Source organism: Paraburkholderia sp. BL27I4N3 (genome assembly GCF_003386115.1).
Taxonomy (GTDB): Bacteria; Pseudomonadota; Gammaproteobacteria; order Burkholderiales; family Burkholderiaceae; genus Paraburkholderia.
This window is the reverse complement of record NZ_QREJ01000001.1, coordinates 2,182,302-2,238,278: the sequence shown is the minus strand read 5'-3', so window position 1 is coordinate 2,238,278 and position 55,977 is coordinate 2,182,302. Positions and strand designations below refer to the sequence as shown.

Here is a 55,977-nt window from a genome sequence, read left to right as displayed (position 1 = left end):
GCGCGCGACAGGCACCGGGCTCGCTTCGTCGATTGGCCGGCTGGGTGCGATCGCCGCGCCTATCCTCGTCGGATACGTCTATCCGCGGCTGGGTTTCGCCGGCGTGTTCGGGGCGACGACGCTGGTGCTGCTGATCGGCGCGCTGGCGGTGCTGCTCATGGGCGTGCCGACGCGCGGAAGATCGCTGGAAGACATTGCAGCAGGGCAGATCAATCCGTGAGGAAAAGCAGGCGCGGCTATCGCGACGACCAGTCCACCTGCGCGATGGAGCTTGCGCGAATGCTTGAATCACAAAGGGCTGAACGCGCGGCACCGTGTCCAGCCCTGTAAGCCACCCTCAAGCGCGGGTCGGCGCGACCGCCGTGCGCGGCCGCAGTGTTGCCATGATCAGATACGTGCCGCCGCCGATCAGCACGCCGAAGAACCAGCCGTAGGTATTCCACCAGACCGGCAGCAGCGTGGTGAAGTTCGGTAGAAAGGTCGAAAACACGCTGCCGATCGCCGCCGCGATCAACGCGTTGACGTTCCAGCCGCCTTCGTAACGGTACTCGCCGTGCTCCTGATAAAGCGCCGCCACGTTGATGTTGCCCTTGGCCACCAGATAGTAGTCGACCAGAATGATCCCCAGCAAAGGGCCCATCGTCGCGCCGATCGCGTTGACGAAGTGTGCGGCGTTGCCTTCCCACGGCGCGAACGGGTAGAGCACCAGCGCGATGGCCGCGGCAATGTAGCCGCCTTTCTTGAAACTGATCTGCCTGGGGAACACGTTGGAGATGTCGAACGCGGCCGAGACGAAATTGGCGACCACGTTGATGCCCAGCGTGGCGACCGCGAAGGTCAGCGCGGCGATGAACGCCAGTACCCAGCTATCGAATTTGGCGGAGATCTGCTCGGGGTGCAGCAGCACCTCGCCATACACCTTGAAGGCGGCGATGGTGGTGATGCCGGCGACCAGCGAGAACGCGATCAGATTGACCGGCAGGCCCCACAGATTGCCTTTCTTCACGGCGTCGCGATTCTTCGCGTAGCGCGAGAAGTCGCAGAAGTTCAGGTACAGCGCCGCGAAGTAGGTGATCCAGGTCGCGCCCACCGCCATCAGCGCCCAGAACGAGCCGGGATCGCCGCTGACACCGGCGTCTCTGGTTTTATCGAGCAGCACGTCCATCGGAATGCCGTGCGAGAACGAGAAGCCGCCGGCCTTCACGCACAGCCCGATCGCCAGAATCAGCATCGCGACCCACACCGCCGGGCCGGCCCAGTCCTGGAACTTGCGTACCGTCTCCATGCCCTTCTGGATGATGAGCAGTTGCAGCGCCCAGATAACCACGTAGCAGATCACCTCCAGCGCCGAGTGGCCGAGGAAGTGCGTGCCCTTGTAGAACGCCATCAGGCTGTCGTTGCGGATGAGCAGCGCGACCAGCGCGCCCGCCGCCGCGGCCGTCTGCGCGCCGTACCAGAAGCAGGCCACCACGGCGCGCACTAGCGCCGCGAGATTGGCGCCCCACACGCCGAATGAAGCACGCGCCAGTACCGGATAAGGCACGCCCGTCTTCTCGCCCGCGTAGCCGATCAGGTTCATCAACGCGTAGATCACCAGCGAGCCGATCCCGATCGCCAGCACGAAGTTCGTGAACGTGCCGCACAGCAGGAACAGGCTGGCGGCGAGGTAGTAGCCCCAGAGGCTGTGCACGTCAGAGGTCCAGACATTGAAAATGCTGAAGGCACCCCAGTTGCGCACCCTTGAAGGGGCGAGATCTTCGTTGTAGAGGCCGGGCGAAGGGTCGCGGATTTCCATTTGTCATCTCCTTTGAGTTCGTGGAACCGAGGAAACACCGCCGGAAGTCCCCGGGCGGCACTACCCCCGCGTCTGAAGCAGGCTCGTATGCCAGAACTGTATGCAGTTTGCTGCGCGGGGCTGAATGGGTTAACCCTAAAGCCAGGAGCATGCCGACGCAAACTCGCTGCCAGCGCCTGTCCCGCGACGATATGCGCGGAAGCGCACAGAGCGGGCCCGAACCCGGCGCTAGTCTGATCGATGGCGCAGAGAAGTCTTCGCCGACATCAGGGAGTCGCGCTGTCGCGCGCAATGCACGTTTACGCCATCAGGTGCCATCGATGCGTCTCCAGGCCGCTCACTACGCGTTGTTCCTTATCTGCGCATGCCTGTCCATCCCGGACGCCCTGGCCGACGATGCCGCCGGCGTCGTCAAGACGGTCAAGGGCACGGTGCAGATCGAGCGGTCCGGCGCAAGTTCGGGCGCGGCGATCGGCAGCGAGGTGTATGGCAAGGATCGGATCGTGACCGGTCCGCAATCCTCCGTCGGCATCACACTGCGCGACACGACCCAGCTCTCGGCCGGCGCCGATACCATTCTCGACCTCAATCAATTCGCCTTCAATACCACGACCCATGGCGGCGTGCTCGACGCTTCCGTTAAACGCGGTTCTCTCGCCGTGATTTCCGGCAAGCTGGCGAAAGCGAATCCGGATGCCGTCCGGTTCAGCACGCCGACTACCACGCTCGGCGTGCGCGGCACCCAGTTCATCATCGAAGTCGGCGGTAAAGGGGAGGGCGCGCGTTGAAGGCCGCGATTCGACGTTACGGGCTGGCGTGGGCAGCGGCATGCGTCATGCTCGCTTCGCTGGCCGCGTGTAGTACTCCGGACAAAATTATTCTATTGCCGGATCCCGACGGCAAGGTCGGCGCGGTGGTGGTTCACAGCGCCACCGGCGAACAGACCATCGACAAGGCTTACGCCGGCGTCGACGTCACGAAGGGCGGCAGCATCGAGACAACGGTGGATAGCCAGTCCAGCGTGCAGGCGCGCTACGGCGAACTGCTCGCGGCCCGGCCGCCGCGGCCCATGACATTCACGATCTATTTTCTGTTCGACTCCGCCACCGAATTGGCCCCGGAGTCGGTCGCCACCGTGCAGAAACTGAAGACGGTCCTCGCGACCTGGCCCGCGCCTCAACTCGTGGTGGTCGGTCATACCGACCTGGCCGGGTCGCAGGAATTCAATGACAGACTGTCCATGCAGCGGGCGCAGACGGTTGCCGCGTTCCTGATCAAGCAAGGCATTCCCGCCCAACGGATCGAGACCGCAGCCCGTGGCAAGCGCGAGCCGCTGGTCCCCACGGCGGATGGGGTGCCCCATCGCATGAACCGGCGCGCGGTCATCACCATCCAATGACTCGCGCCAGACCGCGTGTTCAATGGTCGTGCCGTCGATGAAACGCTACTTCGCCCCATGGGTTGCGCGGACCAGGCATCTGCTGAGGTCGGCCCAGGGGCGCCCGGTGGCACTGATACTGTTGTTCAGCCTGAGCCTGCTCAATCTCACCAGCGAATGGCCGAGCGACATACCGCGCCCGGCTTTCGTCGACACGATCGACGAGACGCTGCCCGACTCTTTCAAAACCGCCCGGCAAATTCTGTTCGACCAGTATCAGCGTCACTACCCGCGCGTTCCGACTGCGCAGCCCGTGACTATCGTGGAGATCGACGAGGAGACCCTGGCGAGCGTCGGTCAATGGCCGTGGCCGCGAGACCGACTCGCGACCCTGGTCGATGCGATCGACGCACTGAAACCGCTGGCAATCGGCCTCGACATTTACATGCCCGAGCCGGATCAGACCTCGCCCGACAAGGTGGCCGCCGATCTGCCCAAATCGGCAGCGGCGCTGGCCGCAGGCTTGCGGGCGCTGCCGAGCCACGAAGCCATTCTCGCGCGCTCGTTGCGCGCGGCGCCGACCATACTGGGCGCCGCGCCGCTCGATCATGCCGGGTTTGCGGCCCGCACCGACATGCGCAGCGCGCCGATCCTCGTGCACGGCGCCGACCCGCTCGACTCGGTGCAACGCTACGACTATGTACTCGCCAGCCTGCCGGAATTGCAGGCGGCGGCTCACGGACAGGCGATGTTGAGCGTGGCGCTCGAGCAGGGCGTGGTGCGGCATATTCCGCTCGTCATGGGCTTGAGGGACAAGCTCGTCCCCAGCCTGCCGATGGAAATGCTGCGTCTCGCCACCGGATCATCCGCGATCGACGTCTTTGCCGATTCGTCGGGCGTGCAGGCGGTGGGCGTCGCTGACGTGCAGGTGCCCACGCAGCCCGGCGGCGACATCTGGCTGCATTTCGCGTCCATTCGCTCGACGCTCGGCCGCTACGTGTCGGCACGCGACGTCCTGCAAGGGAAGGTCGACCCCGACCGGATCCGCAACAAGCTGGTGCTCGTCGGCCTGACAGGTGCCGGCTTGACCGACATGCGCACGACCGCACTGCGGGAACTGGTGCCGGGTATCGAGATTCAGGCGCAAGTGATCGAGACGATTGTCGAGGGACGGTTCCTGCGCCGGCCCACCTGGCTGAAATGGGCGGAAAGCGCCTTCATCATGACGTTCGGGCTGCTGATCATCTGGTATGTGCCGCGGCGCCAGTCGCGCTTCGCGGTGTTCATGCGGACCGTCCCGAAGGGATCCACCGTGCTGGGCTTACTGCTGCACCTGCTGAACGTGTTGTGCTGCTTTCTGATTTTTATCCGCTTCGGGCTGCTGGTCGACGCGGCTTCGATTTTCATTATTCTGTCCGCCGTCATGGGCAGCTTTCTTACGCCCGCATTGCTTCACGCCGACGAACCAGTCAGAACGGAAACCGCGCCCGCGCACGGGTGTGAAGAAGGCGGCGATCGCACCGGCAAAGCGCCGGAAGCTTGAAAGAGACTCTGGTTGCAGTCGAAGCGCGCCCCCCTGAATGAGGTCGGGTTGCAGCACATCCGGCTGCAATTCTACGAGTCATCCAGGCGAGCACGAAACGTCATTATTCCATCGAATCGTGGCGGCTGGGTGACGACACGCACTAAGCCGAGGCCGGCGAAATTCACGTTGCGCACGCGTGGCGAATCCGGGTCGCTACGCTGCAGCGCAACGAATCGAAGATCGTGGTTGCTGCGCTGGGTGAGCGCGTAATCGGGCCATGTTCCGCGCGTGAAACTTTCTCCGCCAATAACCGTATATACTGTTTATACCGTTAATTTTTATAGGGATATTTTTATGAGCGCACCGAGCCTGAAGAAAGCAACGAAGAAGACTTTTCACTTCCCGAAGGGTGCCGACACCGCCCCCGAGACCACGCCCGAAACCGAGGCCAAGGTTGCCGAACCCACCGCGACCGTCGCGGTGAAAAAGAAGAGCGCGAGCGCGAAGAAAGTGTCGAAGGAAAAGAAGGTTGCCGCCGACGCAGCGGCGCCTGTCAAAGCAGCCGTGGCGGTCAAAGAAAAGCGCGCGAAAAAAGAGAAAGTCGTGCGCGACAGCTTCACCATGCCGAAATCGGATTACGACAAGATTGCTGCGCTGAAACAGAAATGCCTGGAAGCCGGCGTGTCCGTGAAGAAGGGCGAAATCCTGCGTGCCGGACTGGTTCTGCTCGAATCCGCGGCACTGAAGCGTCTTCTCGCGGCCGTGTCCGCAGTGGAGCAGGTCAAGACCGGGCGTCCTGCGAAGTCGTAGGCATTGGCGAGCGCCGGCTCGTTGCAAGCGCCGGCCCTGCGGGTCGCTATATGCTGCGCGCAGGCGCGTCGATCAGCGAGAGAAGTGGACGGCGAGATCAGCTGCGTGGCTATAGTCGCCGGGCAGTCTCGATGTACCGTTGGACGCCATGGCCAGCACTTCGACGATTCCCTTCGTCGAAGTACTGACCGGCAGCGCGCCCACCTCCGCGACCTTCGCCCAGGTACAACGCGTAATTTCGTTGCTGGGCACGGGCTGGTCGCCATCGGCAAGCGTCGCGACAAATACGTGGTGGCAGGTGTGAATGCCGGTAAAGCCGAACAGATACCGCATGTCCCTCGCAAGAAGGCGCGTTTCCTCCATCAATTCGCGCATTGCGGTTTCACGCAGATCTTCCCCTGTCTCGGGCCTGCCGCCGGGCAGCGACCAACGCGTGCCTTCCCGGCTGACCAGGAGGATTCGCCTGCCAAGCTGGCAGACAACAGTCGCTCGTTGCTTCACAGTGTCTCTCATGTTTTTGTGCCGCGTTGCGTCGAGCATGTCGCATGCCTAGGTCGGGCGATGCGGGCCACACAGCGGGCACTATCGTCGGGACGGCGACAAAATCTGCGCGCCATGCCGCCCGTCCGGGCATGGACGGCGCGATCATCGATCGTCGTTTTAAAGTGTGACAATATTGTGGCGCCTTCGATCGAAGGCCCATGAACATCACGCGATGTCGGTAGTGATCCGGTCGCGCGCGCTGCTGTCCGCGAGGCTTTCCAACGCCTGGCTCCCGTCCGTGCGAGCGGCGTCCTCGACCGCGAAGGTTGTTTCGCTGAAGGCGATCAGTTTGAATCCGCTTCCCTTCGCGCGCGGAACCGTGATGCCCCAATGCCAGCCTCCGGCTTGCTCGAAGACATGCAACACGGGGACGGTTGGAGTGTGTGAAGACTGAGAAGTCGTCATGGCGCATTCTCCCGTCATATTGCGACCATGGGTGCACGATTGCAGTTGCCCCACCCTCAGTCTACAGGTATTTGCTGCACTGCAATATACCGACCGTGGTAAAAACGTCGAATCGCGAAGCGTCATAATTTTGAAAAGATTCGCCGCTCGCCGGGATATGCGAACATGAATTGACGAATTATTGATCCGACATGATCTACGGGGGCTCCATGAGTAGCGATTCGCTCATTTGGGCAGCAGTGCCGCACAATAGTGACGGCGTTGTCTTTCAGATTCGCATCGTCCACGGACTTCAACGTTTCCATGTATCGCGCCGCGCGCTCGAAGATGTGTTCGACCTCGAACCCCACGCTTCGGACGCGAAACAACTGCAGCATTTCTATTCGCATCTGACGCGCATCCTCGCCCGGGCCGGCGAGAAGCGTTCGGTCTGCGGTTCCAATACCGTTGCACTTCAGGCAGCCGACTTCAGGTCGACGAGCAGAGAGCCGCTCGCATCGAGTCGACATGCAATGGCATGAAGCGCGGCGTTAGCTGCGCCACTGCCGAAACTGCGTCTACAGCCAGCGCCAGATGCCTGCGGCCCAGCCGGTGAGCGGGATATGAGCCCAGGTCGCCGTAAGCCAGACGACCAGGCCGCCCAGCAGCGCATGCATGCCGAACCCGCCCAGCCGCGCGCGGCCGGCGGCGATCGCCGCGAACGGCAGGTAGCTGGTCTGCGATTCCCATGCGCGCCAGAGTTCCGGTTGGAGCCGCTCCTTCTTCCGGTCCTGCAGCGCAGCGCCGACCAGCGCGAGAACCACCATGGCCGCTGCAAGGATGACGTTCTTGGCCACCGGAAACACGGCGATGTGGCACAGCCCCCACAGCGCGATCGACCACATCATCGGGTGGCGCGTTACCGCGAACACGCCGCACGCGGCGTCGGGAAACGGACCGGGCCGGCCGCCGGTGGGCAGTGCCGGATTGCGTATCAGGGAACCCATCAGCAGGATCGACGCGATCAGCATGACCACGGTCGCAATCGCCCAGAGTCCGTCGCCTGCCGGCCATAGCGGCGCGGAGAGGGGTGCCTTGATGTAAGCGACGATTAGCCAGCCGAGCGTCACGAACGCGACCAGCGAATAGACACCCAGGAACGGCGTTTCGCCGATTGCGCCGACCAACGGCCTGCGCAACGGATGAGACAGGAGAAAGTGACTGCCCAGAAAGGCGATTGCCGCTGCCGCAACTGCGCTGATGCTTCCCATTGACACGGCTCCTCAAGTGGTTGACCGCGGCGCCGTCATGGTCGACGGCGCGGTGCATGGGCTCCCGACCTTGAAACAGGGCTTCGCCCGTCCGCCACTCTCGCACACTCCAGCATTGCGCAGCGCAAAGACAAACGGTGCGGCTCCGATACCTACATCGGAGCTCGCACCGTAACCTCGCAGTTTATTTTCACCCGATGGGGCAGCGTTCCGTCAGGGCGGCAACCCGGACGGAAGCGCGCCGCCCTTTCAGGCGAGGTCGAAGCGATCGAGGTTCATCACCTTGACCCATGCGGCGACAAAGTCGCGGACGAATTTCTCCTTGCCGTCCTCGCTGGCATAGACCTCGGACAGCGCCCGCAACTGGGCATGCGAACCGAACACCAGATCGACGCGGCTACCGGTCCACTTCACCGCGCCGGTTTTGGCGTCGCGTCCCTCGAAGACGGTACGCGCCGGCGAGACCGGTTTCCATTCCGTGCCCATGTCGAGCAGGTTGCGGAAGAAGTCGTTGGTCAGCGTTTCCGGCTTGTCGGTGAAGGTGCCTTGCGGATTCTGGCCGGTCCCGACGTTCAGCGCGCGCAAGCCGCCGATCAGCACCGTCATTTCCGGCGCGGTCAGCGTCAACAATTGCGCTTTATCGATCAGCAATGCCTCGGCCGGGACCTTGATATTCTCCTTCACATAATTGCGGAAACCATCGGCGACGGGTTCGAGCGCGCCGACGGATTCCACGTCGGTCTGGTCTTGCGAGGCGTCCATGCGGCCCGGCGCAAACGGCACCGTCACCGGATGGCCGGCGTTCTTTGCCGCCTGCTCGATGCCGGCATTGCCGGCCAGCACGATCAGATCGGCGAGCGACACCTTCTTGCCGCCGGACTGCGCGCCGTTGAATTCGCTCTGGATGCCTTCGAGCGTCTTCAGTACCTTGGCCAGCTGCTCGGGCTGGTTGACGGCCCAGTCTTTCTGCGGGGCGAGGCGAATACGCGCACCATTCGCGCCGCCGCGCTTGTCCGAGCCGCGGAAGGTGGACGCCGACGCCCACGCCGTCGACACCAGTTGCGACACCGGCAGCCCCGACGCGAGAATCTTCTGCTTGAGCGAGGCGATGTCCTGTTCGTCGACCAGCGGATGGTCCACTGCCGGAATCGGGTCCTGCCAGATCAGTTCTTCCGCGGGCACTTCCGGCCCGAGATAGCGGGCGCGCGGTCCCATGTCGCGGTGTGTCAGTTTGAACCATGCGCGGGCGAAGGCATCGGCGAGCTGGTCGGGATTGTCCAGGAAGCGCCGCGAAATCTTCTCGTAGGCCGGGTCGAGGCGCAGCGCGAGGTCGGTGGTGAGCATCGTCGGCCGCTGCTTCTTCGAGGGATCGTGAGCATGCGGGATTGTCTCGTCGGCACCCTTGGCAACCCACTGGTTGGCGCCGGCCGGGCTCTTGGTCAGCTCCCACTCGTACTTGAACAGGTTCTCGAAGAAGTTGTTGCTCCACTTCGTCGGCGTGGTGGTCCAGGTGACTTCAAGGCCGCTGGTGATCGTGTCGGCGCCCTTGCCGGAGCCATAACTGTTCTTCCAGCCTAGCCCCTGTTCCTCGAGTTCCGCGCTCTCGGGTTCGGGACCGACGTTATCGGCCGGACCGGCGCCGTGCGTCTTGCCGAAAGTGTGGCCGCCGGCGATCAGCGCGACGGTTTCCTCGTCGTTCATGGCCATGCGAGCAAAGGTTTCCCGGATGTCATATGCGGCGGCAAGCGGGTCCGGATTGCCGTCCGGGCCTTCCGGGTTGACGTAGATCAGACCCATCTGCACAGCGCCCAGCGGACATTCCAGGATGCGTCCGTTGTCGTCGCGGCTGACTTCTTCGCCGTGCTTTTCGACGTCGGCGACGATCACGCCGCCGTCGTCTTCATTGCCCGCGGCGCCCTTGCCATAGCGGACGTCGCCGCCCAGCCAGGTCTTTTCGTTGCCCCAGTAGACGTCCTGATCCGGCTCCCACGTATCGGGGCGACCGCCGCCGAAGCCGAAGGTCTTGAAGCCCATGGTTTCAAGCGCGACATTGCCGGTCAGGATCAGCAGATCGGCCCAGGAAATCTTCTGACCGTACTTTTGCTTGATCGGCCAGAGCAGGCGGCGCGCCTTGTCGAGGCTGACGTTGTCCGGCCAGCTGTTGAGCGGCGCGAAACGCTGCTGGCCGCGCCCGGCGCCACCGCGGCCGTCGCCGATGCGGTACGTGCCGGCACTGTGCCAGGCCATGCGGATGAAGAGCGGGCCGTAGTGGCCGAAGTCGGCCGGCCACCAGTCCTGCGAATCGGTCATCAGCGCGGCGAGGTCCTTCTTTACCGCGGCCAGATCGAGGCTTTTGAAAGCCTCGGCGTAATTGAAGCTTTCGTCCAGCGGGTCCGACTTGCTGGAGTGCTGGCTCAGCAGGTCCAGCCGCAGTTGTTTGGGCCACCAGTCACGGTTCGTCGTGCCGCCGCCGGCGGCATGGTTGAACGGGCACTTTGCTTCGCTTGACATGCGCTATCTCCTTGTGAGGACGTACCCACCGTTTGTTCTGTCGCGGCGTCTGTCTCCTATGGCGCATTGCACGATCTCGCGCCGACAAGCAGCCGGAGCATTACCCGGTGGGCTCTCGTGAGTGTACTGGGTGTACCGCTGCGATTACATGACGCATAGGGTCTCCATCCGTTGCGCATGTCATCGCATGCTTTGGACGAGGATAGTTCGCGTCGCCGTGCCTGCTGCTGCTGCTGCTGCTGCTGCTGCTCAAAATATAGGTGAGACTCACCACCAATAGAATGAGATTAAGGCAATGCCGGCGATAGTACACGCCTATGAAATACGGCGTGCTTTCGGTGCCATAGCGCGTGCTGTCCGGCCCCATCGCTGGGGCGGACAAAGCGGGCGGCATCGACGATGAAGGGAAGGAGGGGTTAGGCGGCGGACAGAGTAGGTCCGCCGCCAGGCATCGAAGGCGGCGCTTAACCGTTCAGTGCGGCGACGAGACGGGTCAGGCGGGCCACGCGATAGCTGAACAGCGGCGAGTGCGGACAGTTTTTCAGATGTTCGACGCGATCGCGCCAGTAGGTGGGCGGGAACGGTTCTCGTGACCCGCTGGCAATGACGCGTTCCAGATGAACCAGCTCGCGTTCGAAAATGTGGTGGTGCATTGTTTGAATCCCCGTGAATGGCTAGTGTGGTCCGCTCACGCCGTCGCTAACAATCTGACGGCGCGTAGGGTTGCAAAAAGCAGATTCTGGATGGGCGAATGCGCCGTGTGTGACGCGGCCCAATAAGAAGAGCAAGCCGTCGCTGCTTGTCCCCGCAAGGGAAGGCAACGACGGCCGCGCCCCGTGGCGTCTCGCCCGGTGCATAGCCAGACGGAGTCCGCCATTTCGCGGTGACGCATCGCAACGATCCTCTCTATGGAAGCATTCGGTCGCGATGCGTCGACACACGACATTCACAGCTACAACAACAGCACAGCCCTCTCTCGGTCTGTTGCCAACGACACGGCGTCGTTGGACTCGATCAGTGCGGCAACTATGGTTCGGATCACTAACCGAACGGCCTTGGTAAAAACTGAGGGGCCAAGGTTCGGCTACGTCGGTGATTCAGCGGCAATCCGCATGTCACCGGATGTCGGTGTGTCGAACGCTTTGCAGCGCGTGATCTGGTTGGTCTCTCAGGGTCCCCCGGCTTGTCTGACGGATTTGCTGCATGTTCCGCAAGCCGCCCGTCCAGGTTGCATTTTCAGGTGGCTCGTCGTCCCACCATTTAAGCAATGACCGTGCCAAGCGCCTATCCGGCGCCAGGCGGCAGCGCCGGTAAGTTTCAGACGCGCAATTGGTCAGTCCCGTCCATGAACGACCTCAAGATTGGACGATATCGTCCATTTGGCCGTATCGGGCATGACGCGCGGGCGCTTTCGTCCAGGCGGGGCCGAAAGCGGTGGGAGCGAGGGGGCAGGGAGGGGAATGCGGGAGAATCCGGAGCGGCAAGCATTCCGCTCCGGATGGTTACGACGATAAAAGCGCGCGGCTTACGACTGCAGACTGACCTTGCTGTAAGTCAACCGGCTGGGACGTACCTTCATGCGCACCAGCGACACGAGGAAGCTGAAGCCGGCCTGATTCGGATCGATCACCGGCACATACGCGCCGAGCGCCTCGGTAAGGAGCGTGGACACGCGGCTCGCGACGTCCACGAAACCCGTGCAGCCGAGCAGAATGGCTTGCGCGCCGTCGTCCTTGATCGCCTTCAGCGCGGCCTCGAAGGTGCGAACGACCACCACGTCGATGTTGTCGAGCTGCGCGACCGGGCAATCGATCGCGCGGATCGACGCGAAGTTGTCCTGGATGCCGTAGGTTTGCGGATGACCGCGCTGCATCGCCAGCGTGCTTTGCAGGATCGTGATGATCGAGAAGCGCTGGCTGAGCGCGAGCGCGGTGAAGGCCGCGGCGGGAAAGCCGCCGATGATCGGAATATCGATCACTTCGCGCGCAGCCTCGACGCCGCACATATCGAAGTCGGTCAGCCAGATGCCGTCGAAGCCGTCGTTGGCGATCGACTGCGCGAGTTCGACCACGGGCATGCCGTTCTGCAGCCAGTTCGTACGGTTCTCGATATCGGGATGCCCGGTGGCGATATTGCGGATCTCGACCTGCACGTCCGACGGCAACACCGGCGCGATCGCCTTCATGATGCGGTCGTTGTACGCCGACGTGGCGACGGGCACGAGCACGCAGATGCGGATAGGTGAGTTCGAAGGCGTGCTCAAGATGCGTCTCCCTTGCGTGCGGTATGGAGCGTTTCAAGCGGCACATACGGCCCAAGATAGCCGAGCGTGTTCAGCAACTGCATGAAGCTGTCGAGGATCAGGCCGGGCTTGCGCAACTCGGCTTCGGCACGCCAGGCGATCAGCGTCACCGGGCGCTTGCCGATCGCGGGGTTCAACGAACCGTCTTGCTGAAGCAGATCGCCGTTGCTGAAGATCGCCTGACCTTCGCCGCCGACAAAATACGCGACGCTGTCCGGCGACAACACGATCGGCTGCGGATTGGCGCTATCCCACGCGAGCAGCGACTCGTTCTGATACAGCACCGTATAGGTCCGCTGGCCGGCCTGAATGTGCACCTTGCCGACGTCGAAGCCGCCGCTCGTATCCACCTCGGCCGAAACGAGTTCGCCGGGCTCGGAGATGGCGCGCGCGGCGAGCCCGCAATGCTCGGCGAGATAGCCGGTCATCTGCTGGGCGCTGCCGATGCGGCCGGCCTGCAACGCGCGTCCGAGTTCCAGCGCGCGCGTCAAGGTGCCATGGATCGGCGTGGCGCGGCGGATCTCGGCCGGCTTCATCACCCACATCGCGAGACCGCCAAACTGGCCGAACTCGGGGTCGGCGACGACCGGGCGCATCATCTGCTCGACGATCGCCGAGACGTCGCGCTGATGGGTCGGGCCGCCCTGGTTGCTGTTGCGCGGCGTCACGTCGAGTTCGACGCACAGGCCGCCCTGGCTCACGAGAAACGCCGGTCGCGGATCGATCTCGGCGGCGGCGAAGGTGAGCATCGGCAGCGAGGGCACGGCGCGGCCAGCGCCGTCGGCGTCGATCACCGCGAGGCCGAGTTTGGCCGCCACCAGCGCCGCCACGGTGAAGCCCAGCGCGCCGCTTTCCGGCGGCATGACGTAGGCGAGCTTGGTCGATTGCGAGGCGAGCCGGGCCTGGACGTTCTGCACGGCCGTCACGGGGCCGAGCGGATACGTCGCGGAGTTGATCGCTTCAGGCGCGCCGAGGTAGGCGACCATGACGGCCGCACCCTCGGTGGCCTCGTCGACCGACACGACCTTGACCGTGTCGGTGGGGTAATAGTCGCCGGTCACGAAGTGCTCGGCGAGATGCCGCGCGGATTCGATCGTGCCGCCGCCGCCGCTGCCGAAGAACGCTGCTCCCAATAGCAGCGGTTCCAGATCTTCCCGGCGTAATTCATATGCCATTTGCGATTCCTTTACTGTCGAGGTTGAGAGAAGCGTCCAGTTGAAGTTCGGCAAGCAGAGTCGCGGCGTTGGTGACGCGAGTGGTCGGATCCGTGGTCAGCGAGCGCAAGCCGCGCTCGAGTGTGTCGATGGCTTCGGCGCTGCGGCCGGTGGAGCGCAGCAGATCGGCGAGATAGCGCGCGGCGTCCACGCGCGCCGGCACCGAACCGAACGCGAGCGCGGTGGACAGCGCAGTGCGCAGGCCGAGTTCGGCGGCGTTCACGTCACCGAGCGCCCACTGCGCGCGCGCCCGGGTCACCAGCAGTTCGCCCAGGTAGACGCGCTCCTGGCGGGCGAGAGTCTCGTCGATCGCGGTGGCGAGAATCGCCTCGCAGGTCTTCGCGCGGCCAGCGCGCAGCAGCAGTTCACCGTGCTGCCACGTCTTGAAGGAATAGAACAGCGCACCGCCGTTGCACACGACGTGGTTGTCGTAGCCGTCGAGCATTACGGTCTCCGCTTCGTCGGAATGGCCGAGCGCACTGAGGTGGCAGGCGCGCAGCACCTGACCGACGCCACGATAAAACGCAAAGCCGTTCGCGATCGACACCGATTCGAGTTCGCTCGCGAGATGGCCGAGCCGGTCCACGTCGTCGAACAGGCAGGCGAGCCACGCGGCGCCCTGCAGGTTGACGGCATGCGCGAGCGCGTGCGCGCCCGGCTCGGACGCGCGCAGGATCAACATCTCCATGGCGCGCCGCGCCTGGCCGAATGCGCCGATCTGATACGCGGCCAGTCCTTCGAAAGTCAACGCGAGGCTGGCGAGATCGATCCCTTGCGAGCCGGTACGGGTGTCGTTGCGTCCCACGCCGAGCAGGTTGCCGCGCGCGAGACAGGCCAGCGCTTCCTCGCTGTCGCCGAGCCAGAAGAGGGTGTTGGTCATCGCGACGTGGGCTTCGTCGAGCGAAACCCGGTCGCCGCCGTTCTGCGCGCGCTCCAGCATGTTCTGCGCGGTGCCGCGCGCCTGCTTCAGCTGAAGCGTCGTCAGCTGGGTGGTCCAGATGCCGAACTGGATCGCGGCGATTTCGGCGGGTTCGCAGACGCCTTCGCCGATCGTCAGCGCGGCGGCGTAGCAGGCGGTGGCCTCCGCATAGAGCCAGCCGTGCACGCTGCGCAAGCTCATGCCGAGCAAGCGGTAGGCGTCGAACTGCAAACGGCGCACGGCCTCCTGTTCGTGAGGCGTCTGCAGCAGGTCGAGGCAACGGCGCAGCAGTGGGATCGCTTCCGCGAACTTCGACTCCTCGATCAGCGCGCTCGCGTGTTCGAGACACTTGCGCGCTTCCCTGTGGTGTTCCTCGCGCGACTTCAAACGCCGCTCGATGGTCTTGCGCCCGACGCCGAGCAGGGTGGCGGCCGCGCTCTTGTTGCCGCTGGTCCGTTCGAGCGCGCGGTCGATCAGAAGGTCTTCGGCGGCGGCGAGCTTGTCGCGGCCGTCGAGTTGCAACAGCATGTCGGCGAGACTCGCGCGCGAGACCGGCCCGCTGGTTTCATTGGCGAGAAACGGCTCGAGCGAGTCGACATCGATCAGCGTGTTTTCGGCGAGCACGCTCAACTGGCTGATCAGGTTGCGCAATTGCCGGATATGGCCCGGCCACGAATGCTGGCAGAGCCGCCGGACGGCAGCCGGCGAGAACTCGAGACGGCGCGTGTGCTGCGCTGCGAAGTGAGTGACCAGCGCGGGGATGTCCTCGATGCGCTGCTCGAGTCCGGGGACCGCGAGCACGAACACCGCGAGCCGGTAGAACAGGTCTTCGCGAAATAGCCCTTCGCGCGCGAGTTCGCGCAGGTCGCGATGGGTCGCGGCGACGACGCGCCCCGCAAAATTCAGACTGGTGGATGAGCCGATCGGACGGAAGGTCCGCGTTTCAAGCACGCGTAACAGTTTCGGTTGCAGCGCGAGCGGCAGTTCGCCGATTTCGTCGAGCAGCAGCGTGCCCTTGCCGACCTGCTGAAAAAGTCCCGGGCGGTTTTCGGCCGCGCCGGTGAACGCGCCTTTCACATGCCCGAACAGTTCGGCTTCGACGAGGTTCTCGGGAATCGCGCCGCAGTTGACGTCGACGAACGGTTGATCCTGGCGCTGGCTGTGCGCATGCACCCGGCGCGCGACCAGTTCCTTACCCGAACCCGTCGGGCCGAAAATGAGCAAAGGGTGATCGGTCGGGGCAACCCGATCGATCATCCGGACCAGTTGGCGAAACGCCGGGGCGCCGCCCACGAAGGCGCCCGAATCAGCCTTGTCGTGGGCGAACGGAACGACAGGGGTGTAACTCATTGCAAAGGACGCTCCACTTGAACCGCGTGTGGCGCTACGCGGAAATTGCCGTCGAGACGACGGAGCGGACGGTCATGCTTCGAGCGCGTTGCCGGTGAAGTCTTCCGGATGCGTTGTCGGGACCATCCGCTGCAAGAAGAGACAGAGTATGACGGCTTGTCGCCGATCTTGCCCTTTGCCAAATTAATCGTCGCAACGGCGCATTGGCGGATTTGATCGCATTGTGTTGCGCGCCGTGCAGCGCTGTCCGGGTGGAGGGAAATGAAAGCTTGCGGCGCTGCCGCGCGTTCGGCGGGAGGCGGAGTAGATGGCGTATAAGGGCAAGGCACGAATGGGTATCTTGGGGACGGCAAAAACGCGCCTGGCGGTTGCCGATGCGTTACCCGGATAACGGCTTCCCCGTCATGCTTCTTGAATCAAAGTGAGTGTGCCGCTCACGCTGCCGCGCCGCGCAGATCCTGATGGAAGGCTATGCTATGTGCGCCTCGGGTACGCCAACAACCGCGACGTGCTCGAAACAGGGCTTGCCCGAATTTCAGTTCTCGCGCAGCATCGAAACTGATTCACTGCGATCGGGGCGTGAGCGCATTCACTCCTCGCACTTCACGTCCTGTCTTCGCACGGAGATGATCACCGGATACGTGCCGTGTTCGAGTTCCACCCGCGCGACGACAGACATCGTCTCATTGTCGATATCGTCGTACACGCTGACCTTTTCGTGCCGCAGGCTCGTGAGGCCGGTACAGCCGGACGCACGACCCTCGTCGGAAACCTTGCATTGAATCGGGTTGTCCGCGAGGAAGCGATAGCGGTCTCTGTCCGGTGTCGCCAGATAGTCGCGAAAGCTCTGCGCCGACCCGCCAATGCCGGTGACATACCCGATCGCACACTGCAGTCTGGGTGTGTCGCTGCTCCCGGATGTCTGCGCGGTTGCGGCCGTGCTTGCAACCGTGCTTGCGGCCGCGACGAGCGCCGCGAGGGTCGATGCGAGGAGATATTTCATGGCGCGAATCAAGCTTGTCGGGTCGAAGTGCTGGATTGTAATGGCATCTCCGCAAGCATGCTCCGCTAGACGTTGAACAGCTCGCTGCGTGCCGCGTCCAGAATCATCGCGACTGCCGGATGGCTAATCCGGCGCTCGATCGAGATCGCAAAGAATTCCTCGACGATGGAATTGATCTGCCCGACCGTCGTGAGTTTGTGCTCGGCCTGTAGCTGACTTTCGAGCACGGTGGGCGCGAACAGCAAGCCGCGGCCCTCGCGGGCAAACGCTATGGTCATCGCCCCGTCGTCGAACTCGCCGACGATGCGCGGCGAAATGGCATGAGACGCCAGCCAGTGATCGAGCTTGCGGCGCACCGCCGATTCCGTGCCGGGCAGCAGCACCGGCAACTGGCCAAGCGACAGCGGGAAGCGTTTCTTGCCGCTCTGAATCAGCGCCTCCGTGCCGAAGCAACTGAGCGTGGAACGGCCGAGGCGATGGTTGAACGCCTTGATATTGACGTCGGCGGGAATCGGGGCATCCGCGATAATCAGGTCGAGGCGATGCAGCGCCAGTTGCGCGAGCAGCGCATGCTGCTTGCCCTCGTGGCAGATCATGCGCAGCGATACGGACGCGCTCAGCGCGGGTTCCAGCAGCCGGTACGCGATCGCCTTCGGCACCGAATCCGCAATGCCGACGCGAAACCGTGTTTGCGGGCCCGCTTCGTTCTCGCGCCGCACGGCGCTTTCGAGCTCCGAGCCCAGCGAGAATATTTCGTCGGCGTAATCGAGCGCCAGGCGGCCCGCGTCGGTCAATTCGAGCGTGCGGCCGCTTTTCCTGAACAGCTTCTTATCCAGCGCTTCTTCGAGCAGTTTGATCTGGCCGCTCAGCGTTTGCGGCGAGATGTGCAACTGCTCGCCCGCTCGAACGATGCCGCCCGCATGCGCCGCAACCCAGAAGTAATGCAGATGCTTGAAGTTCACAGTTGCTCCACAGATTACACAACACTACGATTTTCTCGAAGTGTCTGTATAAAAAATACGCATTTTACGTTATCTCACGTTCAGGTAGATTGAGGTCTCGCCCAAGGGTTCATGCGGGGCGGCTCACGATAGTTGACGGAGGTGGCAGATGGCATCGGTTGCACAGTTTCTGCGTTCAAAAACGTCCCAGACAGTCTGGTCGACCCAGGCGTCCGCTTCGGTCTACGACGCGGTCGCGATCATGGCTCACCGCCGGGTGGGCGCGCTCATCGTCGTCGACAACGGGCGCGTGGCCGGCATCGTCACGGAGCGCGATTACGCGCGCAAGATCGCGCTGATGCACCGTTCGTCAAGGAATACGCCGGTGCGCGACATCATGTCGACGACCGTGCGCTATGTCGGCCCGGAGCAGACCACCGAGGAATGCATGGCCCTCATGACGGAATACCGGATCCGCTACTTGCCTGTCATTACGCAAGGGCAGGTGATCGGCATGGTGTCGATCGGCGACCTGATCAAGAACCTGATTGCGGAGCAGGAGGACACGATCCGGCAGCTGGAGCACTACATTCATGGCAACAGCGTTCAGGTCGGCCATCGCGGCTTACAAACGCACTCGCCGGCCGGTTTTGCCACCTGAAAAAATATTACTGTTCGTAATGCATTCGGCGCAACGGAAAAGAGCGCGCGAAGCGCGCAGTCCCCTGACTAATCAAAGAGGCTTTATATGTACACGCAGATCATCAACCACCTTCGACGGGCGGCCGGCGCAGTGACGCGCGGGACGGCGGCGCTCGGTCTCGCAGGGCTCCTTGCTCTCGGCGCCATCGCTTCGAACGATGCCGAAGCGAAGCGCGTGGGCGGCAGCCAAAGCATCGGCCGTCAATCGCAATCGGCGTCGCCGTCCGGGCCGGCGCAGCGCAGCCAGCAAGCTCAACCAGCACAGCAGAGCGCGCAGGCCCCGGCAGCCGCGGCGGGTAATCGCTGGATGGGCCCGCTCGCCGGGCTCGCGGCCGGACTCGGCATCGCGGCGTTGCTGTCATCGTTTGGCCTTGGCGAGGGACTCGCGCAATTGATGTCCAATGCATTGCTGATCGGCGCGGTGATTCTCGCGGGCGTCATGCTGTTCCGCTTTATCGCCAATCGGCGGCGTCCGGATCTCGCTTATGGACACGGCGCCGCGAGCCGGCAGCAAACTGGCGGCTCGCCAATTCTGAATCAGATGGGTCAAGCGCGGCCTGAAACGAATTTCCGGGGCTGGCCGCGTGCCGCGATGGGTGCGGCGGGAGCAGCGGATGCCGTGAAGGCGCCCGAGCTTTCGCCCGGTCCGGATCAGGCGACGTTTCTCGTCTCGGCAAAGACGATGTTCATGCGGCTCCAGGGTGCATGGGACCGGAACGAGCAGGGCGATCTGTTCGAGTTGACGACGCCGGAGATGTTCGCGCGTCTCAAGCAGGATCTGGAAGCGCGCGGCCGCGAGCCGAGCCATACGGAAGTGCCGCAACTCGAAGCCGAAGTGCTCAGCACTGAAAGCAATCCGGATGGAACGCTGGTCAGCGTGCGCTTTTACGGTCAGATACGGGAAGACGATGCACAGACCGCGCAGCCGTTCCAGGAAATCTGGAACCTCGTCAAGCAGCCGCAAGGTGATCAGGCGTGGCGGCTGGCCGGTATCCAGCAGATCGGCTGATAGCGGCAAGGTTGAGGCCGGCGCGAAGAAGCGCCGGCTTTTTGCCGCTCATGCATTCCACGTCTCGTGGCGTGGCGAAGAGCGGTGACGAGCGAGCCTGCGACGGGCATCATCCGGACACTCAGGTGCGGTTGGTATCGATTGCCGCGACGCAATCGATCTCGATGTCGAAGCGCCCGGGCCACGCCGGCACATTGACGAAAATCCTCGCGGGCGGGTTCGCGCCGAAGAACCGTGCATAGATCGCATTGACGGCCGGAAACGCTTCAACCGACGTGCAATACACGTTGCATTTGAGCACCTGATCCAGCGATGAACCCGCCGTCTCCACACATAGCTTCAGTTGTTCCAATACGCGTTCGGTCTGCAGTTCGATCGGCGCGTCCATCACTTCGCCGGTGTGAGGATCGAACGGCGGAAAGCCGGAAACGTAGAGGGTATCGCCGTGCCGGGTGACGGCGGAAGTCGGTGCGTTCCAGCGTTCGAGCCAACTCGAAAGCGGTTCGACACGAATGATTTCACGGCTCATGGTTCACTCCATGCAGAAAGGGTGATTCGATGAAGAGACGCTAAACAGCGTCCTGAAACATACTGTTCAACCACGCGCCTGACGGCTCCTTCGGCAAGCGATCGAAGCGCCCGTCCGCCAGCGACTGAACGCTGGTCACCAGCCCGCCCCATGCCGCGCGCGCCAATGCGCCGCCCACGCTCACGCGGCGCACGCCGAGCCTCGCCAGTTCATCGAGCGTTGACGCCGAGGGTCCGCCGATCAACAGGTTGACGGGTTTCGGGCTGACCGCGGCGAGCACCGCTTCGATCTGCTCGCGTGTCTGGATACCCGGCGCGTACAGACAGTCGGCGCCGGCCTGCGCATAGGCTCGCAAGCGCGCCACCACGTCTTCGAGATCGGGCACGCCGACAAAGAAATTCTCAGCACGTCCGACGAGCAGCGTATCACCGCCTGTTTCGTCGATCGCGCGTCTTGCCGCAGCGAGGCGTTCCACCGCGACTTCGAGCGGAAACAGCGGCGACTTCGGATCGCCTGTCGAGTCTTCGATCGACAGTCCGGCGATGCCGGTATCGACCGCCATCCGCACGCTATGGGCCACCTCGGCGGGATTGTCGCCGAAGCCGTTTTCGAAGTCGGCGTTGACCGGCAGATCTGTCGCCCCGACCATCTCGCGAAGGTGCGCGAGAATCGCGGTGCGCGATACGCCGTTGTCCGGCCGGCCAGCCGACCATGCGAAGCCTGAACTGGTCGTGGCAATCGCCTTGAAGCCTACCGACGCCAGATAACGCGCACTGCCGACGTCCCACGGATTTGGCAACACGAAGCATCCGTTCTGGTGCAACGCGCGAAACGCCGCGCGTTTTTCAGCCGTCGTTGCATGGACGCGGGACATGATCGATCTCCTTGTCTGAGGACGTGGCAGCGCGCTGTCGTTACGCTACTTCGGTTTCGACGACCGGAAAATCGACCTCGGTATCGAAGACGTTGTTGACGAGGTTCGTCAGCATGAATTGCGCGGCGAGCGCGATGATTTCGACAACGTTCGCATCGCTGAAGCCGGCTTCACGCACGGCGTGCAGATCGTCTTCGGTAACCTTTCCGCGTGTTTCCATCAGCGTCTTCGCGAACGCGACAGCCGCGGCGGTTTTCGGCGTATTCGATTTGCCGAGCCGATTCAGGCGAATCTCGTCGTCGCCGATATGAGCCATGTTGCTCGCAACGTAGCTATGCGCCGACAGACAGTACTGGCAGCCGTTGACCTGTGAAACGGCGAGGGCAATGCCGTCGCGCAGTTTCGCATCGAGCGTTTTTGCAAGCGCGCCTTGCAGGTTAGCCCAACCGTTCAGCGCATTGGGACTCAGCGCCATGATGCGAAAAAGGTTGGGCGTCATCTTCAGCTGCTTCGTCATTGCTTCGATGACCGGTTGCGAAGCGGCCGGGAGAGCGTCGGTGGCGGGGAGGGCGATACGGGTCATGGTCGTGCTCCTGTTTCTGCTAATCGGGACGAAGGTGCGTCTGCATCGGAATATCGGTGTGCGTTCCCGGCTGCATTGATGAAAATTCTAGGCGTGCAGCTCGAACGAAAAATCCTGAGAACAGACGCAAAAGTCCGCGAATGCAGGTGTCGGCGTGGCTAGCTTTAATGACGAAACCGGCGCCTTGTATCGGCGTTGACGACGAAACCGGCGCCTTGTATCGGCGTCGACGTGCCGGTGCAAGGCGCGGGTCACGGCGCAGGAGCGTGCGAGTCTGGTGGGCAAGGTCCGCAGACGCCGCGGCAAGTCCTGGCGATCAGCCGTTGGCGGCTCCGTCGCGGTATTCCGCGGGGCCGGTATCGAACACTTCGCGAAACGCGCGCGCGAACGCGCCGCGGCTCGCATAACCCGCATGGCGCGCCACCTGATCCAGCGACAGGTCGCCGGCACGCAACTGCGCGGCCGCCTGGCGCATGCGGATGTCGCGCAGCACCTGCATCGGCGATTGGCCTAGCGCCGCGGAAAAGCGCGCCATGAACGCCGAGCGGCTGAGAATCGCCGCTTCGGCGAGACTGGCGACGGTGTGCGGCGCGCCCGGGCGGGCCACCATGTCGGCGAAGGCCCGGGCGATTTGCGGATCGCCGAGCAGCGCGAATCGCTCCATCCAGAGCGCACTGGATTTCAGCGACCGACGCACGAGCGCGACGATTACCTGCTTGAGCAGCGCGCCCGACATCGCGCCGGCGCCGATCTCCTGCGCGACGAGCTCATCGAACGCCGTGCGCAGATAGACGTCGAGCCGGTCGGACGCTTCGAACTGCTCCACGATCGGCGTCGAGAGGGTCGCGAACAGATTGATCGACGCGCCGAAGGACGCCTTGAAATAGCCGCAGATCATGACGGTCATCGGTTCGACATTGCCCGCGCGGAAACGGCTGATCGAATCGACGACCTGTTTGTACTCGCGCCCCGGCACGACGGTCGGTGCGATACCCGCCTGTTTTGTCGGTACCTCGAGCTTCAGTGAGTGACCCGGCGGCACGATCAGCAGCGTATGAGGTATGAGCGGCACGGTTCCGGCGTCGGCGATGTGCAGCCGCCCTTCGCCCGACAGGATGTAGTGGATGCCGGGCGCGTCGTGGCCATCCAGTTCCAGCATGAAGCCCTGGCTAACGACGCACTCCGAGAGCCCGAGTACCTCAATGTCGAGCAGGGTGATCAACTCGTTCAGATTGTCGGGTGATAGACGTGGCGGCGAAATTGCTTGCGAAACAGGCATAAGGCATCCGCGGGAAGTAGGGCAATCAACAGATGTTTTTGCGTGGACGACGATTGTCGCAGGTTTCCGTTGGGCGCAATTGTGTGCCGAAGGCGGCGCGGCTGCGCCTGGAGTGGCGAGACGGTCCGTGCAGTTGACGTACTAACTTCGGACCGGAATATGCGCACGCCCGCGACCTGGCGCGAGACGCTTGCATGTGGCAGCCCGGATAAACCGGCAATTTACGTATCGCTCGTTGGACAATTTTCCCGCTACATCGACAAGCCGGAAAGGAGTGGAAATTGGAAAACAAACTTCATACAACCGCGCGCCGGCCCCCCGGCGATGACGTTCACGTTCGTTTGCCACGTGCTCGACAATTCACTCTTCAGACGCTTCTGTTTGTGGTTTTGTGGTGCTTCCTCTGCACGGCGCAACCGGCGCAACCGCCGGCATCCACCGATACCCGCCCGGCGAGTTCGTCGACAGCTCCACGCCATCTCGATCGATCCGGCAAGTCGCGCAAGGGCGAAGCCTCGTACTACGGCCGGGAGTTTTACAAAAAAGAAATGGCCGACGGTACGCCGATGAACCCGCAATCCAATGCCGCCGCGAGCAAGACGCTACCGCTCGGCACCAAGGCGCGGGTCACGAATTTGAAAAACGGCAACAGCGAGGTGGTCGAGATTCGGGATCGCGGCCCCTATGTCAGGGATCGGATCGTCGACCTCTCACCCAAGACCGCGGATAAGCTCGGGCTGAAAAAAGACGGTGTCGTCCCCGTCGAGGTCAAGCCGGTGGAAGTTCCGCAGGCCGACGGTACGGTGAAGCCGGGCGCGGGTATGCAGGATGCCCAGCGCGGCGGAGCACCGGTCGATGCGCAGGCTGGTCATTCCTTGCGCTGAATGAACGGCTCATAGCCGAGGCGAGAACGGACGAGTCTGCCGCGCCACGCGCCTTTCGAGTCAAACAGACAGTGGCATGCGATTCCATTGCATAGAATCAGGTTACGCGCAGAACGCCTTTGGGCAACACGATCGCAGCCGCGTTCGCGGTCGAGCTTGCGCGTGGACAACGCAATTCGAGGTATTGAGCTATTGGTAAGGAGAATCGTCATGGCGACCTATGTGGTTCTTGCGCAATTCACCGATCAGGGCATACGCAACATCAAAAACAGTCCGCAGCGTGCCGGCCAGGCGGCGGAGTTGGCCAGGACCTTCGGCTGTGAAATGAAGGAGATCTACTGGACGGTGGGCAAATACGACATCGTCACGGTCATCGACGCACCGGACGAGCAAAGCTTCGCGGCATTCGGCTACGCGCTGGGATCGGCAGGCAATGTCCGCACACAAACACTGCGCGCTTTCACGAAGGACGAATGCAGCGCGATTATCGGCAAGCTTCCGTAAGACAGTCAGTCATACGACCCGTGAGCCGTTCTCTTTCCGCGACCCTTTCTCAGGAGATCACAATGAGCACAAAAGCAAACGACAGCGAAGACGTGCGCGCGTTCGTTCAAACAGCCGAGCAGGGCGGCGAGTTTGTCTGGGTGATTACGCTCGTCGACTTCGCAGCGCAAAAGGTCAAACGGTCGATGGTGTCCGACGACACGTTCGCCATGCGCGCTGCCGCGCAGGATGCCGGCGAAGCCCATCTGAAAGGGCTCACGGAAGACCGCTAACGAGGCGGGCGCGGAGTCACATGGATTCCGATGTTCGGACTGAGCATTGAACCTTCATGACGTGGCGGTCAGATTCATTTTGGGCGATACGCAGTGCCTGCGAGCGAGGTGACTATACTTAAGAAGGCGCCTCTGATTCAGGTTCGCCGGGTTCAGGTGGCAGAGGCGCCGGGCAGGATTTCGACGCGAGCTGAACCGGGTCGCGGGGGAGAAACATATGTTCAAGCATCTGCTGGTGCCGACCGACGGCTCGCCGCTTTCCGAGGCCGCCATTCAGATGACGGTAACGCTTGCAGCGGAAAGCGGAGCCACGGTCACGGGCCTCCACGTCATTCCGGAGTTTCATGTCCTCGCATATGGCACGGAGATGATTGCCGACAACGAGGATCGCATCATTCAGACCGCGCGACAGCGCGCGGAGGATTACCTCAGCGTTGTGAAAAAAGCGGCCGCGCAGGTCGGTGTGGTGTGCAATACGGTTTCGGAAGGTCGCGCCCATCCCTACGAAGCGATTATCAGCGTTGCAACGCAACAGAACTGCGATCTCATTGTCATGGCGTCGCACGGTCGAAGCGGGATGAGGGCGTTTTTGCTCGGCAGCGAAACCCAGAAGGTCCTGACGCACAGTTCGATCCCGGTTCTCGTCGTGCGGCAGCCGGCGCCGGGGGGTGCGCATCCGCCGCGATAGCCAGATTGGCGGATGCGTGTGAGCGTCGGCTCGGAAGGGTGCGAGTGAATTGCGGCTGCTTCAATCCAGGGATCGGGCAGATGTCGAAGTTCAGCAACTATCGGGAAGCGGCGGTCTAGCTGACCACAGCCACTGCGAAGTGCCCGCGACCTCGAGCCCGGATCCGACCGGATCCAGAAGACGCTGGACTATACCGAACGCTCGATCGCCCGCCCGAGCAGGTCCAGGCCGAGGTCGATCTCATCCTCGTGAACGGTCAACGGCGGGGCGATCCGGAACACGCCGCCCATGCCGGGCAACTGCACGATGTTCATGCTAAGCCCCAGGTTCATGCACTCACGCGTGATCTTCGCGCCCAGCCCATCGGCCGGCTCCTTCGTGCGGCGGTCCTTGACGATTTCCATTCCCAGCAGCAGTCCCCGGCCGCGAATGTCGCCGATGCAGTCGAAGCGTTCCATCAGATCCAGCAGGCCGCGTTTGAGTCGCGCGCCCATCAGATTCGCACGCGCAACCAGCCCCTCGCGTTCGACCACCTCCAGCACCCGCAAACCGACGGCCGCAGGAAGAGGATCGGATACGTGGGTCGTATAGAACAGGTAACCCAATTCATGGGCGCGCTCCTCGATCTGCGCGGATGTCACGACGGCCGCGAGCGGCAGACCGGCGCCCAGTGTCTTCGATAGCGTGAGAATGTCGGGCGTGACGCCATCGCGCTGACAGGCGAACATCGTGCCCGTGCGGCCGACGCCGGTTTGCGCTTCATCGAGGATCAGCAGCATGCCGCGCTCTTCACACTTGCGCTTGAGCGCAGCCATGTAGCCATCCGGCAGTTCGATGATCCCGCCGGAACTGAGGATCGGCTCGGCGATGAAGGCGGCCAGATTGCCACTGGACTGACGATCGATCAGATCGAACGCATAGTCCAGTTCCGCCAGGTAATCGTATTCGCCGTGGCGCTCGAAACGCGGCCGGTACAGGAACGGTGCCGGGATCGCGAAGGAGCCGACGGCGGCCGGACCGACGCCCTTGCGACCGGCGCTATACGTCGCGGATGCCGCTGCTCCTGTCATGCCGTGCCATGACTGCGCGAACCCGACGATTTCATATTTGCCCGTGACCAGCTTCGCCATGCGAATGGCGGCCTCGTTCGACTCCGCGCCCGTACTGAGCAACAGCGCCCGGTCGAGGCCGTCAGGGGTGATGTCGGCGAGGCGAGTCGCGAGGTCCACCACCGGCCGCGACAGCATGCCGCTGAAGAGATGGTCGAGCTTGCCCGCATATTCGTTGATGACCGAGACGATTTCCGGATGGCTGTGCCCCAACACCGCGCTCATCTGCCCGGAGGTGAAATCCAGAATCGCGCGGCCGTCTGCGTCATAGACGAAACTGCCCTGGGCGCGCTCGATGATCATCGGCTCGAAGGTGCCGCCATAGCGGATCAGGTGCTGTCTGGCGTTGCGCCAGAAAACTGCATCATTGTTTCGCGACACTTGCTTCTCCTTGACGGCTAGCGGGAATGACTTGCAGTCTAGATGGCGCTCTGGTCTCATAGAATCGAATAGTTCTTATCGAAGATAGAAGCGGGCCTAATACCTTGAGCCTTTCACTCGAAATCGATCTGCTGCGGTCTTTTACCGTCGTCGCCGAAGTTCGGGCGCTCAGTCGCGCGGCGAACCGGATCGGCCGGACCCAGTCGGCGCTGAGTCAGCAGATGAAGCGCCTCGAAGAAATCGTCGATCAGCCGTTGTTCCAGCGCACGGGTCGTGGGGTCGTGCTGACGAATCCAGGCGAACGCCTGCTGATCCACGCCCAACGCATTCTGCGGCTGCACGACGAGGCGATGGCCGATCTGTCCGGCAAGGGGCTGTCGGGCACGATCCGCTTCGGTTGCCCGGACGATTACGCCGCCGTTTTCCTGCCGCATTTACTGCGTCAGTTTTCGAGCCGGCATCCGCATGCACTGGTCGAGGTGATCTGCGCACCGACGCCGCGCTTGCTCGAACAACTGGAGATGCGTGCGCTGGACCTAGCCATGATCTCGTTGCCTGAGGGCGCCCCGAGCGACGACATCATTCGCCGTGTGCCGCTCGTCTGGGTCGGCTATCCAGGACTGGATTGCGCGCGCTTCGACCCGTTGCCGCTGGCGCTCTCCGATCCGGACACGCTCGACCATGTGGCGGCCTGCGAAGCGCTGCAACGCGCGGGCCGGGCGTACCGCATCGCTTATGCGAGCAGCAGTCTTGCCGGCCTCACGGCGCTGGTGCGCTCCGGGCAGGCAGTCGCCGTGATCACGCAGACTGCCGTCGCTCCGGATCTCTCCATACTCAATGGCGACCCCGCGCTGCCGCCTTTGCCCACCATAGGCATTACGCTGAAGTTCGAGCGCAAGCGTCCGGCCCATCTGGTCACGGCATTCGCGGAGCACATCCGGCTTACGCTGCCGTTGCTGTGATCGATCTGACCTTTAGCTATCAAGCGCTGAAGTCAGTCGATGCCGCCAGCGCCTTCCAGGCTTCGGTTTCCTGCTCGACATAAGCATTCTTCTCAGCGATGGCCTTCAGTGTGTCCGTGCCGAGCGGCAGACGCAGTGGCGGCGTTTGCGCATCGACCAGTTCGAGCATCGCCGCGGCGAGCTTCGCGGGATTGCCCGGCTGGTTGTGATTCATGTCGGCCGCGAGGCGGCGCACATGGCCCGATGTCGCGTCGTAGTCCGCAATGACCTCGCGCGCGACGACGAGCGATGACGCATCGAGAAAGTCAGTCCGGAAGTAACCCGGTTCGACGACTGTCGCGTGAATGCCGAGCGGTTTCAATTCGGCGTACAGCGCTTCGGTCAGGCCTTCGACCGCGAACTTCGTCGAACAGTACGCACCGAATCCCGCGGCGGACCGATAGCCGCCGACCGACGACATATTGATGACGTGGCCGGCGCGCTGCGAGCGCATCACCGGCAGCACGGCACGCGTGACGTTCAACAGCCCGAACACGTTGGTGTCGTACATGCGGCGCACGTCCGCATCGGTGGACTCCTCGATCGCGCCGAGCAGGCCGAATCCCGCGTTGTTGATCAGAACGTCGATGCGGCCGAATGTGTCGAGCGCGGTTTGAACCGCGGCTTTCGCCTGCGCCTGGTCCGTGACGTCCAGCGCCACGGGCAGCAGCGCCGGCGAGCCGCCGAGACGCTCGACGATCGCCGCGACATTGCGGCCGGCGGCAACCACCGCATTGCCGTCAGCCAGTGCCGCTTCGGCGATCAGCGCGCCCAAGCCACGCGACGCGCCCGTGATGAACCAGACACGCTTGAAGCTGTTTTTCGTAAGCTCGACCATGATGTTTCTCCTGCGTTCGGGGTGGGTGTGAACGGATCATAGGAGCATCGATTCGCACGAACTAGGTGTAGATTGCTAGACTGATAATCAACTTTTAATTGCGAATGGGGTCTCCAGTGAACGAAGTTCGCGCGATCACCATATTCACCCGGGCGGCGACGCTCGGCAGCCTGCGCAAGGCGGCCGTGGACCAGGGCATCTCCCCGCAGGCCGCGAGTCACGCTGTGATGCAACTGGAGAAGGAGCTCGGCGTGCGGCTCTTTCATCGGACCACGCGCAAGCTGAGTCTCACCGAGGAGGGGCAAGGCCTGTTCGACACGGTGACGCCCGCGCTGGCGGTCCTGTCGTCCGCACTCGATGACGCGCGCCGCTCGAAAGCCGAGATTGCGGGGCCGCTGCGCGTGAGCGCGCCAAGGGCAATGGGGCACGTAGTGCTGTGGCCTTACTTTCTGGAATTCGCCGAACTGCATCCGAACGTCCAGCTCGATGTGCAATTCGACGACCGCTTCACCGACCTCATCGGCGAACGTGCCGATGTGGGCTTTCGTGGCGGGTCTCCGCCATCCGGAGGCAGCATCGCGCGCCGGCTTCTGCCGATCCAGTTGATCGTCTGCGCATCACCCGCTTATATCGAGCGTCATGGCGCGCCGCGCACGATCGACGAACTCGACGGTCACCGCTGCACGGGATACCGGCGCGCGAATACAGGCAAGCAGGCCCCGTGGGAGTTTCTGATCGGGGATGAAATCGTCTATCGCGACATGGCAACGACTTTGTGCGTCAACGACACCGACGCCGAAACGGCTGCCGTGATCGCTGGAGCCGCCATTGGTCAGCTCGGCAGCTTTTCGGCCACCACGTCGATCAGAAGCGGCCAACTGGTTCCGTTGCTGGTCCAACACGTCACGCAGCGCGAGGCGGTCTATATCTACTATCGCCATCGGACCGAACAACCGTTGCGAGTGAGGACATTTATCGACTTCATGGTCGCGCGCCTTGCGGGCAACACGAATTTCTATTTCGAGCCGTCCGAACTGCACGCGCTCCGCTGACCGTGCGCTTCGGTGTCGACGTGAGCGATCAGGGGCGCCGAAATCGGTTTGCGCGACGGGGACACCGGTCCGAAGGATAAAATCGACAAGGCGATCGCCGACACGCGCGCGGACGGCACGGACGACAGGATCGCGAAGAAGTATTTGACTTCGATGTTTGTGGCTAGTGAATGCGGCCACCACGCGCGGCGGTGGCGGGCGTTTCAATCGGGTAGCAGCCTGACGACGTCGACATTGAAACGTGGGTTCTACTCAGCGTGAAAGGAGAGCGAAATGGACGACCCTTTCAAGCTTCAGCGCTTTATCGACGCACAGGATCCGCTCTATGCACAGGTCTGTGCCGAACTGCGCGACGGGCGCAAGCGAAGCCATTGGATGTGGTTCGTATTTCCGCAGATCCAGGGACTCGGAACGAGTGCGACGGCGCAAAGGTTCGCGATTTCGTCGTTGGCCGAGGCCGATGCTTACTTGCGCCATCCAGTACTGGGTGAACGCCTCAGGCAAACGACGCAGTACGTCAACCTTGTCGAAGACCGCTCGATAGAGGACATTTTCGGGTATCCGGATTACCTGAAGTTTCACTCGTCGATGACGCTGTTCGACCGTGCCGCGCTCGACAAAGAACCTTTTGCTGAAGCACTCAGGAAGTATTTCCACGGCCAACGCGATCCGCTAACGTTGGAGCGCGTCTAGCAGGCGGTTGCCAGGCGGCAGGTCTAGCGGCGACCGGCATACCGTTTGCTCGATTAAAAAACGTTCAGCCGCACGTCCGAACCAGGTGCGCGCATCGGGCGCGAAGATTCCAAAGAAGAGAAGAGCGACAAGTAAGGGATGGCGCGCGGCACTCGGACTCCGAAGGAGGGCGTAGTCATGACGCAGAGTGAATCAGTCGAACAAACCGGCGGATGTGCATGCGGCGCGGTGCGGTTTCGCGTCGCCGCGCGCCCCCGGCGAGTGTCGATATGTCACTGCATGACATGTCGGCGAATACATGGCAACGTGTTTGGCGGTTATGCCATGTTTGACCGAAGCGCTGTGGAGTTGTCTGGTCCTACGCAGGCGTGGCAAAGTTCGCCCGGGGCGCGAAGGCATTTTTGCCCGACATGCGGGTCAGTCGCTTTCATGGAAAGCAACGACAGCGACGAGCTGGATCTTCCGCTTGGAGCCTTTGACCGTGTGGGCCTGTATGAGCCGAGCTACGAGCTTTGGTGTTGCCACAAAGAGCCATGGCTGCCCGCCGGGGTGCGTGCCGAATATCGCGAAGGCAGAGCATGACGCTCGCACGAGGTCGATAAGGGCAGAGTGATGGTTTTGCGGCGTGGACGCTACGGTTGTCGGCAGGTCTGACTCTATGTGCTCGCTTTGATCAGCCGTCAGGTAATCCCGTCGTTATGGGCATTTGCGAGTTGCTGTCGCCGGGTAAGAACTACAAGGTCGGTTGCCGATTCGCAATCCGCACGGATGCAGATGAAATAGACCGATTGATGCCAGCGGGCGTCTCTATCGTCGCAAAACGATTCAACCAAAAGCGGCATGAAGTTTGCGAACAGACAAGACACGCCAACCTTCTGGAGCCGCTCATGACTACACAACCTGGCGCGCCGTCGTCCACTGACGAACTCGACACCGTTCCAGACACGTCGAGCCCCGCCTATGCGAGCCGTCACCCTTTGACGCGCGTGTTCGACCGCTTTGCAAGCCTCGTCACGCGATGGGCCGGCTCACCCGCGGCGTTCTGCCTTGCCGTGCTGACTGTCGTCGCCTGGGTCGTGACCGGGCCCATCTTCCACTACTCGGATGGATGGCAACTGGTCATCAACACCGGCACCACCATCATCACCTTTCTGATGGTGTTTCTGATTCAGCAGAGTCAGAACAAGGACAGCATCGCATTGCATCTGAAGCTGAATGAACTGCTTTCCTCGCATCGGGCAGCGAACAACAATCTGATCGGTATCGAGGACGCGTCCGAGGAAGAAATCCGAAGACTTGCGGCAGCTTACCTGCGCTTGTCGACCCAATCCGCTGGCGATGCTCAGAACAAGGGCCGCTGAGTGCGACCCGCGCACTGACTGTCTACCCATCGCCCGATACAGGCACGCTTGCCATTACCAAGTTCGAAACCGTGCGCGCCGTTTTTTTCGAAGGCAAACGCCACGCCGAGATACTTCGGCGATGCCTCCTTCGCGCTTTGCCGCACGCGCGCCGCACGCGTATCAACCAACCTTCGAACTAGAACAGCGGGTGCTCATGCGGATACAGCGCCGTCCTGAGAGCAAAGCCGCCCAGGACAACGAAGATGATGGCCGCCAGAATGTGGACCGCTTTGGTCGGCAGGCGGTCAGCGAACGTGTGGCCCAGGTAGATGACAGGCACATTGGCCAGCATCATGCCCAGCGTGGTGCCGGCGACCACCCCGAAGAATTCGTGAAATCGAGCGGCCAGAGCGATCGTGACAACCTGCGTCTTATCACCCATTTCAGCGAGAAAGAACGTTAGCGCCGTGGTGCTGAACACGCCCATCGGATGCGTGGTCGACACCGCCTCGGCACCGTCGAGTTTGTCTGGAATCAGAATCCAGACGGCCATGACGGCAAACGATGCGACGACTGCCCAGTTGAGGATCGAGGGACTCAGAACGCTGGCAAGCCATGCGCCCAATGCGCCGGACGCAGCATGATTGATGAGGGTTGCGACAAAGACGCCGAGAATGATCGGAATGGGCTTGCGATATCTGGCTGCCAGCACCAGAGACAACAGTTGGGTCTTGTCGCCGATTTCGGCTAGACCGACCACGCTGGTCGAAACGAGGAACGATTGCATAGGTTGTGGGCCGGGCCGCGCAGTCAGTACGCGATGACACGCATTCCGGCGACCCGGTCAGGTCGGAATGCGAGTCACCGGTCTTGCCAGGCATAGTGCTGTGCGCGCCATGGCGGTCTCTCGACCACCAAGTATGTTGACGGGCACCCTCGAGCATTGCGTTCGAGGCGGCTACTCCCCAATGAGAGGGGCGATTCTACAGTGTCTCGGTCGAGTAAGGCAAATCGTCAACTTTCCGAATTCCTGCATGAATATCACACCGGAGATGCGCTCGCGCGTTTCATCGGGATCGGCGGACTCGCTAAACGGAGACTTGAGCATGACTAACCTGCCAGGCGGTATCTCACATCATGCCGCCCGCGCTTCCAAGGCCGCCGACTCCGGCTCCGCCCGTGCCGCTATTCGGCGCTGTCATTAACGGATGTGCCGCCCCCGCCGACGTCATCAATGCGACGGCGGCGGCGTCCGGTTCGCCATTCGCGTCGATGACGCCGCGCGCGAGGAGTGCTTCGAGATCGCTGTCCTCGCCCGGTTGACCGGCAGCGAAGGCGGTGGTCAGGAAACTGGGCGCAGATAGCGTCACCCCGTACGTCTGCTGGAGATTCTGGACGACCGCGGCCTGCGCAGTCAGGACGTCGGTCTGATTCGCCAGCACCTGTTGAAACTGCGAGTTCACTGGGAAGCCGGCTGTCAGCCCGCTTTCATTCGTGCCGAGTTGCGCCGCCAGATACGACACCAGCAGATCCGTCTCCGGCGTGACGTTGTACGTGCCGCCGGCGAACGCAACGGAATGCAGCATCGTCACGCCTGAAGTCGCGGCGATCATGCATGGCATCACGGCGCCGAGCGTCGCGTGAAAGTTGCCGTTCGCATCCGCCGCAACCGACATCGAGCCTCGCGCACAGTCGATCTTGATCGTCGCGTTCGCCAGTGCCTTACCCGTTGCCGCCGTGCCGCCGATCGAAACCATCGACGTGCCGTTGCCGCCACCACCGCCTCCGCAACCCGCGAGCCACGCGACGGATGCCGTCAGCAGCGCTGCGCCGACAGGCCGAACGAATTGCTGCTGTCGAATGTTCATTGATGTCTGCCGTTGATTCGGACATGCTGTCTAAACGATCCGGCGCCACCGCCTATTCCATCTTTCGCGCAACCCTTTACGTCACACGATTGGAATAGCGCGACGCCGCGGGCCGTTTATTCAGGTTGTCGACGCCGGGTCATTCGAGTCCGGCATCAGGGCGGGGCGGCCGGTGGCGATCGACGCATGCAACATGCTCGGGCAACCCTTCAAACGCCGGTCAATCAGCACGGATCGAACCATGACGTTTTGCGGAGCTGGCATTTCCGATCACCCGGTACGCAGGCGCCTTCGGCCTGCTGCGGGATGGCCCGCAATCGCGCGGCTCTTGCTGTACGTGCTCGCATCGACCTGCCTGGCCGTCTCGACGGGCGCGTTTGCGCAACCGGCCAGCCCGACGGCGCCGGCTTCGTCCGCCACATTGGCGGGATGTGCGGATGCCGGCGCGTCGCATACGGTGAATGCGGACATCGACGAGTTCCGCTGTCTTCCGGCTCGCGAACAGGCGGCGTCGTTGCGCACGCGGATCGAAAACCACTCGATACTGACTTTGACCGACGATCAGATCCTTGCCTTGATGGACGCGATGAAGCCAGACGCCTTCGTCGAGTACGCGAAGACCATGATTCCCGACGACGCCTACGAATACAGCATGTTCCGGCAGGAGCGCGTCTCAGGAAGATGGCCGGAGCAACCCGATCACATGGTGATCCGATATCAGGACAGCCCGCGAAAAGTCTACGCAAAATGGCTGCCCGGCGGCGCCCACGCGGGACAGGAGATCGTCTACGACGAAACCACGGACCCCGACAGCATCGTCGGCCATCTCGGCGGCCGGCTGCATATCGTGTCGGGCAAAGTCGCCGTCGACGGTCCATTCGCGCACGCGCAGTCCCGCCATAGCGTGCGGGATCTGGGCTTGCAGTTCATCGCCCGCACCGTCGAGCACGATGCGCGCAGTTTTCGTGAAGAGGGGCTCAGCGAAAAGCCGAGCCGCATCGAACTCATGAACGCGCACGGCACGCGGTTGCTGGCGTGGACATGGACGGCTCCGTCGGGACCGCCCGCGCATTACGCACCACGGGTGCGGCTGCTATTCGATCTCCAGCACACGTGGCCCTGCGGCGAAGCTGCGTGGGACGGGCAGGGCGGCCTGCTGGAGTTGATCCGCTTCGAAAACGTCGTGCCGCGCCACTGGAGCGAAGCGGATTTCGACCGACGTAACCCCGAATACGGTTTCCGCTGACGCTAGCGTTGCCGGAAGCGTTCACAAGACCGCCGCGTCCTGATCCCGACCTATCTTCCAGTAATATCTTTTCCGACCTAATTGCGCCGGAAAAATATATTGGACGTCTTACCCATCCTCTCGCACTATTCGTACCTTCCCAGCCACGCGCACGCGTCAACGCCGGCGGCCGCCTGCGCGCAAACGCGGTGGCGTCGCTGCCCGCGAACGGCGCAGCGGCAAGTCTGGGCACAATTCCAAATTTGACGACCCCCGTACCTGAGGACACAGATGCCTGACTATCGATCGAAAACTTCGACCCATGGCCGCAACATGGCCGGCGCGCGCGCCCTGTGGCGTGCCACCGGAATGAAGGACGGTGATTTCGGCAAGCCGATTATCGCTGTGGTGAACTCGTTTACGCAGTTCGTGCCGGGCCACGTGCATCTGCGCGACCTGGGTGCATTGGTCGCGAAGGAAATCGAAGCGGCCGGCGGCGTCGCCAAGGAATTCAACACCATCGCCGTCGACGACGGCATCGCCATGGGTCACGGCGGCATGCTGTACTCGCTGCCTTCGCGCGAACTGATCGCCGACTCGGTGGAGTACATGGTCAACGCGCACTGCGCCGACGCCATGGTCTGCATTTCCAATTGCGACAAGATTACCCCGGGCATGCTGATGGCCGCCATGCGCCTGAACATCCCCGTCGTGTTCGTCTCCGGCGGTCCGATGGAAGCGGGCAAGGTCAAATCGCCGACGGACGGCCAGGTGATCGCCAAGATCGACCTGATCGACGCGATGATCAAGGCAGGCGACTCCCGCGTGAGCGACGCCGAAGTGGCGGAAATCGAGCGCAGCGCCTGCCCGACGTGCGGTTCGTGCTCGGGCATGTTCACCGCGAACTCGATGAACTGCCTGACCGAAGCGATCGGTCTGGCGCTGCCCGGCAACGGCACGATCGTCGCCACGCACGCGTGGCGCAAGGGTCTGTTCGAGCAGGCCGGCCGGCTCGTGGTCGACCTGTGCCGCCGCTATTATCAGGAAGACGACGCCTCGGTCCTGCCGCGCAGCATCGCCAGCAAGCAGGCCTTCGAGAATGCCATGGCGCTCGACGTCGCCATGGGCGGTTCGACCAATACCGTGCTGCATCTGCTGGCCGCCGCGCAGGAAGGTGGCGTCGATTTCACGATGTCCGACATCGATCGCATCTCGCGTAAGGTGCCGTGCCTGTGCAAAGTGGCGCCCGCCACCGACAAGTTCCATATCGAAGACGTGCATCGTGCCGGCGGCATTCCCGGCATTCTCGGCGAACTGGCCCGCGCGGAACTGCTCGATCTGTCGTGCGGCAACGTGCATAGCGGCACGCTGGGCAACGCCATCGCCAAATGGGACGTCGCCGGTGGCGCGGGCGAGGAAGCGCAGAAGTTCTTCCGCGCGGCACCGGGCGGTATTCCGACAACGGTCGCGTTCAGCCAGGAAGCCACGTTTGCCGCGCTGGATACCGACCGCAACACGGGCTGCATCCGCAGCAAGCAGAGCGCGTACTCGAAAGACGGCGGCCTCGCCGTGCTGTACGGCAACCTCGCGGAGAAGGGCTGTATCGTCAAGACCGCCGGCGTCGACGAATCGCAGTGGATTTTCTCCGGGTGCGCGCGCGTCTTCGAGAGTCAGGACGACGCCGTCGAAGCCATTCTGGGCGACAAGGTGGTGGCGGGCGACGTGGTCGTGATCCGCTACGAAGGTCCCAAGGGCGGCCCCGGCATGCAGGAAATGCTTTACCCCACGTCGTATCTGAAGTCCAAGGGATTGGGCAAGAGCTGCGCGCTGTTTACCGACGGCCGCTTCTCGGGTGGTTCCTCGGGGCTGGTGATCGGGCATGCGTCGCCGGAAGCGGCCGAAGGCGGCACGATCGGCCTGGTGGAAGAGGGCGATGTGATCGAGATCGACATTCCCAACCGCAAGATGCACCTGGTGGTGTCGGATGCGGAACTGGCGCGCCGTCGCGAAGCCATGGAGGCTCGCGGGGACAAGGCCTGGCAGCCGGCGAATCGTGAACGCGTGGTGTCGCAAGCGTTGCAGGCTTACGCCGCGCTGGCGACCTCGGCGGACCGCGGCGCGGTGCGGGATCTCTCGCAACTCAAACGCAAGTGATGAGCAACGGCTCTGGCGCTCGATGTCGGGCAGCCGGAGCCGGAACGGATCGACAGGCACGGGCGTGTCTGTCGATCACAGCGCTTGTCGTCCGGATCGGCGTCACTTGCCCTCAGGCTTGGATTCGTCCCAGTTCATGCGGTGGCGATCCACCGTCTCACGATGGCGCGTATCGTCTTCGGTATGAAGGTAGAGGCTGGTCGTGTTGAGCGACACGTGGCCCAGGTTGTCACGGATCGTGCGCAGATCCACCCCGCCATCCGCCTGATGCGAACCGGCGGTATGTCGCAGCCAGTGCGCCGAGGCTCGCTCCAGTTCATCCGCCCGATCGGAAAAGTCGGCGCCTTTCGAACGCAGCCAGCTGGCCGCATTGCCAAAAATGCTCTTGATCGCGTCGTGAATGGCGGAACGGGACAAGCATCGGTTGCGGCCTCTGAATGGAATCACCAAGGGCGTTTCTTCGCTGCGAGTGGGCAGCGGCGCCAAGCCATTTTCAGTTCGGTAAAGCCGCATTTCCTGAATCAGTTCGGGCGAAGCGGGGACAATGCGCTCCTTGTTCCCTTTGCCGAGCGTTTCGAGCCACCACTGATCCTTGCCGTCGGCGCCTAGTCGACGGGAAAAATCCCCCATTTTCCCGCCGGCGACTTCAGATATGCGCATGCCCTGCAGATAGAAAAGTGTCGTCAGCCAGCGGCTGCGGGCGTAATAGGCCCGCTCGTCAGCCGTCTCGCGCGGCAATTGCTCGACAAACACCTTCACTTCATCCCACAGCGACGTCGATAGATAGCGCGTTACGCGCGGCGCCGAGCGTTTGGCGCGCTGTCGAAGCAGCGCCATGGGATTGCCGCGCAGATAACCTGCGTTGACCAGCCACGTGAACATCGCATTCAGGATGATCAACGCCTGACGCTGGCTTGCCGGCGACAACGGTCCGTTGAACGGACGCCAGCGCTCGTCGCCGCGGGGAAACTTGCCGCCCGTGCTCGACACCCAGCGAGCCGCCGGCTGCGGATCGACGAGAAACCCCTTGAACAGCAGCAGATCCTCGTGCGTCAGCGACGACAGCGGCTTGCCGAGTTGCACGACGGCCCACAGCAACAGCCGCTCAGCTTCCTTGCGGTAGTTATCGAACGTTGTTTTGGTGTCGGCGTAGTTCGACAGCCAGGCGCGGACGGCGTCGAGATCGTTGGTGGCGGACAGCTGCGAGCCACCGGCCACGCCACGGTTTGTGCCGTCGCGACCGTCGAGAATTTCGGGCACAACGAGCGATTCGACCGGCTGAACGGTGACGAGTTGGGCATCAGGCACGGTTTTAGAGGCTCCAGAGACAAAGTCGGACACAAAAAACGTCTGCTACAGGTTGCACGACATTATAGTACTAATGTCGTGTAGCGCACAGTGATAAATTGATTATTCAACGTTATACGTTGTATTATCAACACATCAAGACATATCAGCCGCCAAAGGATTCCCATGCCTCTCGAAGCCGACATTGAAGCTTTCCGTGAACGCATCTCGGACACACAAGAGCTCTATCGCGAGGTTTGCGCGCTGATGTTCTTCCGTTACGGCGAAACGCCGACAGCGAACAAGCTCTATCAACTCGTTCGCAAAGGCAGCATGAGTGCGCCGGCGAAAGCGTTACGGGATTTCTGGGCGGAAGTCAGGGACAAGACGCGGGTCGATGTCGGGCAACCGGATTTGCCACCGGAAGTCGCAAGCGCCGCCGGCGAACTGGCGGCGACCCTCTGGCGGCTAGCCGGCGACGCGGCCAACGCTGCGCTGGAAGTTTTCAAGCAGGACGCCCAGCGCGAAATTGCCGCGGCAGTGGACCATGCACGACAAACGGCTGCGGAACGCGACACCGCGATCGCCGCTAGCGAGCAGGCGTCCCGCGACGCGGCTGACGTCCGCAGGGAGAATACGAAACTGCTCGCGCGTTTGGTCGAACTGGAAACCGCCAAAACCATGCTGGCAGATCAGCTTGCACAGTCCAGAAATGAAAGCGCGGCGGCGTCCACGGCGCTGTCGGACGCCCGACGTGAATTCGCCGAGGAATTGGGCAAGCTGCGCGTCATGCACAATCAGAGCGAACAGCGCCTGGCCGCGACTGAAAAGCGGGCGCTGCTGGAGATCGACAGCGAGCGGACGGCGGCACGCCAGACGCGCCAGGAGTTGCAGGCGGCGATCAATCGGATGGCCGAGGCTCAGGCCACCCATCAGGCCGAGCGCGATCAGCTGCGCGATGCCCTGGCCGAGGCGAAAACCCAGTTGACGACGTCGATGACGCGTTGCGCGAGCGTCGAACGAGAGTTGGCGTCGCGCGAAATCGCGCTCGACCAACAGATAGCCGCGGGCGAGTTCCTTCGCAAAAAACTTGAAACGCTGTCCCGTCAGTTGGTGGAAAGCGGGCGCCCTGCTGCTACGCTCTCGCCCTCTCCTCGCCGCGCTTCATCGGCCAGGAGACGCGACGTGCGTCGCAATGTGAAGTTCACGGAAACCGCAGCGGTTCGCAGATCAAGCACGGAAGACCGGTGACGCCTGTCCTCGTCAGTGGTGCCGTGAACGCGACGCACAGCGCTTGAACCGCAACGCCAAGCCATCGTCACGATGTTGCGTGACCTCGGGCATGGCGTGGGTGCTGCGCAGGCGGGTCGAACGGCGCCCTCGCCGTCTGCTTGCCGGTTATCGCGGATAACGCTTAACGCGTTCAGCGCGCGCCACGCCCGCCGCCCATGCCTCGGCGAGGCGCGGTTGGCAGCAAACAACGTATCACTGGCACGCTTTGCCGGTCGATTCCCTCTCCCCTCGATACGACTCCGACAGATACTTGGACATCCCCGGACGGTGCTCACAGCGACCAATTCAGACCGCTGCATGGACATTGTCCGAACGACACGAAGCCCATCGCCTCACGAGGCACTATCTTTGTCCAGGAGAAATTCGATGAGTACGACCATTGCCGGCATTCACATTCCAGACAGCCGTCTCGCAAGAGCCGCAACCGATCTGGTCCGAGACACCGAGAACGATCTGCTGTTCAATCACTCGCGCCGCGTGTTCCTGTGGGGCGCGCTGACCGGTGCGCGCCGCAAGCTCGCGTATGACCCCGAGTTGCTGTATATCGGCGCGATGTTTCATGACATGGGCCTCACGCCGGGCTACGCCAGCAAGACAGATCGCTTCGAAGTCGACGGCGCCAATGCGGCGCGCGACTTTCTCAAGAGTCATGGCGTCAACGAGTACGACATCGAGCAGGTCTGGCTGTCGATCGCGCTTCACACCACGCCGGGCGTTCCGGAGCATCTGAAGCCGGTGGTTTCGCTGGTGACCGCGGGCGTCGAAATGGACGTGCTCGGCATGCGCTACCACGAGTTCGACGACGCGCAACGCGTCAGCGTGGTGGCCGCGCATCCGCGCGAGCGGGACTTCAAGAACCTGATCATCGACGCGTTCGCGCAAGGCACGATCAGCAAGCCCGAAACCACCTTCGGCAACGTCAAAGCCGATGTGCTGGAGATGAAAGATCCCAGCTACAAGCGGCTGAACTTCTGCAAGATCATTCTCGGTTCGGCATGGGATGACAGCCAGGCGGGTCACGTCCATCACGCGGCATGCCATCACGGGGCCGCGGCGGAATAACGATCTGCGCAAAACGGTCGGCGGGTTGCCGACCGGCCGATGCAAAACTCAAGGCGCGCCAACCGGAAAAAACCGGTGGCGCGCCGCATTCATTGGCTTGGCAATATTCCTGTTTGCTGGCGGCAGCGTGACTTCAGGAGCTATCCGTCGGTCGCGGCGTCAGCATCAGCGCCAACACGGCGACGCCGAGAACCAGCAAGATTCCGCCGTATAACATGGCATTGCGCGTGTCGAACAGCACGCCGTGAATGACCATCGCCATGCCACCCAGCGCGACGAACACCGCAATGGCCGCGAATACAATCCGACGTTCGGCGCGAATCATGGCGCTCTCCCGCAAGACGTTAGTGCCGTAAGACGCACAGGAGCAACGTAAGACCTCGAAGCGCGCGGTATTTTTTATACCAACGGGTTGCGCGCCACCCCGAAACCTGAATCTATCGTAGGCGGCGAGCAGGCCTTAGTAAATACGGGAAACCATGCCGCCCGCCGCCTGTGCCGCCTTCAATGACCGCCCGCTCCCGCCGCTGCGGCGGAACTGGAGCGATCCGGTTTCGTCACCCAGATCAACGGGATGATCAATACGAAGATCACCGCCGACAGCCAGAAAATATCGTTCAGTCCCAGCATGGCCGCCTGGGTGTTCATCGAGCGTTCGAAGAACGCCATCGCCTGGGCCTGACCGCCGCCCAAAGTACTTTGCACCGCATCCAGCGCGGCCGTGTAAGTCGGATTATTCACGCTCGTCTGCTCGGCCAGTTGCGCGTGATGCAGGATCGTCCGGTCGTTCCATCCCGTCGAGGCCAGCGACGTGCCGACCGCGCCGGCGAACACCCGCGCAAAGTTCGACAGACCCGCCGCGGCCGGAATCCGGTCGGGCGCGAGGCCGGACAGAATGATCGCGGTCAGCGGCACGAAGAAGAGCGCCGTCGGGATGCCTTGCAATAGCGTCGGCAGGACCAGCGTCCACGTGTCCACGCCGGTGGTGTAGTTCGAGCGCATGAAGAACACGCCGGCAAAGCCGACGAAAGCCAGCGTAGCCAGCACCCGCGCATCGGACTTCGGCATGATCTTCGCCATGACCGGCGCGAGAATGACGGCGAAGATACCAAGCGGCGCGGTCGCTAGACCGGCGTCGACGGAACGGTAGTTCAGATACCCCTGCATCCACTGCGGCAACAGCACGAGGTTGGAGAAAAACACCGCGTACGCCACCGAAATCGCGATCGTGCCGCCGAGAAAATTGCGTTTGCCGAACAAGCGCAAATCGACGATCGGATTCTTTTCAGTCAGCTCCCAGATCACGAAGAACGCGAAGCTGATCGCCGCGAACACGGTCAGGGTCACGATCACCGGCGAGTTGAACCAGTCGAGGTCCTTGCCCTTGTCGAGCATGATCTGCAACGAGCCGACCCATGCGATCAGCGAGAGCAGGCCGACCTTGTCGATCGGCAAGCGCTTCGTCGGGGTTTCGCGGGTGCGGTAGATCGCCCACGTCACGCCGGCCGCGAACAGGCCCACCGGAATGTTGATGTAGAAGATCCATGACCACGAGTAGCTGTCGGTAATCCAGCCGCCGAGCGCCGGGCCCGCAATCGGGCCGACGGTCGCGGTCATCGCCCACAAGGCGAGCGCGGTCGCGGATTTCTCTTTCGGATACGAGCCGAGCAGAATGGCTTGCGACAGCGGGATCAACGGACCCGCCACCGCGCCCTGCAGAATCCGCGCCGCGAGCAGCACCGGCAGATTCGGCGCGATTCCGCACAGCCACGACGACAGCACGAACAACAGAATCGCCCAGACGAACAGCTTGATCTGCCCGACACGCTGCACGAGCCAGCCGGTCAACGGAATTGCGATGGCGTTGGCGGCGGCGAACAGCGTGATCACCCAGGTGCCCTCGTCCACCGACACGCCGAGATTGCCGGCAATCGTCGGAATCGCCACGTTCGCGATCGATGAGTCCAGCACGTTCATAAACGTGGCGAGCGCCACGGCAAGCGTCGCCAGCACCAGCTTGCCGCCGGTTAGCGGCGGCAGCGCGGCGGGCTGCGTCGATCCATTCATTTCATCACCTGTCGAGGAAGGCAAAACTATCTGACTTATCAGTTAAATGCGCAAAAAAAAACGGCGCTCGGCGGTCGTGGGTCAACCGGCCTTGCGCGCGGTGTTTTTCTGCGTGGGGCTCGCGGCCACCGCGTGCTTCGCCGGCATGTTCTGCTCGATGATCCGGGCGATCTCCGCGTCGGCTTCGTCGCCGTACCGCGCGAATACGTCGGTGTGATACGAGGTGTTGACCGCCGCGCCGAGTTGAGCGCCGGTTTCCTCGTGCGTGTCGACCTCGACCTGCATCGACAGCCCAATGCGCAGCGGGTGCGCATTCAGTTCATTCTGATCGAGCAGGATCCGCGCCGGCAGACGCTGCACGACCTTGATCCAGTTGCCGGTGGCGTTCTGCGCGGGCAGTACGGCGAACGCTGAGCCCGTGCCCGCCGAGAAGCCTTCAACCCGGCCGTGATACTTGACGCTGGAGCCGTACACGTCAGCGGTGAGCGTGACGGGCTGGCCGATGCGCATGCGCCTCAACTGGCTTTCCTTGAAGTTCGCGTCGACCCATACGCCGTCGAGCGGCACGATCGCCATCAACGGCGTGCCCGGCGCAACGCGCTGGCCGACCTGCACCGAACGGCGCGCGACATAGCCGGTCACGGGCGCGGGCAAGGTGTTGCGCGCGTAGCTCAGATAGGCATCACGCACTTTCGAGGCCGCGGCCTGCACGTTCGGGTGTTGTTCGATCGACGTGCGGTCGGTCAGCGCATGATTGGCCTCGGCCTGCTGACGCGCGGCGTCGAGCGCGGCCTGCGCGGAACTGACGGCGTCGCGGGCATGCGCGATGTCCTCGCCGGACACCGCGCCCGTCTCGGCCACCGCCTGACGACGCTTCAGGTCGTCGATGGCGCGGGCCAGATCCGATTGACGTTGCGCGACAGTCGCCGCGTAGAAATCGTTGTTCACGTACAGGCCGCTGACCTGCCGCACGGTCTGGCCGAGCGTCGCTTCCGCGTTCGACAGCGCGACCTTCGCGTCGGCGTTATCCAGCGTGACGATCGGCGCGCCCTGCTTGACGATCTGCGTGTCGTCGGCGTTGACCGCGACCACTGTGCCGCTCACTTGCGGCGTCAGTTGCACGAGGTTGCCGCTCACGTAGGCGTCGTCGGTGGACTGGTAGTAGCGCCCGCTCGTGTAGTAGTACGCGCCGTAGCCCGCGCCGGCCAGCACGACGGTGGCGGCCAGCAGGGACAGCAGCAGTTTGCGCCTCGTGGGGGGCTGCGTTTGCAGGGGTTGGTCCGCGTCCGCCGTCTTGCGGCTGGTGTTGATCGTGTCGCTCATGATGTGGGTCCTGACAGTTTGGCAAGGTGTCGCGACGGCGCTTTAACGCGCGGCGGCGACGACGGGATTGGCCGAGGCGGCGGGAACGGCGCCGTCGCTGCTGGCGACCGAAGCGGCGTTATCGACATAACCGCCGCCGAGCGCCGCGGCCAGCGCGATCTGCTGATCGCGCCGGTTCATCTTCAGATTCGCGACCTGCTGGTCGGCGGCGAGCGCCGTGGTGTCGGCGTTCAGCACCGTCAGCTGATTCGTGAGGCCGGCCTTGTACTGCACGAGCGCCAACTGATCGGCGTCGCGGGCGGCTTGCTGGGCGGCTTGCGCATCGGCGAGCTGCTCGTCCGTCGAACGGATTTGCGCGAGTTGCGTCGCGACTTCGGACAAGGCCGTGACCAGCGTCTGGTTATAGGTGGCAACGGCGTAGTCGAAATCGGCGTAACGCCCTTTCAATTGCGCGCGCAATTGACCGCCGTCGAAAATCGGCAAATGGATCGCCGGGCCGACCGACGCCGTGCGACTCGCCGCGGTCAGGAAACGGCCGAAACCGAACGCGTCGAGACCGATCGCGGCGCTCAGGTTGATGTCGGGATAGAACTCGGCCTTGGCTTCCTTGACGTCGTGCGTGAGCGCGTCGACGCGCCATTTCGCCGCGACCAGGTCCGGGCGGCGGCTCACCAGATCGGCCGGCAGGTTGTCGGGCAGCCGCACTTCGTCGCCCACGCCGAGTGCCGGCCGCGCGATGGCGAGACCGCGGTCCGGTCCGGCGCCAAGCAAGGCGGCCAGCTGATAGCGCGTGGTAACGATGCTGCCGTCGATGGACGCGAGTGTCGCGCGGCTGGTGGCGAGGTTCGCCTGCGCCGTCTTGCGCTCCACTTGCGTGTCGAGGCCCGTTGCGATGCGTCCGGCGGTAATGCGGTCGATCTGTTCGCGCTGCGTGATTTCTTCCTGAGCGATGTCACGCAACGCATAGAGCCGCGCAAGCTGGTTGTAGTCGCGCGCCACGGCCGACGTGAGGGACAGCTTGACGACTTCCTCGTCCGCCTGGGTCGCCTGCAGCTGCGACAGCGACGCTTTCAGCGCTTCGCGATTCTTGCCCCACAGATCGAGATCGTAGGACGCGGACAGCAAGCCTTTGTTCTCCGTTTGCCACGACCCGCCGTACGGCGGCGGCACGAGCGCCGTGCCCGAATACTGCTGGCGCGTCAGCGAATAGTCCGCGCCGACTTTCGGCAGGGTACTCGCCTTCGCCGTATCGCTGTACGCGGCGGCCGCCGCGACGCGGGCGCGGGCCTGCTCGACCGAGGGATTGCCCTTCAGCGCTTCAACGAGCAAGGCTTTCAGTTGCGCGTCGCCGAACTGGTCGGCCCAATCGGCGGCCGGCCAATGACCGTTGTCCTGCGGAATGCTTTGTTGAGTCGCGTAGGTCTGCGCTTGCGCCATCTGCTTGTCGCTCGAGATACCGGCGTAATTCGCGCAGGCGGACAGTACGGCCGCGAAGATCACCGTCACACCAGCCTTCGCGATCCGCGAGCCGGCTATCCGTGGAATTAACTGTGGTTTCATTGTCTGACTTGTCAGATAAAAGGTTGAAAAAATTGCCGCGAGCGTTCGCAGCATGTCTGGATGGCCTCGCCTACTCCGCGAGAAACTTGTTCAGCAGACGGCGCAATTCCTCGAATTCGGCTTTCGTAAACTTCTTCAGACGGCGGTTCAGCACCACCGGCGCGATCTCCGGAAGCCGCGCGGCGACAGCTTCGCCCTCTTCCGTCAGTTTCAGGTTGACGACGCGGCGGTCTTCGATGCTGCGCGAGCGTTCCAGCAAGCCCTTGATTTCCAGCTTGTCGAGCATGCGCGTCATCAAACCGGTGTCGATGCCAAGCAAGCGCGACAATTCGAACGGCGTGGTGGCGAAACCCCGGCGCATGGACAGCAGAATGCCCATCTGCTGACTGGTGATGTCCAGATCCTTCAGCGCGGCGTCCATTTCGTTGATCAACAGGTTGCGTGCTTTGTTGATCAAGAAACCCACGCTCAGCGTCAGGCTGAAATTGTCCGGCGTGTAGTGCTTCATGCGTGCCCCCTCGTTCAGTGCGTTTAACTTTATCTGCAAAGTCAGATATCCGCAAGGATCGCTTCCGGCATATGACTGTTTCATTTATATGCCCTGGTCCGCTGTGTGCCGGCTACCGCAGGTGCGCGAAGTGGTCACCTTGAATTATTGAAAATCGGTCATTTCGCAAAGCCATTCGAGCATTTAATCTGCGCTCACGCTAAACCACCCAGTCACTCACGGAAGGACGGAAATCATGAAGATCATGCACGTCGATGCCAGCGCCAAGCGCGAGCGATCCAACTCGCGCGCATTGAGCCGCTATTTTCGGGAGCGCCTGCGCGAAGAAGGCGCGCAGGTCGAAGTCGATTATCTGGATGTCACGATCGACACCCCGCCGCACGTCAACGAGGCTTTCGCCATCGCCACGTACACGGCCGCGCCGGATCGCACGCCAGCCATGAAGGCGGCGCTGGCCGCTTCGGATGCACTGTGCCAGCGGCTACTCGACGCCGATGCGTTCGTTTTTGCCATGCCCATGTACAACTGGTCGATGCCCTCCGCGTTCAAGGCGTTTATCGACAGCATCACGCGGACGGGCCTGACCTATGTGAATGCGGACGACGGCCGCGTGGTCGGCCAGCTTTCGCGTCAGAAAGTGCTCTTCATCACGAGCCGCGGCGCGGATTTGCGCGCGGGTTCGCCTTATGAAGGCATGGATGCGCTCACGCCTTCGCTGAGAGCCGCGTTCGGCTTTCTCGGCGTCGCCGATCCGACCTTCGTCGATGCCCAGCCGCTGCAGTTTGCCGTTCCCGACGCGCGCGCCGAAGCGCTTCAGCGCGCACGCGCCGAACTGGACGCGGTGGCGTCGAACTGGGCGTCGTCAGCGGATTCGAGCAATGAAACCATTCACGGTTTGTCAGGAGTCACAGCATGAAGATTCGCACACTGTGCGCGGCGGCCATACTCGCCGGCCTCTCCTTTTTCGGCGTTGCCCAGCCCGCATTCGCCGCTGACGCAAGCGCGTCGCACGAGACGATCACGCCCGCGTTCACCGAGGCGATCGCTAACGTGCCGGGCAAGACGATGACGGCGCTCGTCGTCGACTATGCGCCCGGCGGCAAGTCGACGCCGCATCGGCACGGCCAGGCTTTCGTGGTCGGCTACGTGCTGTCGGGAGCGATCCGCAGCCGCGTGAACGACGGCGCAGAACGCGTCTACCACGCGGGTGAGCACTGGACCGAGAAGCCCGGCGTACATCACACCGTGAGCGAAAACGCGAGCGATACCGAACCCGCCAGGCTGCTGGCGATTTTCGTGGCCGATACGAAAGACAAGAAGCTGGTTACGTTTGACAAGAAGTGAAACTGCATTGACGTCAACGCCTGACCGGCAAGCGGAGGAGCGCGGGTGTTCTTACACCCGAGTTGCTTGCTTGCCGACTTCGCAGCGCCCCCCGCTGCGCCTAAAACTTCGGATGACATTCGAAACTCATCGACGACCCATGCTCCGTCAACCCTTGCACGCCGCTGACGGTTTCCGTCACCACGCTGGCCTGCATGCCGCGACGCTCGCAGTAATCGCGCGCCTCGCTCATCGCGTGCTCATGCGCGCGGGCCCACGCGAGGCGTCCGCCTGTCGCGCTGGCCGCGACCGTATAAGTATTGGCTTTGCCGGTGGCGACCACGTCGCTGGAACTGGCGCAGCCCACGAGACTCGCGCACGCCGCCACGGCCGCGATAAAGGCACGGGCGCGCCCCGACAATGCGTTTCGCGCCGCGAGCGCCCCGGATACCTCGCCCCGTTCGGGTACGCGGCCTGAGACAGTGTTGAACATGTATCACCTGCACAATTTTTGCGGATTGACCAATCATGAAATTATCCGCAATCACGCGTAAGAGATCAGCCTCACCACCCGAAAACACTGTTGCGCGCGCCCGAACAATCCCCGCCCGGCTCGCGCGAACGGCGCGGCACAGACGTTGCTGACGGGTTTCGTATGAGCGCATCGCGGCTCGCTTCACGGAGTGTGCAGACATGCCCGATCAACGACCTGTCCCACCGAGACCCGCCCTGCCGACCGACGCGCGCGGCGTGATCGGCAATATGAAGACCACGGCACTCGTCTCGCTGCGCGGCTCGATCGACTTCATGTGCTTTCCGCGCATCGACTCGCCGGCGATTTTTGCCGGCCTGCTCGAGCCGTCGCGCGGCGGCGCTTTCTCGATCGAACCCGCGTGCGAAGGCGCCAACGTCAAGCAGATGTATCTGCCCGACACCAATGTCCTGCTGACCCGTTTCATGACGCCCGAGGGCGTCTGCGAACTGATGGACTTCATGCCGGTGCCCGAGGACGGCGGCGGCGCCGCTGCTGACGCGCCGCTACCCAACTGCGTGATCCGCGTCGTGCGGGTCGTGCACGGGCGCATGGCGTTCAGGATGCGTTGCGAGCCGCGCTTCAACTATGCACGCGGCGCGCACACGGCTCGCATCGATAAAAACGGCGGCGTCGAATTCCACGCCGCCGCCCATGCCGGCATTGAAAGCGGCATGCAACTGCGCCTGAACAGCACCGTGCCGCTCGAGCTCGATCACGGCGCCGCGCACGCGGAGTTCGAGCTGAGTCATGGCCAAACGGCCGGCTTCGCTTTCGGCGACGCCGAAGGCTTGCGCGAAAAGTCGTTCGATTGCGAAACGGCGCTGACCGATACGGTCCGCTACTGGCGAAGCTGGTCGGCGCAGTCCACCTATCGCGGCCGCTACCGTGAAGTCGTGATGCGCTCGGCGCTGACCTTGAAGCTGCTCAGTTCCAGCGAGCATGGTGCGATCGTCGCCGCACCGACCTTCGGGCTCCCCGAAGCGCTCGACGGTTCGCGCCGCTGGGACTACCGCTTCACATGGATTCGCGACGCCGCGTTCTCCGTGTACGCGCTGCTGCGTCTCGGCTATACCGGCGAAGCGCGGCATTTCATGACATGGATCGCGGGACGCAGCCGGCAATGCGACTCGGACGGCTCGCTGAACGTCATGTACACCGTCGACGGCAAGGAGCCGCCGGAAGAAACCGAAATCGCGGCGCTGTCGAACGGCAATGGTGTAGCGGGCGTGCCGCTCGTCGGCAACGCCGCGCGCGATCAGATCCAGCTCGACGTATACGGCGCGCTGCTCGACGCGATCTATCTGTACAACAAGTACGGCGCCGCGATCTCGCACGACGGCTGGCGCGACGTCACGCGCACGGTCGACTATGTGGTCGAACACTGGCGCGAACCGGACCACGGCATCTGGGAGTTTCGCAACGGCCTGCGGCCCCTGCTCCATTCGCGGCTGATGTGCTGGGTCACGGTGGACCGCGCGCTGCGTCTGGCGGAAAAACGTTCCTTGCCTGCGCCGCTCAAACGCTGGTTCGACACGCGCGACGCGATCCACGCCGACATTCACGAGCACTTCTGGAACGAGGAACTGAACGCGTTCGTGCAGACGCCGGATTCGCAACGGCTCGATGCGTCCGCGTTGATGATGCCGCTCGTGCGCTTCATCGGCCCGACTGATCCGCGCTGGCTCGGCACGCTCGACGCGATCGGCAGCGAACTGAAAGTGGATCCGCTGATCTTCCGCTACACGCGCGGCACGACGCTCGACGGTCTGCCCGGCATCGAAGGCGGCTTCAGCGCCTGTTCGTTCTGGTATGCGGAAGCGCTGGCGCGCGCCGGACGCGTGGACGAAGGCCGCCTCGTGTTCGAAAAGATGCTCGCGTACGCGAATCACGTCGGTCTGTTTTCCGAGGAAGTGGCCACCAGCGGCGAGGCGCTCGGCAACTTCCCGCAGGCGCTCACGCATCTCGCGCTGATCAGCGCCGCGTACCAGCTCGACCGCAATCTCGACAAGGTTCACGTTCCGTGGACCTGAGCACGCTGCATTGCGCACTGTGCAAAAACCTTCCGGAATCGGTTTTCAGCGTCTAGTCTGTAACGACATCATTTAAACCAGCCGGATGCTAAACCGGAGGAGACATCGATGGATCTCGAAGCACGCACCATGAAACGCGTAACGGTTCGGCTCGTGCCGTTCCTGATCCTGTGTTATTTCATTGCCTATCTCGACCGCGTCAACGTCGGCTTTGCGGCACTGCAGATGAACAAGGCGCTCGGCCTGTCCGCGAGTGCTTTCGGCTTCGGCGCCGGGATTTTCTTCATCGCGTATTTTTTCTTCGAAGTCCCATCTAATCTGCTGCTGGAGAAATTCGGCGCGCGCCGCTGGATCGCGCGGATCATGTTCACGTGGGGCATTCTCGCGGGCGCAATGGCGTATATCCCAGATATTGCGCGTTTCACGGGACTTTCTGCCGCGCACGTGTTTTACGGGCTGCGGATTCTGCTCGGTGTGGCGGAGGCGGGTTTCTTCCCGGGCATCATCTTCCTGCTCACGCTGTGGTTTCCCGCCGCGTATCGCGGTCGCGTAGTCGGTTATTTCATGGCGGCGATTCCGCTGTCCACGGTGATCGGTGGCCCGATTTCCGGCGCCTTGCTGTCGATGGACGGCTTCGCCGGACTGGCCGGCTGGCAGTGGGTCTATCTGATCGAGGCGGCGCCCGCGCTGGTGCTCGCGTTCGTCGTCCTCTCCTACCTCACCGACAAGCCCGCCGACGCCGCCTGGCTCGCCGCCGACGAACGCCGCTGGCTGGTCGCGCGCCAGACGCAGGAGCGCGCGCATCGCGAAGCGGTGCATAAGTTCAGCGTCAAAGAGGCGCTCTTCAACCCGCGCGTGCTCGCGGTCGCGCTGATCTATTTCGGTGCGAACGCAACCAACTACGGGCTGAGCTTCTTCCTCCCGCAGATCGTCAAATCGTTCGGGCTCACCAATCTGCAGACGGGCTTCGTGACGTCGCTGCCGTATATCGTCGGCGTGATCAGCATGGTGTTCTGGGGACGGCACTCGGACCGCAAGCTCGAACGCAAGCGGCACGTGGCGATTGCGCTGCTGGTGGCGGCGGGCGGCATCGCGGCGGCCGCCGGGCTCGACAATCCGGTGCAGAAAATGATCGCGCTGTCGATTGCCGGGTTCGGCATCTTCGGTTGCCTGCCGGTGATCTGGACCTTGCCGGCCTCGTTCCTGTCGGGTGCGGCGGCAGCGGGCGGCATCGCCGCGGTCAATTCGCTCGGCAATCTGGCGGGTTTCTTTGGGCCGTATGCGATGGGCTGGATCAAGGACAGCACCGGCGGCTTCGGCGCCGGTTTGCTGTGCCTGTCGGGCGCGGGGCTAGTCGGCGTCGCGGCCGTGCTGTTGCTGCATCACGATGCTTCGCTCGAAGCGGCGGCGGCGTTTTCGGATCCGGAGCCGATGGGGGCGACCGAGGCGGCGGCCAGGTCGTAGCGGCGCTGGCCGCCGCGGCGGAAGCGAGTCGCGTCAGGTCGTCGCGCCGCTGAAAAGTAATGCGTGACTCAGATGTATTTGTGGAAAGCGCCGCGCGAACTGCGCCGTGCTTTGGAAACAAACCACATGAGCGCGGCCGTACTTGCGCAAAGCGCCGTGAATTCAGCCGCACCGGCGAAAAGCGCCGACCCGGCTCAACCGCGAAGCGCAGACTACACCGTACTGCTCACGGCGACCCGCGCCCGCCCGCCGACATCTCCGGCAACGCGTTAGCCGGGCTGCCGGCGTCCGGCGGCACCACGTCGTCGGGTGTGGGCGTCGGCGCCAGTGCCGGTTCGCCACCACCACGCGCGTCACCGTCGACCGCCCCGCTCGCAGCCACCGGCGCCGAACCCGGTGACGGCAGCATCGGCGGCTGCGGCAATCGCCGTGGCTCGGCCAAAGCCGCCGACGCCGACGGCGCAACTGCCGGTTGTTCCGGCACGGCAGCCGGCGGCCGACGCGTCGTTCCGCGCTGCCCCACCGGCGCCTCCGGCTTGCCCGGCGACCCTGCGAACAGATTCTGGAACCACTCGCGCAACCTCCCCGAGCGTTCCGCGAACCAACCCGGCTGCTGGTCGGTGGCGAATTTGACGCGGCTATCGACCAGCCTCGAACGCTGCGCGCGCTGGAAGAAATCGCCGACGATCGGCAGCGCGCTGTGCGCGCCCTGGCCCCAGTAGTCGCTGCGCAAGGTCACGCGGCTGTCGTTGAAACCGACCCACGCGCCCGCCACGAGCTGCGGATGAATCAGGATGAACCAGCCGTCCGCATTGCCCTGCGTGGTGCCCGTCTTGCCCGCGACGTCGCCGCGCACGCCGAAGCGGCTGCGAATGCTCGAACCCGTGCCGCGGTTCACCACGTCGCGCATCACGTCGATCAGCACACGGTCGGTGTCGGCGGGCAGTTCCTGTTTCGGCGACACCGGCGCGAACTCGGCGAGCACCTCGCCTTTGCGGTTCTCGATGCGTGTCACCATCACCGGCTCCACGTAGGCACCGAGGTTGGCGATCGTGCCGTAGGCCGACACCATTTCCTTCAGCGTGACAGGGCTCGTGCCGAGCGCGAGCGACGGCACCGGATCCAGTTCGCTGTCGCGCACACCCATTGCGCGAGCCAATCTGGCAACCTTGTCCGGCCCGACCGTCTCCATCAATTGCGCGGTAATGCGGTTGCGCGAATACGCGAGCCCATCGCGCAGGCTGATCTTGCGCTCGCTCGGCTCGTCCTCGTCGCTCGGACGCCAGATTTCGCCGCCTGCCAGCGGAATTTCCACGGGCTTATCGATGAAAGTGTCGGCGGGTTTCGCGCCCGACTCGAAAGCCGCCGCGTAGACGAATGGCTTGAAGGTCGAGCCCGGCTGGCGCCGCGCCTGCTGGACATGGTCGAACGGGTCCTGGCTGAAGTCGCGGCTGCCCACCCACGCGCGGATCTGGCCGTTGCGCGGGTCCATGGCGAGAAAATCCGCCTGCACCCGCGTTTTGGACTCGCACACCGACTTCACGAGATCGCGGTCGGACGAGACGCGCTTGAGCGCGTCGTCATCGGTCAGGCCGGCGTCTTTGGCGGCGCGGTAATCGGGCGTTTCGCGCAGGAAGGTCTGCAGCAAATCCTTGCCGTTCGAACAGCCCGCGCGGCCGCCCCACGCCGCATTGGCGATGCCCTGCAACTGGTTGCCCTGCAAGGTCACGGCCTGAGTCGCCATGGTCTGCAGACGCGAATCGATGGTGGTGCGCACCACCAGCCCGTCGGCATACATGTTGTAGTCGTTCCGGTCCGCCCACGACGCCAGCCACTTGCGCAGTTGCTGCGCGAAATGCGGCGCGGGGCCGGGCGGCTCGGTCTGGCGCTCGAAATCGATGCGCAGCGACCGGCGGCTCAACGTCGCGTAGGCGGCCGGCGTCAGTTTGCCGTACTTGACCATCTGGCCAAGCACCGTATTGCGCCGCTGCAGTGCACGCTCGGGGTTCAGCACCGGGTTGTAGTAGCTGTTGCCCTTGAGCATGCCGGTGAGCGTCGCGCTTTCCAGCACGTTCAGGTCGGAAGCCGATTTGTCGAAATAGGTGCGCGCCGCCATCTCGATGCCATAGGCGTTGTAGAGGAACGGCACCGTGTTCAGGTAGGTCTCGAGAATCTCGTCCTTGCTGTAGAGCGCCTCGATCTTGAAGGCCGTGATCGCTTCCTTCAGCTTGCGCGTGAGCGTCGGCGCGCGGCCGATTTCGTCAGGATAGAGATTGCGGGCGAGTTGTTGCGTGATGGTCGAGCCGCCCTGCCGGTCGCCGGAAAACGTATGCAGCGCGGCCGAGGCCGTGCGCCGCCAATCGAGGCCCCAATGCTCGTAGAAGCGATGATCTTCGGTGGCGATCAGCGCATTCACCACGTTCGGCGAGATGTCCTTGAGTTTGACCCACTCGCGGTTGGACGGCTTGAATTCGGCCAGCAGCTTGCCGTCCGCCGAGAGGATCTGCGCCGGCTGCTCGATCTTGGCCTTGCGGATGTCGCCGATGCCCGGTGTGAACGGAATCAGGATCAGCACGTACAGCACCAGCAACAGCGGAAGCGCCGCGCAAGCCTTCAGCACGCCACGGCGCGTCGGGTGGCGCAGGTGCCACAGAGCCTGGGCGACGAGCGGGTTGGCGAGGGTCAGCCCTTTATCGAGGGCCGCCAGAAATGAGGGGATGAGGCGCTTCACACTAGCCAATCGTCGGACGGGAAAGGCGCAATCCTACCAAGTTGCGCGGCAGCGGCTGATTTTTTGCCCACGACGCGCGGCCGGAGCGCGGCCAGAAGCCAAACCGCCGCGGCGCGCCCGCAACCATCGCCGCCCACTACGCGGCCCACTATAATGTCGCCAATTCCGACAAGAGGTGCTTCATGATCATCAAACCGCGCGTGCGTGGCTTCATCTGTGTTTCCACCCATCCGACCGGCTGCGAAGCCAACGTCCGCGAACAGATCGACTACGTCAAGGCACGCGGCCCCATCGCCAACGGCCCGAAGAAAGTGCTGGTGATCGGCGCATCCACGGGCTACGGCCTCGCCGCCCGCATCAGCGCGGCGTTCGGCTCGGACGCCGCCACGCTCGGCGTGTTCTTCGAGCGCGCCGGCAGCGAAACCAAGGCCGGCACGGCCGGCTGGTACAACACCGCCGCCTTCGAGAAATTCGCCACGGAAAAAGGCCTGTACGCGACCAGCATCAACGGCGACGCCTTCTCCGATGAAGTCAAAGCGCGCACCATCGAAGTCATCAAGCGCGATCTGGGTCAGGTCGACCTGGTCGTCTACAGCCTCGCCGCCCCCAAGCGCACGCATCCGAAGAGCGGCGAAGTGTTCAGCTCGACGCTCAAGCCGGTCGGCAAGGCGGTGAATCTGCGCGGCATCGACACGGACAAGGAAGTCATCAAGGAAACCGTGCTCGAACCCGCCAGCCAGAAGGAAATCGACGACACCGTCGCGGTGATGGGTGGCGAAGACTGGCAGATGTGGATCGACGCCCTGCTCGAAGCCGGCGTGCTCGCGGACGGCGCGAAGACCACCGCGTTCACCTACCTCGGCGAGAAGATCACACACGACATTTACTGGAACGGCTCGATCGGCGCGGCCAAGAAGGACCTCGACCAGAAGGTGCTGGGCATTAGCGAGAAGCTGGCGGCCAAGGGCGGCGATGCGCGCGTCTCGGTGCTGAAGGCGGTCGTCACGCAAGCGAGTTCCGCAATTCCGATGATGCCGCTGTATCTGTCGCTGCTGTTCAAGGTCATGAAGGAGAAAGGCACGCACGAAGGCTGCATCGAGCAGGTCTACGGCCTGTACAAGGACAGCCTGTACGGCGCGGCGCCGCACATCGACGAAGAAGGCCGTCTGCGCGCGGACTACAAGGAGCTCGACCCCGAGGTGCAGAACCGCGTGCAGGAACTGTGGACCCAGGTGACCAACGACAATATCTACGAACTCACCGACTTCAGCGGCTACAAGACGGATTTCCTGCGTCTGTTCGGCTTCGAGATCGCGGGCGTGGATTACGAAGCGGACGTCAATCCGGACGTGCAGATTCCGAAGCTCGTGCAGGTTTGACGAAACGCGGGGCCTTGAGTGGCCCCGCTTCGGGCTTGCACCGGTTATCCCGCGTTGCTGCCGTCCGCCGGCAAGGGGCGCTCCTCAGAATGTGCCTCAGCAGGGAAACGCCGCCTGAAGTGAACGGAGAATCGCGAGGCCGACCGGAAAATCGTCCGAGAGGCCCGGGTGGTTGGTGAAGAACGTGTCGAGCAACGGATAGACGTTCTGGTTGCCGATGGCGAGATTTTGCGGCGGACAGAAGAGCGGCGGCTTCTTCTTCGATACCAGTTCGCCGTTGGCCCAGCCGAACGCGTTGATCGTGCCGGTAATGTACGCGGCGTAGATCGAGTTGTTATCGGCATGCGCCCATTGTTTGTACTGCGCCGCCGTCATCTCGGCGCTCGCATTCAGAGTGAAACACGCGGCCAGCAACGCCAGCGCAACTTTCGATACCCGCATCATGGAACCTTCAATCGGTGTCGCAAAAGTGGCCATTGTA

The 55,977-nt window shown here is 63.1% G+C and carries 54 protein-coding genes and 1 riboswitch (1 of these 55 cut by a window edge); of the genes, 26 read left to right on the top strand and 28 right to left on the bottom strand.

What is annotated here, in order from left to right; translation table 11 throughout:
- Positions 1-220 carry the end of an MFS transporter gene (locus tag B0G71_RS10300; RefSeq protein ID WP_116141449.1) on the top strand. The gene continues 1,151 nt to the left of window position 1, outside the view, so the window shows 220 of its 1,371 coding nt (coding positions 1,152-1,371); the start codon falls outside the window, past its left edge; the stop codon is at positions 218-220.
- Between the two features lie 117 nt (positions 221-337).
- On the opposite strand, the gene B0G71_RS10295 is transcribed toward B0G71_RS10300, so the two are convergent.
- Positions 338-1,795: an NCS1 family nucleobase:cation symporter-1 gene (locus B0G71_RS10295; RefSeq protein ID WP_106281321.1), complete on the bottom strand. Its 1,458-nt coding sequence runs from the start codon at positions 1,793-1,795 to the stop codon at positions 338-340.
- 320 nt (positions 1,796-2,115) lie between these two features.
- On the opposite strand from B0G71_RS10295, the gene B0G71_RS10290 reads away from it, so the two are divergent.
- The 4 genes from B0G71_RS10290 to B0G71_RS10275 all read left to right on the top strand — a co-directional run bounded on the left by B0G71_RS10290 (position 2,116) and on the right by B0G71_RS10275 (position 5,508).
- Entirely contained in the window at positions 2,116-2,583 is a 468-nt protein-coding gene (locus B0G71_RS10290; RefSeq protein WP_116141447.1) for a FecR domain-containing protein, read from the top strand.
- Positions 2,584-2,630: 47 nt separating this feature from the next.
- Entirely contained in the window at positions 2,631-3,194 is a 564-nt protein-coding gene (locus tag B0G71_RS10285) for an OmpA family protein (RefSeq protein ID WP_116148474.1), read from the top strand.
- 106 nt (positions 3,195-3,300) lie between these two features.
- A complete protein-coding gene (locus B0G71_RS10280) occupies positions 3,301-4,716 on the top strand; it encodes a CHASE2 domain-containing protein (protein WP_258875547.1) in 1,416 nt (471 codons plus the stop codon).
- A gap of 336 nt (positions 4,717-5,052) precedes the next feature.
- On the top strand, positions 5,053-5,508 hold the full coding sequence (locus B0G71_RS10275; RefSeq protein WP_116141443.1) for a hypothetical protein: 456 nt from the start codon (positions 5,053-5,055) through the stop codon (positions 5,506-5,508).
- A gap of 72 nt (positions 5,509-5,580) precedes the next feature.
- Here B0G71_RS10275 and B0G71_RS10270 read toward each other — a convergent pair whose 3' ends face one another.
- Entirely contained in the window at positions 5,581-6,048 is a 468-nt protein-coding gene (locus tag B0G71_RS10270) for an NUDIX hydrolase (RefSeq protein WP_258875546.1), read from the bottom strand.
- A gap of 168 nt (positions 6,049-6,216) precedes the next feature.
- Positions 6,217-6,456: a hypothetical protein gene (locus tag B0G71_RS10265; protein ID WP_116117015.1), complete on the bottom strand. Its 240-nt coding sequence runs from the start codon at positions 6,454-6,456 to the stop codon at positions 6,217-6,219.
- Between the two features lie 209 nt (positions 6,457-6,665).
- On the opposite strand from B0G71_RS10265, the gene B0G71_RS10260 reads away from it, so the two are divergent.
- A complete protein-coding gene (locus B0G71_RS10260; protein ID WP_116148468.1) occupies positions 6,666-6,977 on the top strand; it encodes a hypothetical protein in 312 nt (103 codons plus the stop codon).
- Between the two features lie 36 nt (positions 6,978-7,013).
- On the opposite strand, the gene B0G71_RS10255 is transcribed toward B0G71_RS10260, so the two are convergent.
- From B0G71_RS10255 to nhaR, 8 genes are all read right to left on the bottom strand, one after another.
- The gene (locus B0G71_RS10255) at positions 7,014-7,706 is read right to left on the bottom strand and encodes an NnrU family protein (protein ID WP_116141441.1); all 693 of its coding nucleotides are present in this window, start codon (positions 7,704-7,706) and stop codon (positions 7,014-7,016) included.
- A gap of 249 nt (positions 7,707-7,955) precedes the next feature.
- Positions 7,956-10,217 carry a catalase/peroxidase HPI gene (gene katG, locus B0G71_RS10250; RefSeq protein WP_116141439.1) on the bottom strand — a complete coding sequence of 754 codons (2,262 nt, stop codon included), beginning with the start codon at positions 10,215-10,217 and terminating at the stop codon, positions 7,956-7,958.
- 464 nt (positions 10,218-10,681) lie between these two features.
- Complete coding sequence (locus tag B0G71_RS10245) at positions 10,682-10,870, bottom strand: hypothetical protein (protein WP_116141437.1); 189 nt, start codon at positions 10,868-10,870, stop codon at positions 10,682-10,684.
- 872 nt (positions 10,871-11,742) lie between these two features.
- On the bottom strand, positions 11,743-12,480 hold the full coding sequence (locus B0G71_RS10240; protein WP_116141435.1) for an aspartate/glutamate racemase family protein: 738 nt from the start codon (positions 12,478-12,480) through the stop codon (positions 11,743-11,745).
- Positions 12,477-13,694 (bottom strand): DUF917 domain-containing protein, encoded by a 1,218-nt coding sequence (locus B0G71_RS10235; protein ID WP_116141433.1) that lies wholly within the window; start codon positions 13,692-13,694, stop codon positions 12,477-12,479. Before B0G71_RS10235 ends, B0G71_RS10240 begins: the two co-directional genes overlap by 4 nt.
- A complete protein-coding gene (locus B0G71_RS10230; protein ID WP_116141431.1) occupies positions 13,684-16,002 on the bottom strand; it encodes a sigma-54-dependent Fis family transcriptional regulator in 2,319 nt (772 codons plus the stop codon). The genes B0G71_RS10235 and B0G71_RS10230 overlap by 11 nt, the downstream gene beginning before the upstream one ends.
- Positions 16,003-16,591: 589 nt before the next feature.
- Positions 16,592-17,005, bottom strand: coding sequence for a hypothetical protein (locus tag B0G71_RS10225; protein ID WP_116148466.1), 414 nt, complete (start codon positions 17,003-17,005; stop codon positions 16,592-16,594).
- A 65-nt stretch (positions 17,006-17,070) separates the two neighbouring features.
- Positions 17,071-17,967, bottom strand: coding sequence for a transcriptional activator NhaR (gene nhaR, locus B0G71_RS10220; RefSeq protein WP_116141429.1), 897 nt, complete (start codon positions 17,965-17,967; stop codon positions 17,071-17,073).
- Positions 17,968-18,115: 148 nt separating this feature from the next.
- Between nhaR and B0G71_RS10215 the strand changes: the two genes are divergently transcribed.
- Both B0G71_RS10215 and B0G71_RS10210 read left to right on the top strand, forming a co-directional pair.
- Positions 18,116-18,607, top strand: coding sequence for a CBS domain-containing protein (locus tag B0G71_RS10215; protein WP_116141427.1), 492 nt, complete (start codon positions 18,116-18,118; stop codon positions 18,605-18,607).
- Positions 18,608-18,694: 87 nt separating this feature from the next.
- Positions 18,695-19,657 (top strand): Tim44 domain-containing protein, encoded by a 963-nt coding sequence (locus tag B0G71_RS10210; protein WP_116141425.1) that lies wholly within the window; start codon positions 18,695-18,697, stop codon positions 19,655-19,657.
- A 121-nt stretch (positions 19,658-19,778) separates the two neighbouring features.
- Here the strand turns inward: B0G71_RS10210 and B0G71_RS10205 are convergent, their stop codons facing one another.
- From B0G71_RS10205 to B0G71_RS10190, 4 genes are all read right to left on the bottom strand, one after another.
- Entirely contained in the window at positions 19,779-20,186 is a 408-nt protein-coding gene (locus B0G71_RS10205; protein WP_116141423.1) for a RidA family protein, read from the bottom strand.
- 40 nt (positions 20,187-20,226) lie between these two features.
- Positions 20,227-21,060 carry an oxaloacetate decarboxylase gene (locus B0G71_RS10200; protein ID WP_116141422.1) on the bottom strand — a complete coding sequence of 278 codons (834 nt, stop codon included), beginning with the start codon at positions 21,058-21,060 and terminating at the stop codon, positions 20,227-20,229.
- A 40-nt stretch (positions 21,061-21,100) separates the two neighbouring features.
- Positions 21,101-21,643 (bottom strand): carboxymuconolactone decarboxylase family protein, encoded by a 543-nt coding sequence (locus B0G71_RS10195; RefSeq protein WP_116141420.1) that lies wholly within the window; start codon positions 21,641-21,643, stop codon positions 21,101-21,103.
- Between the two features lie 316 nt (positions 21,644-21,959).
- Complete coding sequence (locus B0G71_RS10190; RefSeq protein ID WP_116141419.1) at positions 21,960-22,922, bottom strand: AraC family transcriptional regulator; 963 nt, start codon at positions 22,920-22,922, stop codon at positions 21,960-21,962.
- A gap of 281 nt (positions 22,923-23,203) precedes the next feature.
- Between B0G71_RS10190 and B0G71_RS10185 the strand changes: the two genes are divergently transcribed.
- The 4 genes from B0G71_RS10185 (at position 23,204) to B0G71_RS10170 (ending at position 25,270) form a co-directional block, all read left to right on the top strand.
- A complete protein-coding gene (locus B0G71_RS10185) occupies positions 23,204-23,806 on the top strand; it encodes a septal ring lytic transglycosylase RlpA family protein (protein WP_258875544.1) in 603 nt (200 codons plus the stop codon).
- 210 nt (positions 23,807-24,016) lie between these two features.
- A complete protein-coding gene (locus B0G71_RS10180; RefSeq protein ID WP_106281284.1) occupies positions 24,017-24,310 on the top strand; it encodes a GYD domain-containing protein in 294 nt (97 codons plus the stop codon).
- A gap of 62 nt (positions 24,311-24,372) precedes the next feature.
- Positions 24,373-24,582: a hypothetical protein gene (locus B0G71_RS10175; RefSeq protein WP_116117001.1), complete on the top strand. Its 210-nt coding sequence runs from the start codon at positions 24,373-24,375 to the stop codon at positions 24,580-24,582.
- A gap of 217 nt (positions 24,583-24,799) precedes the next feature.
- The gene (locus tag B0G71_RS10170; protein ID WP_116117000.1) at positions 24,800-25,270 is read left to right on the top strand and encodes a universal stress protein; all 471 of its coding nucleotides are present in this window, start codon (positions 24,800-24,802) and stop codon (positions 25,268-25,270) included.
- A 188-nt stretch (positions 25,271-25,458) separates the two neighbouring features.
- On the opposite strand, the gene B0G71_RS10165 is transcribed toward B0G71_RS10170, so the two are convergent.
- Positions 25,459-26,760, bottom strand: a complete 1,302-nt coding sequence (locus B0G71_RS10165; protein ID WP_116141417.1) for an aspartate aminotransferase family protein — start codon at positions 26,758-26,760, stop codon at positions 25,459-25,461.
- A gap of 104 nt (positions 26,761-26,864) precedes the next feature.
- On the opposite strand from B0G71_RS10165, the gene B0G71_RS10160 reads away from it, so the two are divergent.
- Positions 26,865-27,722, top strand: a complete 858-nt coding sequence (locus B0G71_RS10160; RefSeq protein ID WP_116141415.1) for a LysR family transcriptional regulator — start codon at positions 26,865-26,867, stop codon at positions 27,720-27,722.
- A gap of 19 nt (positions 27,723-27,741) precedes the next feature.
- On the opposite strand, the gene B0G71_RS10155 is transcribed toward B0G71_RS10160, so the two are convergent.
- A complete protein-coding gene (locus B0G71_RS10155) occupies positions 27,742-28,599 on the bottom strand; it encodes an oxidoreductase (RefSeq protein WP_116141413.1) in 858 nt (285 codons plus the stop codon).
- 116 nt (positions 28,600-28,715) lie between these two features.
- Here B0G71_RS10155 and B0G71_RS10150 point away from each other — a divergent pair, with 116 nt between their 5' ends.
- From B0G71_RS10150 to B0G71_RS10130, 4 genes are all read left to right on the top strand, one after another.
- Positions 28,716-29,651, top strand: coding sequence for a LysR family transcriptional regulator (locus tag B0G71_RS10150; protein WP_116141411.1), 936 nt, complete (start codon positions 28,716-28,718; stop codon positions 29,649-29,651).
- Between the two features lie 273 nt (positions 29,652-29,924).
- Complete coding sequence (locus B0G71_RS10140) at positions 29,925-30,344, top strand: DUF1810 domain-containing protein (RefSeq protein ID WP_116141408.1); 420 nt, start codon at positions 29,925-29,927, stop codon at positions 30,342-30,344.
- A gap of 177 nt (positions 30,345-30,521) precedes the next feature.
- Positions 30,522-30,926 carry a GFA family protein gene (locus B0G71_RS10135; protein ID WP_116148462.1) on the top strand — a complete coding sequence of 135 codons (405 nt, stop codon included), beginning with the start codon at positions 30,522-30,524 and terminating at the stop codon, positions 30,924-30,926.
- 305 nt (positions 30,927-31,231) lie between these two features.
- Positions 31,232-31,705: a low affinity iron permease family protein gene (locus B0G71_RS10130; protein WP_116141406.1), complete on the top strand. Its 474-nt coding sequence runs from the start codon at positions 31,232-31,234 to the stop codon at positions 31,703-31,705.
- 178 nt (positions 31,706-31,883) lie between these two features.
- Here the strand turns inward: B0G71_RS10130 and B0G71_RS10120 are convergent, their stop codons facing one another.
- Both B0G71_RS10120 and B0G71_RS10115 read right to left on the bottom strand, forming a co-directional pair.
- On the bottom strand, positions 31,884-32,474 hold the full coding sequence (locus B0G71_RS10120; RefSeq protein WP_116141398.1) for a TMEM165/GDT1 family protein: 591 nt from the start codon (positions 32,472-32,474) through the stop codon (positions 31,884-31,886).
- A 5-nt stretch (positions 32,475-32,479) separates the two neighbouring features.
- Positions 32,480-32,666, bottom strand: a riboswitch (yybP-ykoY riboswitch).
- Positions 32,667-32,817: 151 nt separating this feature from the next.
- Complete coding sequence (locus B0G71_RS10115; RefSeq protein ID WP_116141396.1) at positions 32,818-33,555, bottom strand: hypothetical protein; 738 nt, start codon at positions 33,553-33,555, stop codon at positions 32,818-32,820.
- Between the two features lie 337 nt (positions 33,556-33,892).
- Here B0G71_RS10115 and B0G71_RS10110 point away from each other — a divergent pair, with 337 nt between their 5' ends.
- Together B0G71_RS10110 and ilvD are read left to right on the top strand one after the other, a co-directional pair.
- Complete coding sequence (locus tag B0G71_RS10110) at positions 33,893-34,801, top strand: DUF1571 domain-containing protein (RefSeq protein WP_258875756.1); 909 nt, start codon at positions 33,893-33,895, stop codon at positions 34,799-34,801.
- Positions 34,802-35,071: 270 nt separating this feature from the next.
- On the top strand, positions 35,072-36,934 hold the full coding sequence (ilvD, locus tag B0G71_RS10105) for a dihydroxy-acid dehydratase (RefSeq protein WP_116141393.1): 1,863 nt from the start codon (positions 35,072-35,074) through the stop codon (positions 36,932-36,934).
- Positions 36,935-37,036: 102 nt separating this feature from the next.
- Here the strand turns inward: ilvD and B0G71_RS10100 are convergent, their stop codons facing one another.
- Positions 37,037-38,242, bottom strand: a complete 1,206-nt coding sequence (locus B0G71_RS10100; protein WP_116141391.1) for a tyrosine-type recombinase/integrase — start codon at positions 38,240-38,242, stop codon at positions 37,037-37,039.
- A gap of 165 nt (positions 38,243-38,407) precedes the next feature.
- On the opposite strand from B0G71_RS10100, the gene B0G71_RS10095 reads away from it, so the two are divergent.
- Together B0G71_RS10095 and B0G71_RS10090 are read left to right on the top strand one after the other, a co-directional pair.
- Positions 38,408-39,472: a DNA-binding protein gene (locus tag B0G71_RS10095; protein WP_116141389.1), complete on the top strand. Its 1,065-nt coding sequence runs from the start codon at positions 38,408-38,410 to the stop codon at positions 39,470-39,472.
- A 408-nt stretch (positions 39,473-39,880) separates the two neighbouring features.
- The gene (locus tag B0G71_RS10090) at positions 39,881-40,576 is read left to right on the top strand and encodes an HD domain-containing protein (RefSeq protein ID WP_116141388.1); all 696 of its coding nucleotides are present in this window, start codon (positions 39,881-39,883) and stop codon (positions 40,574-40,576) included.
- Between the two features lie 133 nt (positions 40,577-40,709).
- Here the strand turns inward: B0G71_RS10090 and B0G71_RS10085 are convergent, their stop codons facing one another.
- From B0G71_RS10085 to B0G71_RS10065, 5 genes are all read right to left on the bottom strand, one after another.
- Entirely contained in the window at positions 40,710-40,901 is a 192-nt protein-coding gene (locus tag B0G71_RS10085) for a DUF2964 family protein (protein ID WP_106281251.1), read from the bottom strand.
- 179 nt (positions 40,902-41,080) lie between these two features.
- Positions 41,081-42,643, bottom strand: coding sequence for a DHA2 family efflux MFS transporter permease subunit (locus B0G71_RS10080; RefSeq protein WP_116141386.1), 1,563 nt, complete (start codon positions 42,641-42,643; stop codon positions 41,081-41,083).
- Positions 42,644-42,724: 81 nt separating this feature from the next.
- Positions 42,725-43,966, bottom strand: a complete 1,242-nt coding sequence (locus B0G71_RS10075; protein ID WP_116141384.1) for an HlyD family efflux transporter periplasmic adaptor subunit — start codon at positions 43,964-43,966, stop codon at positions 42,725-42,727.
- Positions 43,967-44,008: 42 nt separating this feature from the next.
- Complete coding sequence (locus B0G71_RS10070; protein ID WP_116148460.1) at positions 44,009-45,526, bottom strand: efflux transporter outer membrane subunit; 1,518 nt, start codon at positions 45,524-45,526, stop codon at positions 44,009-44,011.
- Positions 45,527-45,596: 70 nt separating this feature from the next.
- On the bottom strand, positions 45,597-46,034 hold the full coding sequence (locus tag B0G71_RS10065) for a MarR family winged helix-turn-helix transcriptional regulator (RefSeq protein WP_106281245.1): 438 nt from the start codon (positions 46,032-46,034) through the stop codon (positions 45,597-45,599).
- Between the two features lie 235 nt (positions 46,035-46,269).
- Here B0G71_RS10065 and B0G71_RS10060 point away from each other — a divergent pair, with 235 nt between their 5' ends.
- Together B0G71_RS10060 and B0G71_RS10055 are read left to right on the top strand one after the other, a co-directional pair.
- A complete protein-coding gene (locus B0G71_RS10060) occupies positions 46,270-46,950 on the top strand; it encodes an FMN-dependent NADH-azoreductase (RefSeq protein WP_116141382.1) in 681 nt (226 codons plus the stop codon).
- A complete protein-coding gene (locus B0G71_RS10055; RefSeq protein WP_116141380.1) occupies positions 46,947-47,378 on the top strand; it encodes a cupin domain-containing protein in 432 nt (143 codons plus the stop codon). The genes B0G71_RS10060 and B0G71_RS10055 overlap by 4 nt, the downstream gene beginning before the upstream one ends.
- A gap of 100 nt (positions 47,379-47,478) precedes the next feature.
- Here B0G71_RS10055 and B0G71_RS10050 read toward each other — a convergent pair whose 3' ends face one another.
- A complete protein-coding gene (locus B0G71_RS10050; protein WP_116141379.1) occupies positions 47,479-47,850 on the bottom strand; it encodes a hypothetical protein in 372 nt (123 codons plus the stop codon).
- A gap of 200 nt (positions 47,851-48,050) precedes the next feature.
- On the opposite strand from B0G71_RS10050, the gene B0G71_RS10045 reads away from it, so the two are divergent.
- A complete protein-coding gene (locus B0G71_RS10045) occupies positions 48,051-49,922 on the top strand; it encodes a glycoside hydrolase family 15 protein (RefSeq protein WP_116141377.1) in 1,872 nt (623 codons plus the stop codon).
- 108 nt (positions 49,923-50,030) lie between these two features.
- The gene (locus B0G71_RS10040) at positions 50,031-51,386 is read left to right on the top strand and encodes an MFS transporter (protein ID WP_116141375.1); all 1,356 of its coding nucleotides are present in this window, start codon (positions 50,031-50,033) and stop codon (positions 51,384-51,386) included.
- A 226-nt stretch (positions 51,387-51,612) separates the two neighbouring features.
- Here the strand turns inward: B0G71_RS10040 and B0G71_RS10035 are convergent, their stop codons facing one another.
- The gene (locus tag B0G71_RS10035; protein WP_116141373.1) at positions 51,613-54,117 is read right to left on the bottom strand and encodes a transglycosylase domain-containing protein; all 2,505 of its coding nucleotides are present in this window, start codon (positions 54,115-54,117) and stop codon (positions 51,613-51,615) included.
- A gap of 182 nt (positions 54,118-54,299) precedes the next feature.
- Here B0G71_RS10035 and fabV point away from each other — a divergent pair, with 182 nt between their 5' ends.
- On the top strand, positions 54,300-55,496 hold the full coding sequence (gene fabV / locus B0G71_RS10030) for an enoyl-ACP reductase FabV (protein WP_116141371.1): 1,197 nt from the start codon (positions 54,300-54,302) through the stop codon (positions 55,494-55,496).
- A gap of 96 nt (positions 55,497-55,592) precedes the next feature.
- Here the strand turns inward: fabV and B0G71_RS10025 are convergent, their stop codons facing one another.
- Positions 55,593-55,940, bottom strand: coding sequence for a hypothetical protein (locus B0G71_RS10025; RefSeq protein WP_241974594.1), 348 nt, complete (start codon positions 55,938-55,940; stop codon positions 55,593-55,595).
- Positions 55,941-55,977 lie beyond the last annotated feature (37 nt).

What these genes read in the sequence shown, in the direction of transcription:
- B0G71_RS10285 (WP_116148474.1), top strand. Translation starts at nt 2,631, where the DNA reads ATGCTCGCTTCGCTGGCCGCGTGTAGTACTCCGGACAAAATTATTCTA.
- B0G71_RS10055 (WP_116141380.1), top strand. Translation starts at nt 46,947, where the DNA reads ATGAAGATTCGCACACTGTGCGCGGCGGCCATACTCGCCGGCCTCTCC.
- B0G71_RS10205 (WP_116141423.1), bottom strand. Translation starts at nt 20,186, where the DNA reads ATGAGCCGTGAAATCATTCGTGTCGAACCGCTTTCGAGTTGGCTCGAA.
- B0G71_RS10050 (WP_116141379.1), bottom strand. Translation starts at nt 47,850, where the DNA reads ATGTTCAACACTGTCTCAGGCCGCGTACCCGAACGGGGCGAGGTATCC.
- B0G71_RS10045 (WP_116141377.1), top strand. Translation starts at nt 48,051, where the DNA reads ATGCCCGATCAACGACCTGTCCCACCGAGACCCGCCCTGCCGACCGAC.
- B0G71_RS10190 (WP_116141419.1), bottom strand. Translation starts at nt 22,922, where the DNA reads ATGCCTGTTTCGCAAGCAATTTCGCCGCCACGTCTATCACCCGACAAT.
- B0G71_RS10075 (WP_116141384.1), bottom strand. Translation starts at nt 43,966, where the DNA reads ATGAGCGACACGATCAACACCAGCCGCAAGACGGCGGACGCGGACCAA.
- B0G71_RS10225 (WP_116148466.1), bottom strand. Translation starts at nt 17,005, where the DNA reads ATGAAATATCTCCTCGCATCGACCCTCGCGGCGCTCGTCGCGGCCGCA.
- fabV (WP_116141371.1), top strand. Translation starts at nt 54,300, where the DNA reads ATGATCATCAAACCGCGCGTGCGTGGCTTCATCTGTGTTTCCACCCAT.
- B0G71_RS10275 (WP_116141443.1), top strand. Translation starts at nt 5,053, where the DNA reads ATGAGCGCACCGAGCCTGAAGAAAGCAACGAAGAAGACTTTTCACTTC.
- B0G71_RS10025 (WP_241974594.1), bottom strand. Translation starts at nt 55,940, where the DNA reads ATGATGCGGGTATCGAAAGTTGCGCTGGCGTTGCTGGCCGCGTGTTTC.
- B0G71_RS10040 (WP_116141375.1), top strand. Translation starts at nt 50,031, where the DNA reads ATGGATCTCGAAGCACGCACCATGAAACGCGTAACGGTTCGGCTCGTG.
- B0G71_RS10295 (WP_106281321.1), bottom strand. Translation starts at nt 1,795, where the DNA reads ATGGAAATCCGCGACCCTTCGCCCGGCCTCTACAACGAAGATCTCGCC.
- B0G71_RS10235 (WP_116141433.1), bottom strand. Translation starts at nt 13,694, where the DNA reads ATGGCATATGAATTACGCCGGGAAGATCTGGAACCGCTGCTATTGGGA.
- B0G71_RS10120 (WP_116141398.1), bottom strand. Translation starts at nt 32,474, where the DNA reads ATGCAATCGTTCCTCGTTTCGACCAGCGTGGTCGGTCTAGCCGAAATC.
- B0G71_RS10135 (WP_116148462.1), top strand. Translation starts at nt 30,522, where the DNA reads ATGACGCAGAGTGAATCAGTCGAACAAACCGGCGGATGTGCATGCGGC.
- B0G71_RS10195 (WP_116141420.1), bottom strand. Translation starts at nt 21,643, where the DNA reads ATGACCCGTATCGCCCTCCCCGCCACCGACGCTCTCCCGGCCGCTTCG.
- B0G71_RS10175 (WP_116117001.1), top strand. Translation starts at nt 24,373, where the DNA reads ATGAGCACAAAAGCAAACGACAGCGAAGACGTGCGCGCGTTCGTTCAA.
- B0G71_RS10270 (WP_258875546.1), bottom strand. Translation starts at nt 6,048, where the DNA reads ATGCTCGACGCAACGCGGCACAAAAACATGAGAGACACTGTGAAGCAA.
- ilvD (WP_116141393.1), top strand. Translation starts at nt 35,072, where the DNA reads ATGCCTGACTATCGATCGAAAACTTCGACCCATGGCCGCAACATGGCC.
- B0G71_RS10180 (WP_106281284.1), top strand. Translation starts at nt 24,017, where the DNA reads ATGGCGACCTATGTGGTTCTTGCGCAATTCACCGATCAGGGCATACGC.
- B0G71_RS10210 (WP_116141425.1), top strand. Translation starts at nt 18,695, where the DNA reads ATGTACACGCAGATCATCAACCACCTTCGACGGGCGGCCGGCGCAGTG.
- B0G71_RS10095 (WP_116141389.1), top strand. Translation starts at nt 38,408, where the DNA reads ATGCCTCTCGAAGCCGACATTGAAGCTTTCCGTGAACGCATCTCGGAC.
- B0G71_RS10130 (WP_116141406.1), top strand. Translation starts at nt 31,232, where the DNA reads ATGACTACACAACCTGGCGCGCCGTCGTCCACTGACGAACTCGACACC.
- B0G71_RS10060 (WP_116141382.1), top strand. Translation starts at nt 46,270, where the DNA reads ATGAAGATCATGCACGTCGATGCCAGCGCCAAGCGCGAGCGATCCAAC.
- B0G71_RS10245 (WP_116141437.1), bottom strand. Translation starts at nt 10,870, where the DNA reads ATGCACCACCACATTTTCGAACGCGAGCTGGTTCATCTGGAACGCGTC.
- B0G71_RS10085 (WP_106281251.1), bottom strand. Translation starts at nt 40,901, where the DNA reads ATGATTCGCGCCGAACGTCGGATTGTATTCGCGGCCATTGCGGTGTTC.
- katG (WP_116141439.1), bottom strand. Translation starts at nt 10,217, where the DNA reads ATGTCAAGCGAAGCAAAGTGCCCGTTCAACCATGCCGCCGGCGGCGGC.
- B0G71_RS10115 (WP_116141396.1), bottom strand. Translation starts at nt 33,555, where the DNA reads ATGAACATTCGACAGCAGCAATTCGTTCGGCCTGTCGGCGCAGCGCTG.
- B0G71_RS10260 (WP_116148468.1), top strand. Translation starts at nt 6,666, where the DNA reads ATGAGTAGCGATTCGCTCATTTGGGCAGCAGTGCCGCACAATAGTGAC.
- B0G71_RS10170 (WP_116117000.1), top strand. Translation starts at nt 24,800, where the DNA reads ATGTTCAAGCATCTGCTGGTGCCGACCGACGGCTCGCCGCTTTCCGAG.
- B0G71_RS10255 (WP_116141441.1), bottom strand. Translation starts at nt 7,706, where the DNA reads ATGGGAAGCATCAGCGCAGTTGCGGCAGCGGCAATCGCCTTTCTGGGC.
- B0G71_RS10230 (WP_116141431.1), bottom strand. Translation starts at nt 16,002, where the DNA reads ATGAGTTACACCCCTGTCGTTCCGTTCGCCCACGACAAGGCTGATTCG.
- B0G71_RS10265 (WP_116117015.1), bottom strand. Translation starts at nt 6,456, where the DNA reads ATGACGACTTCTCAGTCTTCACACACTCCAACCGTCCCCGTGTTGCAT.
- B0G71_RS10215 (WP_116141427.1), top strand. Translation starts at nt 18,116, where the DNA reads ATGGCATCGGTTGCACAGTTTCTGCGTTCAAAAACGTCCCAGACAGTC.
- B0G71_RS10065 (WP_106281245.1), bottom strand. Translation starts at nt 46,034, where the DNA reads ATGAAGCACTACACGCCGGACAATTTCAGCCTGACGCTGAGCGTGGGT.
- B0G71_RS10155 (WP_116141413.1), bottom strand. Translation starts at nt 28,599, where the DNA reads ATGGTCGAGCTTACGAAAAACAGCTTCAAGCGTGTCTGGTTCATCACG.
- B0G71_RS10290 (WP_116141447.1), top strand. Translation starts at nt 2,116, where the DNA reads ATGCGTCTCCAGGCCGCTCACTACGCGTTGTTCCTTATCTGCGCATGC.
- B0G71_RS10200 (WP_116141422.1), bottom strand. Translation starts at nt 21,060, where the DNA reads ATGTCCCGCGTCCATGCAACGACGGCTGAAAAACGCGCGGCGTTTCGC.
- B0G71_RS10070 (WP_116148460.1), bottom strand. Translation starts at nt 45,526, where the DNA reads ATGAAACCACAGTTAATTCCACGGATAGCCGGCTCGCGGATCGCGAAG.
- B0G71_RS10080 (WP_116141386.1), bottom strand. Translation starts at nt 42,643, where the DNA reads ATGAATGGATCGACGCAGCCCGCCGCGCTGCCGCCGCTAACCGGCGGC.
- B0G71_RS10140 (WP_116141408.1), top strand. Translation starts at nt 29,925, where the DNA reads ATGGACGACCCTTTCAAGCTTCAGCGCTTTATCGACGCACAGGATCCG.
- B0G71_RS10090 (WP_116141388.1), top strand. Translation starts at nt 39,881, where the DNA reads ATGAGTACGACCATTGCCGGCATTCACATTCCAGACAGCCGTCTCGCA.